52 protein-coding genes and 1 tRNA gene (1 of these 53 cut by a window edge) are annotated in these 55,113 nt (G+C 68.9%); 32 read left to right on the forward strand and 21 right to left on the reverse strand.

All coding sequences use genetic code 11. The features are described from left to right. Window positions 1–114, reverse strand: partial view of an ABC transporter permease gene (locus tag QN152_00260; GenBank protein MDR7537950.1) — the 5' end (the start) only. Its footprint begins 711 nt before the window's first position; 114 of the gene's 825 nt are visible here — the first part of the coding sequence; the start codon lies at window positions 112–114; the stop codon falls past the left edge of the window. Continuing rightward, a complete protein-coding gene (codA, locus tag QN152_00265) occupies window positions 115–1,413 on the reverse strand; it encodes a cytosine deaminase (protein MDR7537951.1) in 1,299 nt (432 codons plus the stop codon). Between the two features lie 119 nt (window positions 1,414–1,532). Here codA and QN152_00270 point away from each other — a divergent pair, with 119 nt between their 5' ends. After that, window positions 1,533–2,744 (forward strand): CaiB/BaiF CoA-transferase family protein, encoded by a 1,212-nt coding sequence (locus QN152_00270; protein ID MDR7537952.1) that lies wholly within the window; start codon window positions 1,533–1,535, stop codon window positions 2,742–2,744. Then, the gene (locus QN152_00275; protein MDR7537953.1) at window positions 2,737–4,542 is read left to right on the forward strand and encodes an acetyl-CoA carboxylase carboxyltransferase subunit alpha; all 1,806 of its coding nucleotides are present in this window, start codon (window positions 2,737–2,739) and stop codon (window positions 4,540–4,542) included. Before QN152_00270 ends, QN152_00275 begins: the two co-directional genes overlap by 8 nt. Window positions 4,543–4,615: 73 nt before the next feature. Here the strand turns inward: QN152_00275 and QN152_00280 are convergent, their stop codons facing one another. The 4 genes from QN152_00280 to cutA form a co-directional block, all read right to left on the reverse strand. Beyond that, window positions 4,616–5,335 (reverse strand): DUF2877 domain-containing protein, encoded by a 720-nt coding sequence (locus tag QN152_00280; protein ID MDR7537954.1) that lies wholly within the window; start codon window positions 5,333–5,335, stop codon window positions 4,616–4,618. A gap of 134 nt (window positions 5,336–5,469) precedes the next feature. Continuing rightward, window positions 5,470–5,934, reverse strand: a complete 465-nt coding sequence (locus tag QN152_00285) for a (2Fe-2S)-binding protein (protein ID MDR7537955.1) — start codon at window positions 5,932–5,934, stop codon at window positions 5,470–5,472. Between the two features lie 77 nt (window positions 5,935–6,011). After that, a complete protein-coding gene (locus QN152_00290) occupies window positions 6,012–6,887 on the reverse strand; it encodes a xanthine dehydrogenase family protein subunit M (protein ID MDR7537956.1) in 876 nt (291 codons plus the stop codon). Beyond that, the gene (gene cutA, locus QN152_00295; protein MDR7537957.1) at window positions 6,884–9,232 is read right to left on the reverse strand and encodes an aerobic carbon-monoxide dehydrogenase large subunit; all 2,349 of its coding nucleotides are present in this window, start codon (window positions 9,230–9,232) and stop codon (window positions 6,884–6,886) included. The genes QN152_00290 and cutA overlap by 4 nt, the downstream gene beginning before the upstream one ends. 178 nt (window positions 9,233–9,410) lie before the next feature. Here cutA and QN152_00300 point away from each other — a divergent pair, with 178 nt between their 5' ends. Further along, window positions 9,411–10,391, forward strand: a complete 981-nt coding sequence (locus tag QN152_00300) for an ABC transporter substrate-binding protein (GenBank protein ID MDR7537958.1) — start codon at window positions 9,411–9,413, stop codon at window positions 10,389–10,391. An 11-nt stretch (window positions 10,392–10,402) separates the two neighbouring features. On the opposite strand, the gene QN152_00305 is transcribed toward QN152_00300, so the two are convergent. Beyond that, window positions 10,403–10,978 (reverse strand): hypothetical protein, encoded by a 576-nt coding sequence (locus QN152_00305; GenBank protein ID MDR7537959.1) that lies wholly within the window; start codon window positions 10,976–10,978, stop codon window positions 10,403–10,405. Window positions 10,979–11,144: 166 nt separating this feature from the next. Here QN152_00305 and QN152_00310 point away from each other — a divergent pair, with 166 nt between their 5' ends. Beyond that, window positions 11,145–12,122 (forward strand): asparaginase, encoded by a 978-nt coding sequence (locus QN152_00310; GenBank protein ID MDR7537960.1) that lies wholly within the window; start codon window positions 11,145–11,147, stop codon window positions 12,120–12,122. Window positions 12,123–12,196: 74 nt separating this feature from the next. On the opposite strand, the gene QN152_00315 is transcribed toward QN152_00310, so the two are convergent. Then, entirely contained in the window at window positions 12,197–13,003 is an 807-nt protein-coding gene (locus QN152_00315) for an SDR family NAD(P)-dependent oxidoreductase (GenBank protein MDR7537961.1), read from the reverse strand. Window positions 13,004–13,383: 380 nt separating this feature from the next. Here QN152_00315 and QN152_00320 point away from each other — a divergent pair, with 380 nt between their 5' ends. The 7 genes from QN152_00320 (at window position 13,384) to QN152_00350 (ending at window position 19,375) form a co-directional block, all read left to right on the forward strand. Further along, complete coding sequence (locus tag QN152_00320) at window positions 13,384–14,175, forward strand: anion permease (GenBank protein ID MDR7537962.1); 792 nt, start codon at window positions 13,384–13,386, stop codon at window positions 14,173–14,175. Between the two features lie 185 nt (window positions 14,176–14,360). Beyond that, window positions 14,361–14,810 carry a carbon monoxide dehydrogenase subunit G gene (locus QN152_00325; protein ID MDR7537963.1) on the forward strand — a complete coding sequence of 150 codons (450 nt, stop codon included), beginning with the start codon at window positions 14,361–14,363 and terminating at the stop codon, window positions 14,808–14,810. Window positions 14,811–14,817: 7 nt separating this feature from the next. Further along, on the forward strand, window positions 14,818–15,339 hold the full coding sequence (locus QN152_00330) for a (2Fe-2S)-binding protein (protein ID MDR7537964.1): 522 nt from the start codon (window positions 14,818–14,820) through the stop codon (window positions 15,337–15,339). A gap of 172 nt (window positions 15,340–15,511) precedes the next feature. Next, window positions 15,512–16,432 (forward strand): MoxR family ATPase, encoded by a 921-nt coding sequence (locus tag QN152_00335; GenBank protein MDR7537965.1) that lies wholly within the window; start codon window positions 15,512–15,514, stop codon window positions 16,430–16,432. Next, window positions 16,432–17,574, forward strand: a complete 1,143-nt coding sequence (locus tag QN152_00340; GenBank protein ID MDR7537966.1) for a VWA domain-containing protein — start codon at window positions 16,432–16,434, stop codon at window positions 17,572–17,574. The genes QN152_00335 and QN152_00340 overlap by 1 nt, the downstream gene beginning before the upstream one ends. 4 nt (window positions 17,575–17,578) lie before the next feature. Further along, window positions 17,579–18,760: an XdhC family protein gene (locus QN152_00345; GenBank protein MDR7537967.1), complete on the forward strand. Its 1,182-nt coding sequence runs from the start codon at window positions 17,579–17,581 to the stop codon at window positions 18,758–18,760. Between the two features lie 9 nt (window positions 18,761–18,769). Beyond that, window positions 18,770–19,375 carry a nucleotidyltransferase family protein gene (locus QN152_00350; GenBank protein MDR7537968.1) on the forward strand — a complete coding sequence of 202 codons (606 nt, stop codon included), beginning with the start codon at window positions 18,770–18,772 and terminating at the stop codon, window positions 19,373–19,375. A gap of 12 nt (window positions 19,376–19,387) precedes the next feature. On the opposite strand, the gene QN152_00355 is transcribed toward QN152_00350, so the two are convergent. Together QN152_00355 and QN152_00360 are read right to left on the reverse strand one after the other, a co-directional pair. Further along, complete coding sequence (locus QN152_00355; GenBank protein MDR7537969.1) at window positions 19,388–21,286, reverse strand: phosphodiester glycosidase family protein; 1,899 nt, start codon at window positions 21,284–21,286, stop codon at window positions 19,388–19,390. Window positions 21,287–21,607: 321 nt separating this feature from the next. Then, window positions 21,608–22,762 carry an acyl-CoA dehydrogenase family protein gene (locus QN152_00360; GenBank protein ID MDR7537970.1) on the reverse strand — a complete coding sequence of 385 codons (1,155 nt, stop codon included), beginning with the start codon at window positions 22,760–22,762 and terminating at the stop codon, window positions 21,608–21,610. A gap of 152 nt (window positions 22,763–22,914) precedes the next feature. Here QN152_00360 and QN152_00365 point away from each other — a divergent pair, with 152 nt between their 5' ends. The 21 genes from QN152_00365 to QN152_00465 all read left to right on the forward strand — a co-directional run bounded on the left by QN152_00365 (window position 22,915) and on the right by QN152_00465 (window position 44,132). Then, a complete protein-coding gene (locus tag QN152_00365; GenBank protein ID MDR7537971.1) occupies window positions 22,915–24,039 on the forward strand; it encodes a LacI family DNA-binding transcriptional regulator in 1,125 nt (374 codons plus the stop codon). Further along, complete coding sequence (iolM, locus tag QN152_00370) at window positions 24,036–25,211, forward strand: scyllo-inosose 3-dehydrogenase (protein MDR7537972.1); 1,176 nt, start codon at window positions 24,036–24,038, stop codon at window positions 25,209–25,211. The genes QN152_00365 and iolM overlap by 4 nt, the downstream gene beginning before the upstream one ends. Window positions 25,212–25,316: 105 nt before the next feature. After that, a complete protein-coding gene (locus QN152_00375; GenBank protein ID MDR7537973.1) occupies window positions 25,317–26,288 on the forward strand; it encodes a substrate-binding domain-containing protein in 972 nt (323 codons plus the stop codon). Between the two features lie 59 nt (window positions 26,289–26,347). Then, window positions 26,348–27,379 (forward strand): ABC transporter permease, encoded by a 1,032-nt coding sequence (locus tag QN152_00380; protein MDR7537974.1) that lies wholly within the window; start codon window positions 26,348–26,350, stop codon window positions 27,377–27,379. Next, the gene (locus QN152_00385; GenBank protein ID MDR7537975.1) at window positions 27,367–28,167 is read left to right on the forward strand and encodes an ATP-binding cassette domain-containing protein; all 801 of its coding nucleotides are present in this window, start codon (window positions 27,367–27,369) and stop codon (window positions 28,165–28,167) included. The genes QN152_00380 and QN152_00385 overlap by 13 nt, the downstream gene beginning before the upstream one ends. Then, complete coding sequence (locus QN152_00390; protein ID MDR7537976.1) at window positions 28,154–28,948, forward strand: TIM barrel protein; 795 nt, start codon at window positions 28,154–28,156, stop codon at window positions 28,946–28,948. Before QN152_00385 ends, QN152_00390 begins: the two co-directional genes overlap by 14 nt. A 14-nt stretch (window positions 28,949–28,962) precedes the next feature. After that, window positions 28,963–29,814, forward strand: a complete 852-nt coding sequence (locus tag QN152_00395; GenBank protein MDR7537977.1) for a sugar phosphate isomerase/epimerase family protein — start codon at window positions 28,963–28,965, stop codon at window positions 29,812–29,814. Continuing rightward, the gene (locus tag QN152_00400) at window positions 29,811–30,803 is read left to right on the forward strand and encodes a Gfo/Idh/MocA family oxidoreductase (protein ID MDR7537978.1); all 993 of its coding nucleotides are present in this window, start codon (window positions 29,811–29,813) and stop codon (window positions 30,801–30,803) included. Before QN152_00395 ends, QN152_00400 begins: the two co-directional genes overlap by 4 nt. A gap of 7 nt (window positions 30,804–30,810) precedes the next feature. Further along, window positions 30,811–31,683, forward strand: a complete 873-nt coding sequence (locus tag QN152_00405; GenBank protein MDR7537979.1) for an HAD family hydrolase — start codon at window positions 30,811–30,813, stop codon at window positions 31,681–31,683. After that, on the forward strand, window positions 31,680–32,702 hold the full coding sequence (locus QN152_00410) for an ABC transporter substrate-binding protein (protein ID MDR7537980.1): 1,023 nt from the start codon (window positions 31,680–31,682) through the stop codon (window positions 32,700–32,702). The genes QN152_00405 and QN152_00410 overlap by 4 nt, the downstream gene beginning before the upstream one ends. An 84-nt stretch (window positions 32,703–32,786) precedes the next feature. Next, window positions 32,787–34,418 carry an iron ABC transporter permease gene (locus QN152_00415; GenBank protein ID MDR7537981.1) on the forward strand — a complete coding sequence of 544 codons (1,632 nt, stop codon included), beginning with the start codon at window positions 32,787–32,789 and terminating at the stop codon, window positions 34,416–34,418. After that, a complete protein-coding gene (locus QN152_00420) occupies window positions 34,415–35,491 on the forward strand; it encodes an ABC transporter ATP-binding protein (protein ID MDR7537982.1) in 1,077 nt (358 codons plus the stop codon). The genes QN152_00415 and QN152_00420 overlap by 4 nt, the downstream gene beginning before the upstream one ends. An 11-nt stretch (window positions 35,492–35,502) precedes the next feature. After that, on the forward strand, window positions 35,503–36,468 hold the full coding sequence (gene iolN, locus QN152_00425) for a 3-dehydro-scyllo-inosose hydrolase (protein ID MDR7537983.1): 966 nt from the start codon (window positions 35,503–35,505) through the stop codon (window positions 36,466–36,468). Continuing rightward, the gene (locus QN152_00430) at window positions 36,468–37,322 is read left to right on the forward strand and encodes a sugar phosphate isomerase/epimerase family protein (GenBank protein ID MDR7537984.1); all 855 of its coding nucleotides are present in this window, start codon (window positions 36,468–36,470) and stop codon (window positions 37,320–37,322) included. Before iolN ends, QN152_00430 begins: the two co-directional genes overlap by 1 nt. Beyond that, window positions 37,319–38,338: an ABC transporter substrate-binding protein gene (locus QN152_00435; GenBank protein MDR7537985.1), complete on the forward strand. Its 1,020-nt coding sequence runs from the start codon at window positions 37,319–37,321 to the stop codon at window positions 38,336–38,338. The genes QN152_00430 and QN152_00435 overlap by 4 nt, the downstream gene beginning before the upstream one ends. A 58-nt stretch (window positions 38,339–38,396) precedes the next feature. Continuing rightward, the gene (locus tag QN152_00440; protein MDR7537986.1) at window positions 38,397–40,622 is read left to right on the forward strand and encodes an iron ABC transporter permease; all 2,226 of its coding nucleotides are present in this window, start codon (window positions 38,397–38,399) and stop codon (window positions 40,620–40,622) included. 56 nt (window positions 40,623–40,678) lie between these two features. After that, window positions 40,679–41,725, forward strand: a complete 1,047-nt coding sequence (locus QN152_00445) for an ABC transporter ATP-binding protein (GenBank protein MDR7537987.1) — start codon at window positions 40,679–40,681, stop codon at window positions 41,723–41,725. A gap of 9 nt (window positions 41,726–41,734) precedes the next feature. Then, on the forward strand, window positions 41,735–42,544 hold the full coding sequence (locus QN152_00450; protein MDR7537988.1) for a TIM barrel protein: 810 nt from the start codon (window positions 41,735–41,737) through the stop codon (window positions 42,542–42,544). Then, the gene (locus tag QN152_00455) at window positions 42,537–43,058 is read left to right on the forward strand and encodes an NUDIX domain-containing protein (protein ID MDR7537989.1); all 522 of its coding nucleotides are present in this window, start codon (window positions 42,537–42,539) and stop codon (window positions 43,056–43,058) included. Before QN152_00450 ends, QN152_00455 begins: the two co-directional genes overlap by 8 nt. A 34-nt stretch (window positions 43,059–43,092) precedes the next feature. After that, the gene (locus tag QN152_00460) at window positions 43,093–43,992 is read left to right on the forward strand and encodes a 2-hydroxy-3-oxopropionate reductase (protein ID MDR7537990.1); all 900 of its coding nucleotides are present in this window, start codon (window positions 43,093–43,095) and stop codon (window positions 43,990–43,992) included. Between the two features lie 61 nt (window positions 43,993–44,053). Further along, window positions 44,054–44,132, forward strand: a tRNA-Asp gene (locus QN152_00465). Window positions 44,133–44,578: 446 nt separating this feature from the next. On the opposite strand, the gene QN152_00470 is transcribed toward QN152_00465, so the two are convergent. The 11 genes from QN152_00470 to QN152_00520 form a co-directional block, all read right to left on the reverse strand. After that, window positions 44,579–45,967, reverse strand: a complete 1,389-nt coding sequence (locus QN152_00470) for a pilus assembly protein N-terminal domain-containing protein (protein ID MDR7537991.1) — start codon at window positions 45,965–45,967, stop codon at window positions 44,579–44,581. Window positions 45,968–46,021: 54 nt separating this feature from the next. Next, entirely contained in the window at window positions 46,022–46,978 is a 957-nt protein-coding gene (locus tag QN152_00475; GenBank protein ID MDR7537992.1) for a type II secretion system F family protein, read from the reverse strand. 11 nt (window positions 46,979–46,989) lie between these two features. Further along, on the reverse strand, window positions 46,990–47,937 hold the full coding sequence (locus tag QN152_00480) for a type II secretion system F family protein (protein MDR7537993.1): 948 nt from the start codon (window positions 47,935–47,937) through the stop codon (window positions 46,990–46,992). A 9-nt stretch (window positions 47,938–47,946) separates the two neighbouring features. Beyond that, complete coding sequence (locus QN152_00485) at window positions 47,947–49,245, reverse strand: CpaF family protein (protein ID MDR7537994.1); 1,299 nt, start codon at window positions 49,243–49,245, stop codon at window positions 47,947–47,949. Then, the gene (locus QN152_00490) at window positions 49,232–50,368 is read right to left on the reverse strand and encodes a P-loop NTPase (protein MDR7537995.1); all 1,137 of its coding nucleotides are present in this window, start codon (window positions 50,366–50,368) and stop codon (window positions 49,232–49,234) included. The genes QN152_00485 and QN152_00490 overlap by 14 nt, the downstream gene beginning before the upstream one ends. Window positions 50,369–50,377: 9 nt before the next feature. Beyond that, window positions 50,378–51,475, reverse strand: coding sequence for a Tad domain-containing protein (locus QN152_00495; GenBank protein MDR7537996.1), 1,098 nt, complete (start codon window positions 51,473–51,475; stop codon window positions 50,378–50,380). Window positions 51,476–51,494: 19 nt separating this feature from the next. Then, entirely contained in the window at window positions 51,495–52,433 is a 939-nt protein-coding gene (gene cpaB, locus QN152_00500) for a Flp pilus assembly protein CpaB (GenBank protein ID MDR7537997.1), read from the reverse strand. A 13-nt stretch (window positions 52,434–52,446) separates the two neighbouring features. Beyond that, a complete protein-coding gene (locus QN152_00505; protein MDR7537998.1) occupies window positions 52,447–52,902 on the reverse strand; it encodes a pilus assembly protein in 456 nt (151 codons plus the stop codon). 79 nt (window positions 52,903–52,981) lie between these two features. Continuing rightward, on the reverse strand, window positions 52,982–53,194 hold the full coding sequence (locus tag QN152_00510) for a hypothetical protein (protein ID MDR7537999.1): 213 nt from the start codon (window positions 53,192–53,194) through the stop codon (window positions 52,982–52,984). 159 nt (window positions 53,195–53,353) lie between these two features. After that, entirely contained in the window at window positions 53,354–53,740 is a 387-nt protein-coding gene (locus QN152_00515) for a LuxR C-terminal-related transcriptional regulator (GenBank protein MDR7538000.1), read from the reverse strand. Between the two features lie 323 nt (window positions 53,741–54,063). Then, window positions 54,064–54,933, reverse strand: coding sequence for a branched-chain amino acid ABC transporter permease (locus tag QN152_00520; GenBank protein ID MDR7538001.1), 870 nt, complete (start codon window positions 54,931–54,933; stop codon window positions 54,064–54,066). Window positions 54,934–55,113: the final 180 nt, after the last annotated feature.

Consider the following 55,113-nt stretch of genomic DNA (forward strand, 5'->3'; position numbering starts at 1 on the left):
CGCCCCCGCGGACAGGGCGAAGGCGGCCCAGGATCCCAGGCCGGCGAAGGGAAGCCTGCCCCGCGGGGCGCCGCGCGGCCGGGAGTGGGATCGGGTGCCGCTGTCCAGGAGCATTCACGCGGGGGCGGCCGGAGCCGTGTCGGGGCCCAAGGCGAAGCGGATTTCCTCTTCTTGGCCGTTCCAGCGCACGGTGGCCCGGGCTGGCTGGGTCCTGGCCACGATGCGGCCGCGGGAGATGACCACGCGGCGGGCGGCCAGCGTGCGGATGGCCTCGGGGCCGGTGGGCGCGTCGAACAGGACCAGGTCGGCGCGGCAGCCGACCTCCAGGCCGTAGTCCTGCACCCCGCAGCACCTGGCGGCGCGGGTGGTCACCAGGTCCAGCAGCATCTCCAGCTCCTCGCGGCCCGACATGTGGCCGTAGTGCACCATGACGAAACAGGCCTGCAGCGGGTCGCCCACGCCCAGGGGGTACCAGGGATCCATGATGGAGTCGTGGCCGATGGCCACGTTGATCCCGTTGGCCAGCAGCTCCTTCACCCGGGTGTAGCCACGGCGGATGGGGTAGCTGTCGAAGCGGCCCTGCAGCACGGCGTTGTCCAGCGGGTTGGTGACGAAGTGCACGCCGGCGTGACGGATCCAGCGGATCAGGCGGTGGGCGTAGGCGTTGTTGTAGGAGTGCATGGCCGTGGTGTGGCTGGCGGTGACGCGGCCCTGCAGCCCCAGGCGGATGGTCTCGGCGCAGAGGACCTCGAGGAAACGGCTTTGCTCGTCGTCGGTCTCGTCGCAGTGCAGGTCGGCCTGCCGCTGGTAGTCCGCAGCCAGGCGCAGGGCGGTCTTCACGTCCCGCTCCCCGTACTCCCGCGTCCACTCGTAGTGGGGGATACCCCCCACCACGTCCGCGCCCAGCTCCAGCGCCCGCACCAGCAGCCGCTCGCCGTGGGGAAAGGAGTAGATCCCCTGCTGGGGGAAGGCCACGATCTGCAGGTCGATGGTGCCGGCGACCTCCTGCCGCACCTGCAGCAGCGCCTGCAGCGCGGTGAGCGCGGGGTCGCAGATGTCCACGTGGGTACGCACCACGGTCACGCCGTGGGCCAGCATCCACTTAAGGGCCGTGCTGGCCCGCTCCCTGACGTCTTCATGGGTAAGCGACCTGACCCGCTCTCCCCAGATTTCTATGCCCTCGAACAGCGACCCGCTGCGGTTGTGACGCGGCTGCCCTGCGGTGAGGACGGCGTCCAGGTGGATGTGAGGCTCCACCAGTGCCGGCGTGACCAGGTCCCCGCCGGCGTCGATCTCCTGCGCCGCCTGCCCGGCGATCTGCGGGGCGATGGCGGCGATGCGCTCCCCGGCGATGCCCAGGTCATAAAGGCCGTCGCGCCCCAGCAGGCGCGCGCGCCTCAGGATGAGGTCCATGGCGTTCCCAGGACGGTGCCGCAGCAGATTTGCCGGGGGCCCGGGTGGCGGGCCGCCGCAGGGCGGGCGGCATCGTCGTTAGTCCGGGGGATTCGCGGCCGGAGGGATGGCGCCCTGCTGTGGCCAACTTCCCTTGCGTGCCCAATTTCGCTCCCCTGCAGGAGCTGCTGGTGGTGGACCTGACCCGGGCCCTGGCCGGCCCCTACTGCACCCTCATGCTGGCGGACCTGGGCGCGCGCGTGATCAAGGTGGAGGCCCCCGGCGGCGGCGACGACACGAGGGGATGGGGCCCGCCCTTCCTCGGCGGAGAGTCCGCCTACTTCCTCAGCGTCAACCGCAACAAGGAGAGCCTTACCCTCAACCTGAAGGACTCCCGGGGGAAGGAGGTGCTGCACCGGCTGCTGGCCCGCGCCGACGTGCTGGTGGAGAACTTCCGCCCCGGGATCATGGACCGGTTCGGCCTTGGCTACCCAGTGGTGCACCAGCGGTATCCTCGCCTGGTCTATTGCTCCATCTCCGGGTTCGGGCAGGACGGGCCCTACCGGGAGCGCACCGCCTACGACCTGATCCTGCAGGGCATGGGCGGGCTGATGGGCATGACCGGGGAGGAAGGCGGGCCACCGGTGAAGGTGGGGGTGGCCATCGCCGACATCTGCGCCGGCATGTTCGCCGCCTTCGCCATCCTGGTCGCCCTGCGGGTGCGCGACCGCACCGGGCGGGGGCAGTGGATCGATGCGGCCATGCTGGACGGCCAGATCGCCTGGTTGACCTACCAGGCGGGGAACTACTTCGCCACGGGGGAGAACCCGCGGCGGTTGGGCAGCGCGCATCCCTCCATCGTCCCCTACCAGGCGTTTCGCACCGCGGACGGGCACATCAATGTGGCTGTGGGCAGCGAAGCCATCTGGGAGCGCTTCTGCGCGGCGCTGGGGCGGGAGGACCTGGCCGTAGATCCCCGATTCCGCACCAACCCCGACCGCGTGGCGCACCGGGATGTGCTGCTGCCCCTGCTGGAGGCCACCTTCGCCGCTCAGCCCACAGCCTACTGGCGCAGCGTCCTGGACGCCGCGGGGGTGCCCAACGGGCCCATTTATTTACTGAGCGAGCTCTTCGCCGACCCGCAGGTGCTCCACCGGGGGCTGGTGGTGGAGATGGACCACCCCACGGCCGGCCGCATCCGCCAGACGGGCCTGCCTGTGCGGCTCTCGGAGACGCCCGGGGCCATCCGCACCCCGCCCCCGCGGCTGGGAGAGCACACCGAGGCCATCCTGCAGGAACTGGGGTATGATTCGCGGGCGATCGAGACACTCAAGGGTGCCGGCGTTGTCTGAGGGCCCGGGGATCCCTCCCACCTGCTTCCACTGCCACGCCGTCGTCCCCGAGGCTGAGCTGCGCGCGCGCCTGTTCGTCTGCCCCCGCTGCGGAACGCACCTGACCGTTCCGGCGCGGGAACGGATCGACCTGCTGGCCGATCCGGGGTCGTTCCGCGAGCTGGCCCGGGGGCTGGTCTCAGTCGACCCCCTTTCCTTCACCGACCAGCGGGCCTACCGGGACCGGCTGCTGGAGGCGCGCCAGCGCACCGGGCTGCGTGAGGCGGTGGTGATCGGGGAGGCGCGCCTGGACGGGCAACCGGTTATGCTGGTGGTCTTCGACTTCGACTTCATGGGCGGCACCATGGGCTCGGTGGTGGGTGAGAAAGTGGCGGACGCCTTCGACCTGGCCGTGAGGCGGCGCCTGCCGGTGGTCAGCGTCACCGCCAGCGGCGGGGCGCGGATGCAGGAAGGGATGCTCTCCTTGATGCAGATGGCCAAGACGGCTGCGGCCCGGGCGCGGCACGACCGGGCCGGGCTCCCCTACATCTCGGTCCTGGGGCACCCCACCTTCGGAGGAGTGGCCGCGTCCTTCGCGGCGCTGGGCGACATCCTGATCGCTGAACCGGGCGCGCTGGTTGGCTTCGTCGGCCCGCGCGTGATCGAGCAGACCCTCGGGGAGCGCCTCCCCGAGGACTCCCACCGCGCCGAGACCCTGCTGGCCGCCGGCCTGGTGGACCTCCTGGTGGAGCGGCCGCAGCTACGCGAGACTCTGGCCTACCTCCTGGCCCATCTGGGCCGAGCACCGGGGCGGTTGGCCCCTGTGCCGCGGCCGCCGCGGCTGGGGCGGCGGCCATCCCGGCGGGTGACCACAGCCTGGGAGCAGGTGCAGCTGGCGCGCCACCCGCAGCGGCCAACGGCCCTGGACTACATCGAGCGGCTCTTCACCCACTTCGTGGAGCTGCATGGAGACCGCGAGGCCGGCGACGACCCGGCCATCGTGGGCGGCCTGGGAGAGCTGGCCGGGCAGGCGGTGGTCGTTGTCGGGCAGGAGCGGGGGCGAACGCCTGAGGAGCGCGCCCGCCGCCGGGGCGGGATGGCTTACCCGCAGGGCTACCGCAAGGCGCTGCGCCTGATGCACCTGGCAGCGAAGTTCGCACTGCCGCTGGTCACCTTCGTGGACACGCCCGGGGCCTATCCCGGGTACGAGGCGGAGCGTCAGGGCATCTGGCAGGCGCTGGCGCGCAACCTGCAGGCCCTGGCGATCCTGCCCACACCGCTCGTCGCCGTGGTGATCGGCGAGGGAGGCAGCGGTGGGGCGCTGGCGCTGGGGGTGGCCGACCGGGTGCTCATGCTGGAGAACGCCATCTACTCCGTGATTGCGCCCGAGGGCGCCGCCGCCATCCTCTACCGTGATGCGGCGCGCGCGCCAGAGGTGGCCGCGGCCCTCAAGCTCACCGCCGCGGACATGCGGCGCCTGGGCGTGATCGACCAGGTGATCCCCGAGCCACCGGGCGGTGCGCACACCGACCCGCAGGCCGCCGCGGCCACCGTCCGCTTCTACCTGGTGGGCGCACTGGCGTCCCTGCGCAAGGTGCCGCCGCGCCGCCTGGTGCGGCTGCGGCAGCGCCGCTACCGGCACATCGGCCGTGTGGGCGCCTACTGGCGGGAGGTGGTGCGTACGGAGATGCAGGAGTTGCTGGGCGCTCTGGAGGCCCGGCTGCTGCGCCGGGGCGAGGAGCCTTCCGCACCGCCGGGGGAGGAAGCGGTGCGCGCGCAGAGAGGTCCCTCCCCCACGCCCGGCAAGACGGAGCGGTAGGGAAGGAGAGGCGCGGGGGGCAAGAGCCGGGGAGCGGAGACGATGCTCGCCCGGGCCGGAGCACCGTGGCGCACTACCACCTCCACGCCAGGAGGAAGCCGGCGAGCATATCGGCACCCGACGTCTCCCCCGTCTGCCGGATGCGCGCCGCCGCAGCGGCTGCCGCCGCGGGGTCGACGGGAAGCGCCCGGACCAGGTCGTGCCACGCTCCTGCGGCGTGTCCCTGCCGCGCCGCCCCGAGGTACGCTCGACTGATCCGTCCCGTCCGCGGTGCTGCCGCGCCCACGATCAATGCGGCAACGGCCTCCAGGCCCAGCGGCCCGGCCGCTGCCGGCCATAGGCGCATCCCCAGCAGAAGGCCCGCCAGGACGTCGTCGCCCGAAGGCGTCAGGCCTGGGCCCAGCCCGGCCAGGCTGGCGGCGGCTGCGGTCACCGCGGCGGCGTCGCCGGCGGCGAGCCCCCTCCGCAGATGGGCCAGGGCCCGGCGGCCGTGTTGCAGCAGCGGGGAGTCCGGCACTGCGGCAGGATCGTCGAGCAGGCGCGCCAGCCCCTCCGCCGGCGCCTCCCTCCGTAGCTGCGTCTCCACCACGCGCATCCCTGCATCGGCGGAGCCCTGCAGCGGGGGGAGGACAGGATTCCAGGGGATGGCACTGTGCAGGTCCACCCGCAGCGGCCCCAGGCGGAGCTCCCGCTTCAGCACCGTGACCGGAACGCCCGGGTGGAGGGAAGCGAAGGGCGGGGTTCCCGCCACGGTGAGGGCGAAGGGGCCGCGGCCCAGCGGCTCGGCGAGCACGACGATGAGCCGCCCCTGCGCGCTCTCGATGTAGCAGCTGCGGGTGTAGGCCGCGAGGACGCGACCGGTCTTGCCCGGCGCCTCGCAGAACGGCCATACCGGGAGGGCGACGGCAAGGGCAGGGGTGGAAGACGTTACCGCTGCCAGCTTCGGGCCACCGCGCGCACGGCGTCGATGATTCCCTGGTAGCCCGTGCAGCGGCAGAGGTGTCCCCCCAGCATCTCCAGGATCTGCTGGTCGCTGGGCAGCGGCTGCGCGCGCAGCAGGGCCAGGGTGCTCATCAGAATTCCCGGCGTGCAGAAGCCGCACTGCAAGCCGTGGTGCTCCCGGAAGGCTGTCTGCAGGGGGTGCAGCGCCTCTCCCGGTGCCAGCCCCTCTACGGTCTCCACCGCGGCGCCGGAGGCCTGCACGGCGAAGAGCAGGCAGGAGCGCACGGGCTCGCCGTCCAGCAGCACAGTACAGGCCCCGCACACTCCGTGCTCGCAGCCCAGGTGCGTGCCCGTCAGGCCCAGGTCCTCCCGCAGGAAGTCGGCGAGAGTCCTGCGTACCTCCACTTCCTGCTCCACGGCCTGTCCGTTCACAGTGAGCCGCAGGGTCATGGTGCCCTGCGGGGCGCGCGGCCTCCGCTGCCGGCGGAGGGGGGCGCGGGACGGGGTGGCGGGTGCAACCTCGCCGCTCATCGCCTCCGCCCTCGGCTGCGCTGCCAGGCCGCCTCCAGCGCGCGATGCGCCAGCACAGCGGCCAGGTCGCGCCGGTACTGCGCCGTGGCGTGGATGTCATCGGGGGGTTCGAGCCGGGTGCTGGCCTCTCGGGCCGCCTGGGCGAAGAGCCGGGGCGTGGCCGTTTCGCCCTGCAGCAGGCGCTCGGCCTCCCGCGCCCGCACCGGCCCGGGGCCCACACCGGTGAAGGCCAGACGCGCCTGGCCGATGGCGCCGTCCCGGCGCTGCAGGACCGCCGCGACGCCCACCAGGGCGAAGTCACCCTGCCGCCGCGCCACCTCCACGAAGGCGCTGCCGGTGCCCTCGCCGGGCGGGGGGAAGCGGATCTCCACCAGCAGTTCGGTGGGCTGCAGCGCCGTGGTCAGGTACCCGGTGAAGAACTCCTCCGGCGAGAGCACCCGCTCGCCCTCCGGCCCCGCCACCACCAGCTCGGCGTCCAGCGCTGCGACCACCGCGGGAAGCTCGGCGGCCGGATCGGCGTGGGCCAGGCTGCCGCCCACCGTCCCGCGGTTTCTGATCTGCGGGTGGCCGACGGAGCGGATGGCCTCCCACAGCAGCGGCACATGACGGCGCACGGTTGCCGAAGCCTCCACGGCGCGCTGCCGCGTCAGCGCGCCTATGTGCAGTCGGTCGTCGCGGCGGCGGATGTAGGCCAGCGCCCTGATGCGGTTGATGTCCACGAGGACCTCCGGACGGGCCAGCCGCATGTGCAGCAGGGGGACCAGGCTCTGCCCGCCGGCCAGGACCTTGGCCTTGGGCCCGTACTCCTGCAGCAAGGCCAGGGCTTCCCCCACAGACCGGGGAGCGGCGTAGCGGAAGGGGGCCGGCTTCATGCCGGCTCCGGCGCGGCCTGAGCCGCCCTGATGATCTCCCGCAGACGCGACGGCGACAGCGGCATCTCCGTAATCCGCACCCCCTCTTCGCTCAGCGCGTCGTCGATGGCGCTGGCCACCAGGGCCGGGACCGGGATGGTTCCCGCCTCCCCCGCGCCCTTGACGCCCAGCGGGTTGAGAGGCGAGGGAGTCTCCACATGATCGATCTGGACTTCCGGCACCTCCGCCGCAGTGGGCAGGAGGTAGTCCATAAACGTCTGGGTGAGCAGTTGCCCCTGCTCGTCGTACACCAGCTTCTCGTAGAAGGCGTTGCCGATACCCTGGGCGACGCCACCCCGGATCTGCCCTTCCAGAATCAGCGGATTGATGATGGGGCCGCAGTCGTGGACCACCACGTAGCGGAGGAAGCGGATGAATCCGGTGGCCACGTCTACCTCCACTACGGCGGCGTGGCACCCGGCGGAAAACGCGCCACTTGGCGGAGCGAAGAAACGGGTAGCCTCCAGGCCCGGACCCTCCCACTCCGGGGGGATCACCCCACGCAGGGGGTTAGCCGCTGCGGCCACCTGCCCCAGCGTCACCGCGCGATCTGGCACGCCGCGGACGAAGAGCTTCCCCTCTGCCAGCTCCAGGTCCTCCGGGTTCGCCTCCAGCAGGGCGGATGCGACCTGCAATGCCTTTTCCCGCACTGCCCGCGCGGCCAGGGCCACGGCACTGCCCGCTACCACGGCCGCGCGGCTGGCAAAGGTCCCCGTCCCCCAGCCGAAGGCGCCGCTGTCCCCTGTGGTGACCAGCACATCTGCCACGTCTGTCCCCAGAGCATCGGCCACGATCTGGGCCAGGACGGTGTAGTGACCCTGCCCCTGGGTGCCGACGCTGGTGGCGACGTAGACCTTTCCGGAGGGCTCCACGGTGATACGGCAGCCCTCGTAGGGACCGATGCCGCTTCCCTCCACGTATAAGGCCAGCCCCAGACCGACGTGCCGTCCCTGGCGGTGGAGGCGCGCCTTCTCGGCCGGCCAGTCGGCGTAGCCGATGTGCTGCAGCGCTTTGCGCAGCACCTCGGGGTAGTTGCCGCTGTCGTAGACCAGCCGCACGCCGTCCTGGTAGATCAGCCCGCCCAGGTCGTAGGGGAACTCATGGGGCTGGATGAGGTTGCGCCGGCGTACCTCCGCCCGGTCGATCCCCAGCTCCCGCGCCACCCGGTCCATCAGCCGCTCCATGACGAATACCCCGTGGGGCCGCCCCGCGCCGCGGTAGGGGCTGGTCTGGGTCTTGTTGGTGAAGACGGCGCGGTACTCCGCGTGGTAGTTAGGGATCTTGTAGGGTCCCGGTAGAGTGGTGCTGGTGATGATGGGCAGCTGCAGCCCGTAGGCGCAGTACGCCCCGCAGTCGTGCAGGAAGACGGTGCGCACACCCAGGATGCGTCCCTGGTCGTCGACGGCAATCTCCGCGTCGTGAATCTGCTGGCGTTCCTGGTTGGTGGCGACGAAGTGCTCCCGCCGGTCCTCGATCCACTTCACCGGTCGGCCCAGGTGCATGGCCGCCCAGGGGACGCACACCTCCTCCGGGTAGCACATCATAATCTTCGGGCCAAACCCGCCCCCGATGTCCGGAGCGATGACGCGCACGCTGGCCTGGGGCAGCTCCAGCAGTTCACTCAGGTAGTTGCGGATACGGATGGGCGCCTGCGTGGAGTCCCACACGATGAGCTGGCGGGCCCTGGGGTCCCATTCAGCGACCACGCCGCGGGTCTCCAGGGGGCAGGAGCAGCCGCGGTCTATGACCAGGCGCTCGCGGAAGACGTGAGCCGCTCGGGCGAAGGCTGCCTCCACGTCGCCTACGCGCTGGATGTGATGCGCGGCGATGTTGTCCGGCATGTCCTCGTGCACCCGCGGGGCGTCGGGCTGCGCTGCCTTCTCCAGGTCCACCGCCGCGGGCAGTACCTCGAAGTCCACCACCACCAGGTCCAGGGCGTCCTCGGCGATGTAGCGGCTCTCTGCCACCACCAGGACGATGGGTTCGCCCACGTGGCGGACCACGCTGCCGGCCAGGGCCACCTGCGTCTTGTGATACCGGAGCGCCGGGTGGGGGATGAGCTTGGGCAGCGGGCCGCGGAGGCGCGCGGGTAGGTCCTGGGCGGTGCAGACGGCCACCACCCCCTGGAGCGCCCTGGCCGCGGCGGTGTCGATGTGCAGGATGCGGGCGTGGGCGTGGGGGCTGCGGTAGAAGGCGGCGTGCAGCATCCCCGGACGCCGGACATCGTCCACGTACATGCCGCGCCCCCGCAGCAGCCGAGGGTCTTCGTTCCGGGGGATGCGCTCGCCGAACCAGCGCGTGGGCATACCTGTATCTTGTTTCGCTTCCTCCTCACGCGCTCCTGCCCGTGCTGCGGGCCTTCTCGCCCCGCGGGCTGCGGATGCCGTCAGATGCCCCACCTGGCTTGTTGCACGGCTGCAGCCTCAGGGGGAGGGGACGCCTGGCCGTCAGCACGAATATTCTTGCGTTGTGAGAACAGCCATCGTGCTCGTTGTCATCCTCCTGGTGGCTGCAGGGTGCCGCGGGGAGCAGGCGGTCGGGATGGACCGGGTGCGCCTGCAGCTCAGAGGTGCCCCGCAGGCGCAGTTCGCCGGCTACTACGCGGCCAAGGAGAAGGGTTTCTACCGCGAGGAGCAGCTTGACGTCGTCCTGATGGCCGGCGGGCCGGATGCCGCGCCCGAGGGGGTGGTGGCGGCGGCGGGAGCGGAGTTTGGGCTGGGCTGGCTGCCCGACCTGCTCGTCGCCCGCGAGCGGGGGGCGCCGCTGGCGAACATCGCCCAGATCTTCCAGTACAGCGGGATGCGGGAGCTCGCCCGCAGGGACTCCGGCATTGCCACGGCTGCGGACCTGCGCGGCCGGCGCGTGGCCGTTTGGGTGGACGGCAGCGAGTACCCGCTGCTGGCGACGCTGGCCAAGCACGGCATCGACCCGCGCCGCGACCTCACCCTGGTACCGCAGCCCGCGGACATGCGCCTGTTCATCGAGCGGCGCGTGGACGCCGCCGCGGCCATGACCTACAGGGGGTACAAGGAGGTGCTGGATGCCGGCATCCGCCCCGAGGGCCTGCTGGTCATCGACTTTAACCGGGAGGGGACGGCGCTGCTGGAGGACGGGCTGTTCGTCCTCGAGCCCTGGCTGCGCCAGGGGGCCAACCGGGAGATCGCCGTACGCTTCCTGCGTGCCTCCCTGCGCGGCTGGCAGTACTGCCGCGACAACGCCCCCGAATGCGTAGACATCATCCTGCGGCATAGCCCCGCCCTGAACCGGGAGGAGCAGATCTGGATGATGGCCGAGGTGAACAAGCTGATCTGGGGGCCGCCTGCGCCCTCTGTGCCTCTGGGGCGGATGCAGCCTGAGGCGTTCCAGCGCACAGCCCGGATCCTGCAGAGGTTCGGCGCCCTGCAAAAGCCTGCCGACCTGGCCGCCTACACCTCGGCCATCTGGGAGAAGGCCACCAGCAGGTAGCCGACCGCAGCTCAGGGCTGGCGGGCCGGCGGCAGATCCCCCGGTGGGAAGACTCCGATCTGGAAGATTCGGCCGTGGATCAGGCGCTGCCCCGGATCGTTGACCACGCCAAACTGCAGGCCCGCCGGGTAGCGGATGAGGACGGTCTTCTCCTCCCGAAATTCCCAGCGGCGGTAGCTCTTGCCGTGCGCGGCCTCAGCTTTGTCCCAGGGGTCCAGCAGGGTGATTCCCCTGTCGGTGCGGAAGGCGAAGTTGGGGCCAAAGACGCTGATCACCCGGATGGCCCTGGTGCCAGCATCCAGGGAGACCCAGAAGCCCTGCGAGCGCCACTCGTAGAGGACGATCTTCTCGGCGGCGAACTCCTCGACCTTGTAGTTCCCCCCGAGGAGGGCGGTGATCTGGTTCAGGGGCATGGCCAGGCGTACGCCGCCCACACGTTCCCCGGCTACAATCCGTCCGTCGGCCACCACCGGGTTGGGCGTGGGCGCAGCCCCCGGCTCTTCCGGTGCGGCCAGGGTAGGCAGGGTGGTGATGGCCAGCAGGATCAGGGTCCCGGCGAGTCGGCGGCACGTGGCTTCACGGAGCATGAGCCTCACCTCAAGGAGAAGTATTCCTGCTCCGCAGAACCTTTTCCCCGGTCCGCCGCCGGGTGGAGACCGGCAGGCTCTGCAGCGACATGTGCAAACAGCCTCGGTCCGTCGTTGCGTACACATGTCGAGTCCGCAGGCAAGAGGGCGGGCCAGGGAGGGGTGGGTGGTGAAGCGCATCGTGCTGCTGGCCACGGGAGGGACGATCGCCACGCGGGACGTGGACGGAAGCGGGGCGCGGCCCTTCCTGCGGGCCGCGGACCTGCTGCGGGAGGTCCCCGGTCTCGAGGGGATGGCCCAGGTGGAGCCGCAGGAGTTCGACTTCATCCCCGGGGCCTTCATGACGGTGCCCAGGATGGTGGAGCTGAGCCGCCGCGTGGCGGAGGTGCTGGCCCGAGCCGACGTGGACGGGGTCGTGGTCACCCACGGGACGGACACGCTGGAGGAGACGGCGTACCTCCTGCACCTGACGGTGCCCTCGGAGAAACCTATAGTCTTCACCGGGGCCATGCGCAACACCTCGCAGGTGGGATTCGACGGCTACCGCAATCTCTTCGACGCCGTGCGCACAGCCGCCGCGCCGGCCGCGCGAGGGCTGGGCGTGCTGGTGGTGCTCAATGAAGAGGTGCACTCCGCCCGGTGGGTAACCAAGACCAACGGCCAGAAGGAAGATACCTTTCGCTCCCCGGCTGCGGGGCCGGTGGGCGTGGCCTACGGGGACCGGATTGCCTTCTTCATGCGCCCCGGGCCCCGCCGCGTCCTGGAGCCGCGGGTCGAGCCGGAGGTGGACCTCATCCGGCTGTGGGCAGGGTGCGACGACCGCTTCATCCGCTGCAGCCTGGAGCGTGGGGCACGGGGCATGGTGCTGGAGGCCTTCGGCGGGGGCCGCGTCCCTCCGCCTCTGCTCCCGGCCATCGATGCTGCCGTGGGCGCTGGCATCGCGGTGGCGGTGACTACGCGCTGCCTGAGCGGGAGCATGTGGGACATGTATGGCTACCCCGGGGCCTTCCGCGACCTGGAGCGACGGGGTGTGCTCTTTGCGCAGGATCTGCCCGGGCACAAGGCCCGCCTGGCGCTGGCGCTGGCCCTGGGGAACGCCCTCCCCAGGGAAGAGGTGAGAACGTTCCTGGCAGCGGAAGCTTAGCCCACCTCGGTAATTTCCTGACGCGAATTTCCAGGGCCAGGGGCGGTGCCGCGCAGGAGTGCCGGAAGATGAGCCTAGCGACCGGGGTTGTCGGCGGCGGACCGGCCGGCGTTCCGCTCGAGTCGCCGCATGACGCGTGGCGCCAGGAGGTCGACTACCTGAGGGAACCAGCGAGCCACCCAGATGGGGAAGCGGTACCAGCCCGGGATGACCAGCTCCCTGCGCGGGCGGCGCAGCAACCGTACGGCGGCGTCGGCCACGACACTGGCCGAGAGCATCACCGGGGGGCGGAAGGACTGCAGCAACTCTGTCTCCACCCATCCGGGAAGGAGGGCGCTGACGGTCACCCCCGACCCGCTGTAGGCCCGCCGCAGGGCGTCGCTGAAGGCCAGGACGCCCGCCTTGGTCGCCCCGTAGACGCTTCCCGGCGCGATGACCCTGCCGGCCACCGAGGCGGTGGTGATGATGTGGCCTTCACCCTGGCGCAGCATGACCGGCAGCACGGCGCGGGCGCAGCGGATCACTCCCAGGAGGTTGACCTCGACCAGCTCCCTCAGGACCGCATCGGGCATCTTCAGCAGCGGTCCGCCGCCGACGCCGGCGTTGGCCACCAGGACGTCGATCCGGCCCCAGGTGTCCTGCGTCACCGCTACCAGGTGCTCGACGGCGGCAGGATCGCGCACGTCCGTGGGGACGACCAGAGCCATCCCGCCCGCTTCAGTCACTCGCTTCGCCACGTCCTGGAGCCGCTCCAGCCGGCGGGCGGCCAGGCTGACCCGCATCCGTTCCCGGCCGAAGCGCACGGCCACCGCCGCGCCGATACCGCTGCTGGCCCCGGTCACGATGGCGACGCGGCCTGCAAGGTCCTTCCACCCGCCCATCGTTCCCAGCATCGGCCAGGCGGGCGCAGGGCGCAAGAGTGTCAGCGCCACCGGCCGGCGCAAGGGTGTCGCTTGCGCCGCGACGGGCACGCAGGGATTTGCGCGTCCGCCGGCCAACGTGTTGGACCGTGAACTCGCCCGCCGCCCCCAGCTCCCACTGATGCCGGCGGTAGACGACGTCGGTGCCCTGGGCGAGGACACCGTTGCCGTCCGTCCCCGCCTGCTCTGGCTCCCGTGGGCGGCGTGCGCCGGCTTTTTTGCGGCGGCAGCTGCGGTGCCGCTACCCACCGGACTCTCCCGCGCGGGGGCCTACACCCTGGCTGCACTGGGTGCTGCCCTGCTGTTCTGGGCCAGCGGCGTGCAGGACCCTGATCTTGCCGGTGGTGCTGGGCATCATCCAGGCCGCCCGGCTCACCCCGCCGTCCCCCTTCGCCAGGGCCATGCTGGTCGGCACCTCCCAGGCGGCGATCATGGCAGGGATCGGGTTGGTGACTGCGGCCGGCGGCGCCGCCTACGTGGAGGAGGAGCTGCGCCGCCTGGGGCCGCTCTCTTCCAGCGAGCGGAAGATGCTCGCGGTCTACGGGCTGATCTTCACCCTGTGGATCTTTGGACCGCGCTGGGGCATCACCACCTCCCAGGCCGGGACGCTGGGGATGCTGCTGCTCCTCCTGCCGGGCCCGCGCGTGCTGACCTGGGAACGGGCCCTGGCAGCCATCCGCTGGAACGTGATCATCCTCTTCGCAGTCTCCCTGGCGCTGGCTAACGCCCTGGATCGCTCCGGTGCAGGGCGGTGGCTGACGGACGCCACCCTGGGTCTGCTGCACCGCCCCTCGCCGATACTCCTGGTGCTGGTCCTGGCGCCGCTGGTCATCCTCATCCGCGTCGGCTTCGTGAACAACCTGGGGATGATCGCCGCCGCCCTCCCGCTGGCCTTCATGCTGGCCCGTGGTTGGGGCCTGAATCCGGTGTGGGTGGGGATGGTGATAGTGCTCACCGCAGGGCCCGGGTTCCTGCTGCCCACGCAGACACCTACGGGGATGATCACCCTGGGCACCGAGTACTACGCTATCGGCGATTACCTGCGCTCGGGCGTGCTGGCGTCCCTGGTCCTGCTGCTTCTCACCTGGCTGGCGGCGCTGCTGTACTGGCCGCTGCTGGGCTATCGCCCGTAGTGGGCTATCGCCCGTAGCTGGAGGGGCGGTCTGGAGCGCGTCTGTTATAATGGGCGCGCGAGAGTAGGCGCGGGCAGGGGACCGGCCAGGTGTGCGGCGAGCATGACCGCCAGCAGGTTATAATGGGCGCGCGAGAGTAGGCGCGGGCAGGGGCGCAGCGGACGAAAGACACCGGGAGGCGAGCCATGAAGGTCGAAGGGGAGTACAGCGTGGCCGCCCCGCGGGAGCGGGTGTGGGCACTGCTTAACGATCCCGGGGTGCTGCGGCGGGCCACTCCGGGGGCCAAGGAGCTGGCACCGATCGGCCAGGATACCTACCGCGCTGTGCTGGAGCTGGTTGTGGGCCCGGTGCGTGGTACCTTCGAGGGCACCATCACCATTACCGATAAGGTCCCCCCCGAACGGGTGACCATGCTGGTGGAGGGGAGCGGTCGCGCGGGGACGGTCAAAGCCCGTGGTGACGTGGAGCTGGTGGCCCGGGATGGCGGCACGCTGGTCCGCTACACCGGAGACGCTCAGGTGACCGGTGTGCTGATGAGCGTGGGACACCGCCTCTTTGGCGGCGTGGCCCGGGAGATGGCCGGGAAGTTCTTCGGTGCCCTGGCCCGCGAGATCGAGCGGACCGCCGCGGGCTGACCCCGGCATGGCCCAGGTTATGCACTCTGCGCTCTCCCCTGTGCCCATCACGGTGACGGTCAACGGCACCACCTACCATCACGCGGTGGAGCCGCGGATGCTGCTGGTCTACTACCTGCGGGAGGGCCTGGGGCTTGTGGGCACCCACATCGGCTGTGACACCACTTCCTGCGGCGCCTGTACCGTGCTCCTGAACGGCCTGGCCGTGAAGTCCTGTACGGTGCTGGCGGCGCAGGCCGACGGCGCAGAGATTCTCACCGTGGAGGGACTGGCGCGCAACGGCCAGCTCCACCCCATCCAGGAGGCCTTCTGGCTGGAGCACGGGTTGCAGTGCGGGTTCTGCACTCCGGGGATGATGCTGACGGCCCTGCAGGTCCTGCAGCGGAACCCCGACCCGAGCGACCCGGAGATCCGCCGCGGCCTGGAGGGCAACCTCTGCCGCTGCACCGGCTACCAGCACATCGTCAAGGCCGTGCGCCGCGCCGCCCGGGAGATGCGGTTTCCTTCCTCGCCCGCCAGGGCGGACTGACTCGCCAGCCGGACTGGCCGTTCCCAGGAAACGGATACGCCCTGGCCGCCCCCGCCTGCGCTGCGCCCCCTTTGCTACAATAGGCTTGCGGGATGGACAGCCCATCCCTCGCGCTTTTTCTGCCGAAAGGAGCGCCGAGGCGGTGCACCCGGAGATCGCACGCATCCAAAGCATGCTTGGCGGCGAGAGGTACGTCGCCGACCGGGAGATCGCCACCGCTATCTACCTCTCCATGTCCCTGCGCAAGCCGCTGCTCATCGAGGGGGCGGCGGGGGTGGGCAAGACCGAGGTGGCCAAGGTAATGGCCCGGGCGCTGGGCACCGACCTGATCCGGCTGCAGTGCTACGAGGGGCTGGACGCCACCACGGCGCTGTACGAGTGGAACTACCAGAAACAGCTGCTGCACATCCGCCTGACCGAGGCCAGCGACCGCTCCGTGGAGCAGCGGGAGCAGGAGATCTTCAGCGAAGCCTTCCTCCTGCGGCGGCCCCTGCTGGAGGCGATCACCCGGGAGAGCCCGCCCGTGCTTCTGGTGGACGAGGTGGACCGGGCGGACAGCGAGTTTGAGGCGTTCCTGCTGGAGGTCCTGTCGGACTTCCAGGTGACCATCCCGGAGATCGGCACCATCCGAGCTCGGACCACGCCCTACGTGGTGCTCACCAGCAACCGTACCCGGGAGCTGGGAGACGCGTTGCGGCGGCGCTGCCTCTACCTGTGGATCGACTACCCCTCCTTCGAGAAGGAGCTGCAGATCGTTCTGAACAAGGTGCCGGGGATCAACGCCGACCTGGCCGCGCAGGTGGCTGCCTTCCTGCAGCTGGTGCGGCAGGCGAAGCTGGATAAGACCCCCGGGATCGCCGAGACCATCGACTGGGGAGCGGCGCTGATGGCCCTGCACCGCGACCACCTGGACCGCGAGACCATTGAGGAGACGCTGGGGGTGCTGTTCAAGAGCCAGGAGGACGCGCGCCTGGTGCGCACGCAGTGGCTCGACCTGTGGGTGCGCGGGCTGGAGCGCCTGCGAGCGGAGGGGCGGCCATGGAGCCAGGCGCTGGTGGAGCGTGTGGCCGCCGAGGGGGCCCTGCGGCGGTGATGGTGACACGCTCGGGCAGCCTGGCCGCCAACGTGGTGGCGTTCACTCGCCTGTTGCGCCAGCGCGGGCTGCCCGCAGGCCCACGGGAGGCCAGCGACGCCCTGCGGGCGCTGGCAGCGGTGGACCTGCTGGACCGTCGCGAGGTCTACCTCACCCTGCGCTCGGTGCTGGTAGAGCGGCGGGAGCACTTCCAGGAGTTCGACCAAGCGTTTCGCGCCTTCTGGTGTGCCCCGGAGGAGGAACGCCCGGAGGTGGTGCCGCCGCCCGACGGCACCGTCCCCGAGGGCCCCGCCGAGGCGGAGCGGGTCCTGCGGGAGTGGCTGCAGGCGGAGGACGAGGAGCAGGCGGAAGGGGAGGAGACCCGGGAGACGCCCGGATACAGCCCCGCGGAGGTGCTGACGCGAAAGGACTTTTCCGCCCTCTCCAGCGACGAGCTGGAAGAGATGACCGCCCTGGTGGTCCACCTGGCGCGGCGGGTGGCCACGCGGATGAGCCGGCGCATGCGGGCGATGCGTCGCGGCCACCTGCTGGACGTGCGGCGCACGGTGCGCCGCAGCCTGCGTCGCGGAGGGGAGATCATGGAGCTGTTGCGGCGGCGGCGGCGCATCCAGAAGACCCAGGTGGTGTTGCTCTGTGACGTCAGCGGCTCCATGGATCTTTACAGCCGCTTTCTGGTCCAGTTCATCTACGCCCTGCAGCACGCCGTCAGCAGGGTGGAGACCTTCGTCTTCAGTACCTCCCTGACCCGGGTCACCCCCGCCCTCTCTGATGCGGAGCTTAGCCGCGCCCTGGACCGGGTGGCCCGCACGGTGCCCAACTGGTCGGGCGGGACCAAGATCGGGTACTCCCTGCGCCAGTTCCTGGACCAGTACGGGCCGCGTCTGCTGGGGGAGCGCACGGTGGTCGTCATCATCAGCGACGGCTGGGATACTGGTGAGGTAGAGGTCCTGGAAGCGGCCATGCGCCAGCTCAATCGTCAGAGCGCCCGGGTGATCTGGCTGAACCCGCTGCTGGGGGGAGCGGGCTACGAGCCGCTGTGCCAGGGCATGCGCGCCGCGCTACCGCATGTGGACGTCTTCGCGCCGGCGCACAACCTGGAGAGCCTGCGCCGCCTGGAGCGGCACCTGGCCCTGCCACGGTGAGGCCATGACCCGGGAGCTACAGGACATCCTGCAGGCGGTGGAGGCGGGGCAGGCCCGGGGCGAGCCTATGGCCCTGGCCACCGTGGTGGCAGTCTCCGGCTCCACCTACCGCCGCGAAGGGGCGAGACTGTTGATCTACGCCGGCGGGCGGACGGTGGGCAACATCAGCGGGGGGTGTCTGGAAGGCGACATCGCGGTGGTGGCTGAGGAGGTGCTGCGCGACGGCCGGCCGCGGCTGGCCACCTACGACCTGACGGCGGACGACGACCTGGTCTGGGGGCTGGGGCTGGGGTGCAATGGTAAGTTGGAGGTCTTCGTGGAGCCCGTGAACCCCGAGCAGGCGGAGCCGCTGCTGGCCCCGCTGCAGGCGGTTCTGAACGAGGAGCGCCCCGTGGTCCTGGCCGTCGTTCTGCGAGGGACGGAGGAGCTCCCCGCGGGCACGCGGCGCGTCTTGGATCCGCGGACCGCCGGCGCAGGACCCCCTGCGGCCCTGGAGGGTGAGGGCGCGCCGCCGACGGATGCAGAAGGCCGGCTGGCTCGGGTCATGGAGGCTGCCCTGCATGAAGGCCGCAGCCGGCGGGTGAGCCTGGCCACCGCGTCGGGAGAGCTGGACGTCTTCCTGGAGGTGCTGCGGCCACCGGTCCGCCTGGTGGTGGTCGGCGCGGGGCACGATGCCATCCCCCTAGTGGCCCAGGGAGTGGCCCTGGGGTGGCGCGTGCTGGTGGTGGACAGGCGGGAGGCCTACCTGACCTCGCAGCGGTTCCCCGGCGCCACCTTCCTGCACGCGCCGTTTGCGCAGGCGGGAGCGGAGGTGCCCCTGGACGAGCGCACCGCGGTGGTGGTCATGACCCACAATTACCTGCACGACCGGGACTTCCTGCGCACGCTGCTCGCCCGGCCGGGACCGTTCCCCTTCTACCTGGGCGTGCTCGGTCCGCGGGCACGCACGGAGCGGATGTTGCGCGAACTGGCCGCGGAGGGCATCGTCCCTTCCCCGGAGCTTGCGGCGCGGCTCTACGCGCCCATCGGCCTGGACGTGGGCAGCGAAAGTCCGGAAGAGATCGCCCTGGCTGTCGTCGCCGAGATCATGGCTGTGGAGCGCGCGCGGCGCGCGGGATTCCTCCGTGACCGCCCGGGGCCGATCCACGCACCCCTGGGAGCCGACCTGCCGCATGCGGCCAGGTAGGGACGCGGGGTGAGTCCCTCTGGGGACGAGGGTCCCTTCGTCTCTGCCCTGGTTCTGGCGGCCGGGCCGAGCAGCCGCATGGGGCGTCCCAAGCTCGTCCTGCCGGTGGATGGCGTGCCCATGCTGCGCCGGGTCGTGGACGCGGCGCTGCACTCGCGGTGCCGGGAGACGGTGGTGGTGCTGGGGGCGCACCAGGAGGTCTACCGCCCGCTGCTGGCGGGGGCGGCGGTGCGTCTGGTGGAGAACCCGGAGTTCGCCCACGGCCTGGCCACCTCCATCCGCGCCGGCGTCGCGGCACTTGCGCCGGAGAGCCGGGCGGTGGTCATTCTGCTGGCCGACCAGCCGCGTATCACCAGCGCCGTCATCGACCGCCTGATCGACGCGTATGTCACTGAGGGGAAGCGCATCGTGGCCTCCGCCTACGGTGGCGTGGTCGGCGTGCCGGTGTTGTTCGATAGCGCCCTCTACCTGGAATTGCTCATCCTGGAAGGGGACGCCGGCGCGCGCTCCGTGATCGAGAGGTACCCGCAGCACGGCGTGGCCATCACGCTGGAGGATGGCTGGCAGGACGTGGATACCCCGGAGGACCTGGCCAGGCTGGCCGGCGGGAAGTGAGGACGCCGCCGCTCAGGGTGCGGCGGAGCGGAGGACCAGCAGCGCGTCGCTCACCGGGCGCTCTCCCGCTTCGTCGGAGGGGAGGTTGACCACCGTCCCACGCACCACCAGCGTGGTTGACCCGCCGCCGTCGAGGTTTAGGGCGTCGGTGGCCCCCAGGGCTCGCAGGAAGGCGGCCAGCTCGGGCAGGGTCACCCCCAGGCTGTGGTAGGGCTGCCGTCCATCGATGACGGCCAGGATCAGGCGGCCGTCGGCCAGACGGGCGACGGCGGTGCGGGGGTGGCGTCGCTGCACGAACGCGGTGGGGAAGCCCTCGCCGCCCACATAGCGACCGCCGGCCAGCAGCCGAGGCCCGCCGCCAACCACGTGCACCACCTCCTGCCAGCGTGGGTCCCCGGAGGAGGGCACCAGGCGCAGGCGCAGCGCGATGCGCTGGCCGGGCTGCAGCTGCTCGCGGATCCAGGCCGCGGCCCGCCCGTGACCGGAGAGCACGTAGCCGTCGGGTGGGATGGGGGCGTTGCCCTGACCGGCGGCGACGCGCTGCACCACGTCGCCCACCACCACGGCCTCCGCGCCCAGGCCGTTGGTGCGGGTGGAGGAGCCGTAGGTGCGGCGGTAGACGATCAGCTCGTCCCGCCCGCGCTCCCTGTTCACCCCGTGTACCGTCGCTGACGCGGTGGAGGTGGAGACGGTGGCATCGAAGTCGAGCACATCCAGAAGGATCTGTCCATCACGTAGGATACCCAGGCAGGTCCGCCCGCGCACCGGCTCGCTGATCAGCTCCCCGTCGATCATCAGGCAGCCCAGCGGATCGCCGCCCGGGGCGAAGAAGCCGCCGTTGACCGCCGCCAGCGCTCCTTCGCGGCGAGCGATCTCCGAGGTGCGCTCCCGCCCCGGCACCTGGCCTGCGGCCAGGGCGGGGCGCAGGCGCAGGGATCCACCGCGTTGGCCCTCCAGCACCAGCACGGCGCTCCACACCGGCCCGAGCAGCGCCTCGGGGTCACGCACCGCCTGCACCAGGAAAGTGGGGAGCCCTTCCGCCGCCAGCCGCTCCGCCAGCGCCTCCGCCTCGGGGCGGGTGGCGAAGTTGCCCACGCGCACCTTAAAGAACGCGTCCTGGCTCTCCACTACCGCCGGCAGGTTGCGCCGCCGCATCTCCTCGGCCAGACGCGCCGCTCGCTCCGGGTCCAGGAAGGCGCCCACCTGCACTCGCCACAGCGGCAGGGCCCGCAGCGCCCCGCGTTTCTCCATGACCAGGGTGACGCCCTCGCCCAGCGGGAAAGTGGCGCGCAGCGCTGCGGGCTGCTCCAGTGCCTGCAGGTAGGCCCAGGCCAGGCTCGCCGCCTCCCCCCGGGTGATCGGGTCGTGCGGACGCAGGTGCGAGGAGGGCGGCTCGCGCAACAATGGTGGTGAGCCCAGTACGGCGACTGCCACCATGCCCCGCGCCAGCGGCGGCAGCCCCTGCACGTCCTCGAAGGGCAGCGCCGCGCTGGCCAGGTAGGCACTCTCGAAGGTGTGCCCCAGCGCCCGTACCGTCCACTCCACGGCCTCCAGCCGCGCCAGCGGATCCGCCGGGCGGAACTGCGCCATCGTCGGCAGGATGCCGTAGGCGTCGGCGGTGCGGATGTGCGCGGCCAGCGGCGAGGTGGGATGGACGTCGGAGAAGGTCATTGGCTCCGCGGGCAGCAGGGGCAGGCCTTTTGCCGCCACCAGCCAGGCGGCGAAGCGCGCCCGGGACACCGGCTGCTGCGGGCGGAAGGTCCCGTCGGGATAGAGTTCGACGATCCCCCGGGCCAACAGGTCCCGGACGCGCCCTTCCGCCCAGTGTCCCGCCACGTCGGGTGGCCCGGCCCGGGCGAACACCAGTCCGGGGAACAGCAGGAGGAGCAGGATGACAACGTGCCGCCACATGCCCCTCATGCTAACGCCGCGCCCCTTCTTTCCCTGCTCATTCGTCCTCCAAAGAATTCTACGTCTGGTGGCGAACAGGAAGGAGGATTTTTACATCTGGTAGCGAACCCTTGTACGACGGCAGCAGTCCGTCGATCATCCCAGCAAAGGAGGGTGGGGCGGTGGCCAAGAAGAAGGCAGCTAAGAAGAAGAAGGGAAAGTAACCCCCTTCTTCGCCAAGAGGAGAAGGCGACCGTCCGGTCGCCTTTTCTGCTTTCGCCCTTCGGGCGGGCGCACCGGGCCGGCGCGTTGTCCCAAACGGCTCCGTCGCCACCAACGCCGCTAGAAGGCGTCCAGGCCGGTGATGTCCCGCCCCACGATCAGGGTGTGGATGTCGTAGGTTCCCTCGTAGGTGTCCACCGACTCCAGATTGCTGGCGTGCCGCATGGCGTGGTACTCGAGGGTGATCCCATACGCACCTAGGATGGAACGCGCCTCCCGGGCCACGCGCAGCGCAGCGCGCACATTGTTGCGCTTGGCCAGGGAGACGTGCACATAGCTGGCCTTCCCCGCGTCCTTCAACTGTCCCAGCCGGTAGGCCAGGAGCTGGGCCTTCACCACTTCCTGGAGCATATCCACCAGCCGCTCCTGGATGAGCTGGGTCTGGGCGATGGGCCGGCCGAAGGCGACGCGTGCCCGGGCGTAAGTCAGTGCTTCCTCCAGACAGGCCCTGGCCGCGCCTACCGCGCCCCAGGCGATGCCGTAACGCGCCTGGGTCAGACACTGCAGCGCCGCCCGCAGGCCCACCGCCCCAGGCAGGGCGGCCTCCTCCGGCAGGCGCACCTCCTGCAGCACCAGCTCCGCGGTATCGGAGGCGCGCATGGAGGCCTTGGTGGTGATCTCTCGCGCGGAGAAGCCTGGTCGGTTGGTCTCCACGATGAAGCCGCGCACCACGCCTTCCTCGTCCTTGGCCCAGATAATGGCCAGGTGCGCCAGCGAGCCGTTGGTAATCCACATCTTGGTCCCCTGCAGCTCCCAGCCGTCGGAGACGCGGCGAGCCCGGGTCTGCATGGCTGCCGGATCGGACCCGGCGGTGGGCTCGGTGAGGCCGAAGCAGCCGACGACCTCGCCACGGGCCAGGGCCGGCAGCCAGCGGCGCCGCTGCTCCTCTGAGCCGAAGGCGTAGATGGGGTACATGACCAGCGATCCCTGCACTGAGGCGAAGGAGCGCAGGCCGGAATCCCCCCGCTCCAGCTCCTGGAGGATCAGGCCGTAGGCGATGTTGCTCACGCCGGCGGCCCCGTACTCCGCAGGCAGGTTGGCGCCCAGCAGCCCCAGCCCGGCCAGCTGGGGGATGAGGTGCGCAGGGAACTCCCCACGCAGCCACCACCCGCCGATGTGCGGCAGCACCTCCCGGTCGACGAAGCGGCGCACCGTATCCCGGATGAGGCGCTCGTCCTCGGATAGCAGCTCGTCCAGCAGGAAGTAGTCGTCGATGCGGCTGGTCAGGGTGCGGGTGGCCACGACTCTGTATTCTAGCACCGGCACCGCCCCTTGTAGCACCGGCACCGTCTGCCGCCAACCGGGCGACAGGGTCTGCGGGCGGCAGGGAATCGCCCCGGAGGGTGCGAAGCTGGTAATCGTTTCCCATGCATGGGTCTAACGGGCGGGTGCAGACGGGTCCCACCATCCGGGATGTGGCCCTGCACGCCGGAGTGTCTGTGGCCACCGTTTCCCGGGTGATCAACGACAGCCCGCACAAGGTGCACCCGGTGACCCGGCGGCGGGTGTTGCGGGCGGTGGCCCATCTGGGGTACTACCCCAATGCCGTGGCCCAGGGACTGCGCCGCGGGACCACGCGCACCATCGCCCTCATCGTCCCCGACATCAGCAACCCCTTCTTCCCCGCGGTTGCCCGGGGGGTGGAAGATGTGGCGCGACGGCACGGGTACGCCCTGGTCCTGGGCAACACCGATGGAGATGCGGCGCGGGAGCGTGCCTACCTGGAGATCCTGCGCAAGCGCTGGGTGGACGGCGTCCTCTTCGCCAGCGCCAGCGGAGACGCCCGGCCCCTGCGGATGCTTCGGGCCGGAGGGGTGCCCGCGGTGCTCATCGCCCGTGAGGCCACCGACGGCGAGATCGACACAGTGCTGGTGGACAGTTTCGCCGGGATGCGCCTGGCCACGGCCCACCTGCTGCGCCTGGGCCACCGGCGCATCGCCTACATCGGGGGACCGCGCGGCCTTCCGGTGGCCCGGGAGCGCCTCCGCGGCTACCGGCAGGCCCTGCGTGACCAAGGCATCTGCCCCGACCCGCGTCTGGTGGTCGCCGGCGATTTCCGGGTGGAGGGAGGCCGCACCGCCGTGCGCCGGCTGCTGGCCCGACGAAGCACCTTCACCGCGCTGGCGGCGGCCAACGACCTGATGGCCATCGGGGCCATGGAGGCGCTGCGCGCTGCCGGCCGGCGCATTCCCGACGATGTGGCCGTGGTCGGCTTCGACGACATCCCCTTCGCCGCGTTCGTCGACCCCCCGCTGACCACGGTGGCCCAGCCCACCTACCGGCTGGGGGCGCTGGCCATGGAGCGGCTCCTGGCGCTGATGCGCGGAGAGGCCGGGGCCCCCCGGCGCATGGTCTTGAAGCCGCAGCTGGTGGTGCGCCGCTCCTGCGGCGGCCCACCGTCGCCACGACGGGTGGGCGGCACCGCGGCGCGTCTGCGCCCCGTGCCCATGCGACCTGCAAAGCACTCTGTGCCAAGGGAGGAGATGGGATGAAGGCGCTGGTCCTGGAAGCGGAGTGGCGGCCGCGGGATGGCTACGTCCCCACGGCCTGGGAGGTGGAGACTCGAAAGGCGATCACCGGCAGCAGCGTCTGGCACCGCCCGCGTCTGGCGCTGGCGGATCTGCCCCAGCCCGCGCCCGGTCCCCGCGAGGTGCTCATCCGGCCGCGGGCCTGCGGCGTCTGCGGGTCGGACGTGCACTTCGTCGAGACCGACGAGCAGGGCTACATGCTCTACCCCGGCCTGACCCGGTTCCCCGTGGTCATCGGTCACGAGTTCTCCGGGGAGGTGGTGGAGGTCGGCCGTGAGGTGCGCGACCTGGCCCCTGGTGACATGGTGACCTGTGAGGAGATGATCTGGTGCGGCGAGTGCATCCCCTGCCGCAACGGCTACCCCAACCAGTGCCTGCGGCTGGAGGAGATCGGCTTCACCATCCACGGAGCGCAGGCGGAATACATCGCCGTGGGGGCCAAGTACTGCTGGAAGATCAACGCCCTGGCCGAGGCCTACGGGGACGTGGAACGGGCCTACGAGGCCGGGGCCCTCACCGAGCCCACCGCGGTGGCCTACAACGGGATGTTCACCCGGGCCGGGGGCTTCAGGCCCGGCGGCTACGTGGTAGTCTTCGGCACCGGGCCCATCGGCTTCGCCGCCATCGCCCTGGCGCGGGCCGCCGGCGCCGGCCGGATCATCGCCTTCGAGGTCTCCCCCTTACGCCGGGAACTGGCGCAGCGTGTGGGGGCGGATGCGGTCTTCGACCCTGCAGCCCTGCGGCAGCAGGACACCCGGCCGCGCGAGGTGATCCGCGAGCTCACCCAGGGGGAGGGAGCGGACATGCAGGTGGAGGCCGCCGGAGCCATGAGCCAGACCGTCCCGGAGATGGAAGAGTCTCTGGCCGTGGGCGGGAAGATCGTCATCATCGGCCGGGCCGCCGAGCGCGCCCCCCTCTACCTGGAGCACTTCCAGACCCACGCAGCACAGATCTTCGGCGCGCAGGGGCACTCCGGGTACGGCAACTTCCCCAACGTCATCCGCCTGGTGGCGGCGCGACGCGTGGACCTGACGCCCATCATCACCAGCCGCTTCACCCTGGGGCAGGGGGTGGAGGCCCTGCAGAAGGCCACGCGGCGTGAGGACGGAAAGATCATGATCCGCGCCGCATCCTGATCCGCCGCCCGTCTGCAGGAGGGGCCGGCCGCGGGAGAGGAGGTGAGCAGAGACAGACCGTGCAGGTGGCAGGATCAAAGACTGGGTGATTGGGGGGAGAGACGTATGCGCAAAGCAGTGCTGGCAGCAGTCCTGACGGTCGTGCTGGTCGCCGCCCTCACCTACACCGTGCGGCTGCCGGCAGCGACCCCGCAGCTGTCCTTTTTCGTCATCGCCCACACCGGTCCGGGCGATCCCTTCTGGGCGGTGGTTAACAAGGGCGTGACCGACGCGGGGAAGGTGCTGGGGGTGCGTGCCGTCTTCCAAGGACCGCCACAGCGGGACATTCCCGCACAGGTGAACATGGCCCGGGCGGCCATCAATGCCCGGGCGGCCGGCATCGCCATCTCGGTGAGCGACCCGCCGGCCATCGGTCAGGTCATCCGGGAGGCCCGGGGGAAGGGCATCCCCGTGGTGGCCATCAACGTCAAGGAGCCGGCCGACTACAAGGGCGAGCCTATCCCCTACATGGCCTATATCGGCATGGATGAGTACGAGGCGGGCAAGAACGTGGCCCGCTACCTCCTGCCCAAGATCCCCCAGGGGGCCAAGGTGCTGATCGCCATGCACGAGCCCGGCCACGTGGGCCTGGAGGCCCGCGCCCGCGGGATTCGCGAGGTGCTGACGGCGGAGCGGGGCGCCAAGGTGGAAACCCTGGACACCACCCAGGACCCCACGAAGTCGCTGGCCACCATGCGCGCCTTCCTCAAGGCCAACCCCGACACCAAGGCCCTCTTCACCCTGGGACCGCTGGGGGCCATCCCCGCCATCAAGATGATCCGGGAGGACAAGCTGGCGGGGAAGATCGCCATGGCCTCCTTCGACCTCGACGCCACCACCATCCAGGCCATCAAGGAAGGGCTGGTGGAGGCCACGGTGGACCAGCAGCAGTACCTGCAGGGGTTCATCTCCGTGATCCAGCTCTTCCTGTACGCCAAGTACAAGCTGGAGCCCACCGACTACAACACCGGCCGGGGCCTGGTCACCAAGGCCACCGCGGCCGCTGTCGAGTCGCTGGTCAAACAGGGGTATCGCTGATCGTCCCCGGGGGCGGGGACGGTCTGCGTCCCCGCCCCGATGGTGAGACGGTGGGGGGCGTGAGCGGAAAGGCGATCTCCGGCGGAGCCGAGGCCAGAGCAGCGGAGGCGCGGCCGCCCCGGGCGGCCAGGGGATGGCGCCAGCTCCTGGCTGTGCGGGAGCTGGGGGTGCTGATCGCCCTGGGTGTCCTGGTGGCGCTGTTCACCTTCCTCCAGCCTGCCTTCCTCACCCTGGACACCTTCGGGGACATCCTGACCCAGGCCGCCGAGCTGGGAGTGGCCGCCGTGGGGGTCACCTTCCTCATGATCGCCGGCGAGTTCGACCTCTCGGTGGGTTCCAACTTCGCCTTCGCCGGAGTCCTCCTCGCTCTGCTGGTCGCGGAGCTTGCCGTCTCCCCACTGCTGGCCGTGCCCGCCGCCCTGGCCGTTGCCGCCTGCATCGGGCTGCTCAATGGGGTCATCACGCTGGCCACGCGCATCCCCTCCTTCATCACCACGCTGGGGACCATGATGATGTGGCGCGGGCTGGCCCTGGCCATCACCGGCGGCTGGCCCATCAGCATCCTCACCGCTTCCACCCTCCTGGACGTGCTGGGGGGCAGAGCGGTCTACGGCACCCTGCGGGTCTCGGCCATCTGGCTGCTGCTGGTTACAGGGATCTTCTGGATACTGCTGGGCAAGACGCCCTACGGGAACTGGGTCTTCGCCACCGGCGGAAAGCGTGAGGCGGCCCGGGCCCTGGGCGTGCCGGTGGCCCGGGTCAAGCTCGTCAACTTTACCCTGGCCGGGGTCCTGGCCGGCGCGGCGGGCTTCATGCAATTCGGGCGGATGAGCTCCATGTCTCCCGTTTGGGGGGACGCTCTGGCCCTGGAGGCCATCGCCGCCGCGGTGATCGGCGGGACCTCCCTGATGGGGGGGTCGGGGACGATCCTGGGGACGATCCTGGGGGCCATCACCATGGCGGCCATCCGCGTGGGGCTGGTCATGGTGGGCGCGCCCGCCTACTGGTACACCGCCTTCCTCGGCGTGGTCATCGTGCTGGCCGTGATCCTCAACGTGAAGCTGGAGGCCACCTTCGCATGGCGGCGGTAGCCCGGCCGGTGCAGGCGGTGGCGCGGCCTGCATGGCTGCTGGAAGCGCGCGGCATCAGCAAAGCCTTCGGCAAGGTGCAGGCGCTGCTGGGCGTTGACTTCGCTGTGGGCTACCAGGAGGTGGTGGGCCTAGTGGGCGACAACGGTGCGGGCAAGTCCACGCTGATCAAGATCATCACCGGGGTCTACCCGCCCGACGCCGGGGAGCTGTTCTTCGAGGGGCGGCCGGTGCGACTGCACTCGCCCAAGGAGGCGCGGGGCCTGGGCATCGAGACCGTCTACCAGGACCTGGCGCTGGTGGAGCAGATGAGCATCGCCCGCAACTTCTTCCTGGGCAACGAGCCCGCTCGCCGCCTCGGTCCCCTCCGTCTGCTGGACAGCCGGGCGATGCACGAGGTCACCGAGCAGGTCTTGCGGGAGATCGGGATCACCACACTGCGCTCGGCGTCCCAGGACGTGGGCGTCCTCTCCGGTGGCGAGCGCCAGGCCATCGCCATCGGCAGGACCATGCACTTCGGGGCGAAGCTGATCATCCTGGACGAGCCCACCTCGGCGCTTTCCATCAAGGAGACGCGCAAGGTCCTGGATTACATCCAGGAGGCCAAGCGGCGCGGCCTCTCGGTAATCTTCATCACTCACAACCTCTACCACGTCTACCCCGTCTCTGACCGCATCGTGGTCCTGGACCACGGGCGCAAGGTGGGGGACTTCGCCCGGGAGGCGGTCTCCATCGACGACCTGGTGGAGCTGATCACGCTGCAGCGGGAGGCGGCCCGTGGCCGCCCCTGAGCTCTGCCCCTGCCTGGATGCCCTCTTTCCCGGGGAGTCACTGGAGGGGGCCCTGCAGCGGCTGGCTGCGCTGGGCTTCCGCCAGTTCGAGTTCTGGGACTGGCGTGCCCGCGACCTGGACGCTCTGGCGGCCGCGGCCGCCCGCAGCGGGGTCTCACCTGCCGCCTTCAGCGGCAACACCTTCGAGGAGCCGCTGCTGGACCGAGAGGCCCACGGACGGGCCCTGGCTCACCTGCGGCAGTCGCTGCAGGCGGCGCAGCGACTGGGCGTGCGTCTGCTGGTGGTGCACGTGGGCTACACCCTTCCCGCCACCAGCCACCGGGAGCAGTGGGAGGCGGCGGTGCGGGGGCTGCTGGCGGCGGGGGACCTGGCGGCAGCGGCAGGGGTGATGCTGGCGCTGGAGCCGCTCAACTCCCGCATCGACCATCCGGGGTACTTCCTGGACAGCCTGCCCCAGGCACTGCGGATGCTGGCCGAGGTCGACCACCCGGCGGTGCGCCTGCTGCTGGACATCTACCACATGTGGGTGATGCACGGCGACCTGCGGCAACACCTGCCGCAGGCGTTACCGCTCGTGGCGCACGTGCACGTGGCTGACGTCCCGGGACGCGGGGAGCCGGGGAGCGGAACGATCCCCTGGGGGGAGGTGATGGACGCTCTGCGCCGGGGCGGCTACGAGGGCGCCGTCGGTCTGGAATGCTGGCCCACCGGTTCGGTGGAAGCGGCGCTGCGGCGCAGCGTCCAGGCGCTGACGTTTGGCGCAGTACGGGAGAAGTTGTAGGAGGCAAGAGGACCGTGATATCCCCGGAGCGATACGGGCTGAACGGTGCTACCACGGGAAAGGCGGACCTGCTCACCGACCTGCGCGTGGCCCAGGGGGCTGGCTTCGCCACGCTGGAGCTGCGTGACCTCAAGATAGAAGACTACCTGCGGCAGGGAGGGACGCTGCCCCAGCTGCGAGAGGCCTTTGCCCGGGCGGGGGTAGCGCCGCTCAGCCTGAACGCCCTGGAGCGGGCCACGCTGGCATCCGGAGAGGAATGGGCTGAGGTGCAGCAGCGCTGCCGCACCCTCTGCCAGTGGGCGCAGGCGCTGGGCTGTCCCTATGTGGTGGCGGTGCCCAGCCCCTGGACGGATGCTTCCGACGCCCGGCGCATTCGGGAGCAGACGGTGGAGACGCTGGGGGCGCTGGCTGGGATTGCCCGCCCCTTTGGCGTGCGCCTGGGCTTCGAGTTCCTCGGTTTTGGGAGCTGCTCGGTGACCACACTGGAAGCCGCCCGGGAAATCGTGGCGCAAGTCGCCGATCCCACCGTCGGCCTGGTCATCGACGCCTTTCACTTCTACGTCGGGGGCTCCGCCTGGAGCAGCCTGGACGGCCTCGACCCCCGCTCCCTGTTCATCGTCCACCTGGACGACGCGGAAGACCGGCCGCGGGAGACCCTGGAGGACGCACACCGCCTTCTGCCGGGAGAGGGGGTCATCCCCCTGGAGCGGCTGGTGCGCCGGCTGGAGGCACTGGGTTACGAGGGGGTCTACTCGGTGGAGCTGTTCCGTCCGGAGTACTGGGCGTGGGAGCCACTGCGTCTGGCCAGGGAGGCGCGGGCCAGCCTGGAGGCCCTGTTCACCAGGGCGGAGGAGGGTGAGGGATGAGCGTGCGGGTGGGGATCCTGGGGGCGGGGTTCATCGGTCGGGTGCACGCCCTGAACCTGCGCCGCGATCCGCGGGTGGAACTGGTGGGCGTCGCCGACGTGGTGCCTGGGGCGGCGCAGCGGCTGGCCGCCGAAGTGGAGAGCACGCCCATGGGCTCGCTGGCCGAGCTGCTGGACCGCGGCATCGACGCCGTCTACGTCTGCACGCCCAACGTGCAGCACGTGGAGCCGGTGCTGCAGGCGCTGGGCGCCGGGGTACACGTCTTCTCGGAGAAGCCCATGGCCACCTCATTGCGCGGCGCCTGGGAGATCCGCCAGGCCGCCGGAGCGTCCCGCGGCGTCTACCAGCTGGGCTTCAACCGCCGCTTCGCCCGCGTCTACCGCTTCCTCAAAGGGCTGATCGCCCAGGGGCGGCTGGTGCCGCTGCTGGCCCAGATGAAGCACAACCGCGGCGAGCTGCAGCAGCCCCCTTGGACCGGCGATCCCACCGTCACCGGCGGCTACCTCTACGAGACGCCGGTGCACCTGTTCGACATGGGCCGCTTCCTCTTCGGCGAGGTGCTCGAGGTCAGCGGGGTGGCCCGGCAGAGCGTGTACAATGAACTTGATGGGTTCGTGATGCTGTTTCGTTTTGCCTCCGGGGTGGCGGCCAGCGTCACCTCCGTCGCCCACACCTCCTGGTTCTTCCCGTACGAGCGCGTCGAGGTGTATGGGCCGCACCAGACGGCCGTGACGGAGGAGCTGGAGCGCGCCTGGTTCAGCCCGGAGGTACGAGGGCAGGTGGAGGCCATCGACTGCTTCCAGATGCCCTTCGAGGACAAGTGGGGCTACGGGGAGGAGGACCGCCGCTTCATCGACGCGGTGCTGGGCGAGGCGCCGCCGCCGGTGACCGCCGAGGACGGCTACCGGGCCACGGAGCTGGTGGAGGCCGTCTACCAGGCCGCTCGCACGGGAGCAGCAGTGCCTCTGCCGCTGCCGCAGCCTCAGTGAGCAAGCCGTGAGCGCACGTGCCGGACGCTACCGCCTCGTCGTAGCCGACATCGACGGGACCCTGGTGACGTCGCAGCGCACCATCACCGCCCGCGTGCGGCGCGCCGTGCGCCAGGCCCAGCGGCGCGGCGTGCGGGTCTGCCTGGCTACCGGGCGTACCTGGCGTTCCGCCCGCCGCTACTTCCAGACGCTGGGCGCCGACCCACCAGCCATCCTCTATAACGGCGGCCTGATTTACGACTTCGCCCGCGAGCGGGTCATTTACCGCCGCCCCATGTCTCTGCGCCAGGCACAGCGGGTGATCCGCGCCCTGGACGCCTTCCCCGACCTGGCCGCGCACTACTACGTGGACGAAGGGATTTACGTGCGCTGGCACACCCCCCTGGTCCTGGCCACGGCACGGCAGGACCACATCTTGCCGCAGGCGGTAGGGGACTTCCGGCGTCTGCGCGGTCAGCCCATGAAGTTCCGCATCCTCGGGCCGCGGCCCCGCCTGGTGGCGCTGGCGCGGAGGGTGCGCCGCGCGGGGGCTCCGGGAACACTGGTCTTCTCCGGGCCCACCTCCCTGGAGGTCCTCCCCCCGGGGGTCTCCAAGGGCGCCGCTGTGCGCCGCGTGGCCAGCCTGCTGGGCGTACCGCTACGCCAGGTGATTGCGGTGGGGGATGAGCTCAACGACCTGAGCATGCTCCAGGTGGCCGGCTGCGGCGTGGCCATGGGCAGCGCGCCCCGGGAGCTGCGCCGGGTCGCCGACTACGTGGCGCCCAGCAGCGACCAGGACGGGCTGGCGGAGGTGATCCATCGATTTGTGCTCACGGAAGAGACAGACGATCTGCCCGGAGCAGTCCGACCGGGTCATAGACAGAAAAGGAGGGGAGCATGATGCGCAGGATGTGGATCGGCTGGCTGGTGCTGGCGCTCCTGGTGGGAGTGGTCCCCCCGGTGATTGCCCAGCAGCAGAAAATCGTAGTCTACTCGGCGCTGCCGGACCTGGAGACCTCCCTGATCCATCGGGAGTTCACCCGGCGCACGGGCATCCCGGTGGAAGCGCTCAGCGTGGCCGCGGCCGGGACGCTGCAGGCACGCATCCGCGCGGAGAAGGACCGGCCGCGGGCGGACATCTTCGTCGGCGGATCCCGCGACTTCCACATCCCCCTGGCGAAAGAGGGACTGCTGGTGAAGTACCGCTCGCCCGTGGCCGCGGAGGCCAAGATCAGCCCCGCCTACCTGGATCCTGACGGTTACTGGCACGGCTGGTACCTGGGGGCCCTTTCCATCATCATCAACAGCGAGCGGTGGGACCGGGAGCTGGCGCCTCGCGGTGTGCGCAAGCCGGCAACATGGGACGACCTGATCCGGCCGGAGTTCAAAGGGCACTTCGTCATGCCCAGCCCGGTGACCACCGGCGGCGGCTACATCTTCGTGGCCGTCCAGATCTTCCGGTTGGGGGAGGATCGCGCCTGGGCGTACCTAAAGGCTCTGAACGCCAACGCCTCTCAGTACACGCCCACCGCTCCCGGGACCATCACGCTCCTGGAGCGGGGGGAGGCCATCGTGGCCATGATGTGGGCCCATGAGGCCATCGGCGCCCGAATCCTGCGGGCCGCCCCCCTGGAGGTGATCGTCCCGCCGGACACCGGCTTCGAGATCGGCGCGGTGTCCATCATCAAGGGCGGGCCCAACCCGGCGGGTGCCAGAGCTTACGTGGACTTCCTGATGACGCGGACCCCCCAGGACATCAACGCACGCTACGGGTTCCGTTACCCGGTGCGCGCCGACGTGGGCGTCCCGGCCGGAGCTACGCCCTTCGAGCAGTTGAAGTTCGTGAAGTACGACCTGGAATGGGCGATTCAGAACCAGACGCGCATCCGCGAGCGCTGGACCAGGGAGATCGGGCGCTGAACCGTCTGCCTGCGCTTGACATGATGCCCGGGGGCCCGGTCCGCCACCGCTGCGGCCGGGCCCCGGGAAGGTGGTGACTCTGCGGTGGCCGTCCTGCGCTGGGGGGAGGTACGCCGTCAGGCGGCGGATCCCGGTCTGGCCCTGACCTTCTTTGGGGCGGTGGGGATCCTCGTCCTCTTCGTCCTCTACCCGGCCTTCCGCGTGCTCCTCTACCCTTCGCTGCGAGACTACCTGGCCATCCCTCAGAGCCTGCGCTGGATGCAGGCCGCGCGCAACAGCCTGGTGATGATGCTCATCTCCACCTGCTCTGCCACCTTCGTCGGCCTGCTCTTCGCCTTTGCCACCACCCGTCCGGACATCCCCGGGCGGCGCTTCTTCCGCAACATCGCCATGCTGCCGCTGTTCGCCCCCCCATTCATGGTGGCCTTCGCCTACATCCTCATGTTCGGCCGGCTGGGGCTGATCACGCACACCCTGCTGGGCATGACCGCCAACATCTTCGGCTGGCACGGCCTGTGGATGGTGCAGACGGTGGCCTTCTTCCCGCTGGCCATGCTCATCATCAGCGGGGTCCTGGAAGCAGCAAACCCCAGCCTGGAGCACGCCGCGCGCAACCTGGGAGCCGACGAGTGGTCCGTGCTGCGTACCATCACCCTGGCCCTGGCCCGGCCGGGGATCGCCGGAGCCGCCCTGGTGGTGGCCATCTCCGTCCTGGCCGACTTTGGCAATGCCGTGGTCATCGCCGGGGGGTTTCCCCTGCTGGCCACGGAGGCGTGGTTCCGCATGGAGGGCATGGGGGACCTGAAGGGGGCCGCCCTGGTGGTGGCCATGCTGCTAATCCCCACCGTGGCCCTCTTCCTCCTGGAGCGGTACTGGGTGAGCCGGCGGGTCTACACCACGGTCACCGGCCGCGGATCGCGCATCGAGCGGCCACCGACGCCGCCTCTGCTCAAGGGGGCAGTGGTCACCCTCTGCTCCCTGGTCAGCGTGCTCATCCTGCTGGTCTACTTCGGGGTGGTGGCGGGGGCGTTCACCTCGGTCTGGGGACGCGACTGGTCCCTCACCCTGAGTCACTGGCACCTGGCCCGGGACCGCATCTGGTCCCTGTGGTCGAGCGTGAAGATCGGGGCCATCGCCGGGGCGATGACGGGAGTGGTGGGCGTGGTCGTGGCCTTTCTCACCTCGCGCAGCCTCCCCCTGCGCAACTTCCTGGACTTCCTGGCGGTCCTTCCTGGCGCGCTGCCCGGGGTCTTCGTGGGTGTAGGGTTCGTCCTGGCCTTCAACGCCACCCCGCTGGGGGGGACCCTGTGGATCCTGGCCACCGCCCTGGCCTTCTGGCATCTCCCCATGGGGTACCAGGCCGCGGCGGCACGGCTCAAGCAGATCGAGCGGTCCATCGAGGAGGCCGCAGTGAACCTGGGAGCCAGCGGGTTGCGCGTGCTGTGGGATGTCTACCTCCCTCTGCTCTTCCGCGCCCTGGTGGAGGCCTTCGCCGTCTCCTTCATCCGCGCCGTCACCAACGTCAGCATCGTGGTCTTCCTCATCTCCCCGGGGCAGGTGGTGGCCACCTTCGTCATCCTGAACATGATCCAGAACAACATCTGGGGTGCAGCCGGCGCTCTGACCACCATGCTGCTGCTGCTGACCTTCGCCTCCATCGGTCTGACCTGGCTGGTGCTGGGACGGGTGGTGCGCACCTCGGCGGTGGCGGGATGAGTGCGGGAAGCGGGGCAGCCGTGGCCGAGAGGCTGGCGCACATCAGGCTGCGCCACGTGAGCAAGCGGTTTGGCGAGACCCTGGCGGTGGATGACGTCTCCCTGGACGTGGCCGAGGGGAGCTTCACCACCTTGCTCGGTCCGTCCGGTTGCGGCAAGACCACCACGCTGCGCATGGTGGCGGGGTTCCACCGCCCTGATGCCGGCGACATCTTCCTGCGGGACGTGCGGGTGACCGACATCCCGCCGCACCGGCGCAACACGGCCATGGTCTTCCAGGAGTACGCCCTCTTCCCGCACATGACCGTGGCGGAGAACGTGGCCTACGGGCTGCGCATGCGGCGCGTGCCCGGCCCCGAGGCGCGGCGGCGGGTGGCCCAGGTGCTGGAGCTGGTGGGCCTTGGCGGACAGGAGCGAAAATTCCCGCACCAGCTCTCCGGAGGGCAGCAGCAGCGGGTGGCGCTGGCCCGGGCGCTGATCGTGGAGCCGGAGGTGCTGCTGCTGGACGAGCCCCTCTCCAACCTGGACGCCAAGCTGCGCGTCCGCGTGCGCACCGAGATCCGCCAGCTGCAGCAGCGGCTGGGGAAGACCACCCTTTACGTGACCCATGACCAGGAGGAGGCGCTGGCCATCTCCGACCAGATCGCGGTGATGCACAACGGGCGCATCCTCCAGGTGGGCAGCCCCACCGAGATCTACTTCCACCCGGCCAACCGCTTCGTGGCCGACTTTGTGGGCCTGGCCAACTTCGTCGAGGGGGAGGTGGTGGACGCGCACCACGTCCGCGTGGACAGCCTGGTGGTCACCGTGGCCCGGCCCATCTCCCGGGAGGGAAGGGTGACGCTGGTAGTAAGGCCGGAGATGGTCCGCCTGCTTCCTGTGGCGGCGGTGCAGCAGCCGGCGCTGCGCGGCCGCATTGCCGCCACCGCCTTCCTGGGCAGCCTCACCCGCTACTGGGTGAGCTCCGATGGGAACGAGTGGGTGGTGGACGTGCCGGCACCGGGGCACGAGACGCTGCGCGGGGAGGTGGCGCTGCTGCTGCCCAGCGAGCGCATTCACGTCCTGACGGAATGAGGGGAGGAGATATGGGCAAATGGGAGCTCCCGCCGAAAGGCGGCCACATGGACAAGCGCACGGGCGTCTACCTGCAGACCATGACCATGCGCGACGTGGAGGAGCGGCTGAAGCACAACGATGTGCTCATTGTCCCCCTGGGGTCTACCGAGGCCCACGGGCCCAACGCCCCTCTGGGCGAGGACATCTTCCTGGTGACGCGCATGGCTGAGATGGTGGCGGAGCGGACGGGCTGCACGGTTTCCGAGCCGCTGTGGTTCGGCTCGCACCCTTACCACCATATGGGTATGCCGGGCACGGTGATCATCCCCGAAGATGTCTTCACCGCCTTCGTCCGCGCCATGATCGCCGGCTTCTGGAACATGGGGTTCCGCAAGCAGATCCTGCTCAACGGCCACGGGCACGAGTACGTGATCCCCACGGCCATCCACCAGTTCGCCAAGCGCTACCGCGTGCCGGCGTTGATCATCAACCTGAACTGGTACCATGCGGTGCCGGACCAGTTCAAGCTGAAGGCAGACGGCGGGCCCTATGAAACCCCCTTCATCCACGCCGACGAGGTGGAGACCTCCTGGTGCCTGTCGCTGTTCCCGGAGCTGATGAAGCAGGAGTGGGCGGTGGACAACACCCCCTTCGGCTTCCTCCCCGAGGGGCACGTGGACAAGGCGGGAAACCTGCTGCGCCGTCCGATCCACTGGTACGGGCACGCCGGGGCCGGGCCCATCGAGGTGAAGGCCTACCCGGAGGGGGTGGTGGGCCGGCCCTCCCTGGCGGCGGCGGAGAAGGCGCTCCCCGGCGTGGAGGCTTTGCTGGACTACCTGGAGAAGCTGGTCACCGACATTCTGCAGGCGTTCCCTCCAGGGCAGCTGCCACCGGTGGACCTGGTCACGGAGCGGGATCGGGAGGAGCTGGAGGCCGTGCTCAAGGGGCCGGCGAAGGGCGGGAAGAGCATCTACACCCTGGCCTACCCGCCGTGATGCCCCTGGCCCTGGTGGTCTCCCTGGAGGCCACCGCCTTCGACGCCGTGGCCATGCAGGACGGCTGGGCGGCGCTCGAACGCGTGGCCGCTCTGGGCTACGATGGAGTTGAGCTGGCCGTCCGCGACCCGGAGGAGGTGGAGGGGGCGCGACTGGCGGAACGGTGCGCGCACCTGGGGTTGCCGGTGGTGGCGCTGGGCACAGGGCAGGCCTACCTGCATGAGGGGCTGGCCCTGGCCGCGGCGGACGGGGCTGTGCGCCGTATGGCCCGGGAGCGGCTGCTGCAGCACGTGCGCCTGGCGTCTGTGCTCAACGCCGTCCCGGGTGCACCGTCTGCGGGCGTACAGGTGATCGTCGGGCTGATCCGGGGGCGGGCCGGGGAGGCCAGGGGGCAGGCGGAGCGGTGGCTGCGGGAGGGACTGCGCCCGGTGCTGGAGGCGGCGGGCGAGGCGGGAACAGGGGTGGTGCTGGAGCCGGTGAACCGCTACGAGAGTGACTGGCTGAACACGCTGGAGGAGACGGCGGCATTCATCGAGCAGATCGGACACCCCCGCCTGGGGCTGCTGGCGGACACCTTCCACATGAACATCGAGGAGAGATCCATTGAGGAGAGCCTGCGCAGCGTTGCCGGTTACCTGCGCCACGTGCACGTGGCCGACAGCAACCGCCGCCCCCCGGGGCTGGGCCATCTGGACTTCCGGCGGATTCTGCAGGTGTTGCGGGAGGCGGGCTACCATGGCTACCTCTCGGCAGAGACTCTCCCGTATCCCGATACTCTGGGGGCGGCGAGGCAGACGATAACCTACCTGCGATCGCTGCAGGCAGACATGCAGGAGAGGAGGGGGATCTCATGAGGAAAGTCTTTGGGCTGGCGCTGGCGCTGATGCTGGCCTCTCTGGGCGGGGCCAGCGCTGCACCGGCGGGCAAGGTCACAGTGCTGTGCAGCCCAAACCCGGCGTGGTGCGATGCGGTTCGGGTGGAGTTCGCCAAGGCTACCGGCATCAGCGTGGACTTCGTCCGGCTGAGCTCGGGGGAGGCTCTGGCCCGGCTGCGCGCCGAAGGACAGAACCCGTCCTTTGATGTGTGGTTCGGCGGCACCGGCGACCCGCACATCGTGGCCAACGAGACGGGTCTCACCGAGTTCTACAAGCCCAAGGCCTGGGACGACCTGCGCCCCGAGTTCCGCGAGGCGGTGGCCGGGAAGTACATCCCGCTGTACGCCGGCATCCTGGGGTGGGCGCTCAATGAGCGGCTGCTGAAGGAGAAGGGCCTGCCCGTGCCGCGGACGTGGCGCGACCTGGCCGACCCCCGGTACCGGGGGCTCATCGCCTATCCCAACCCCAACACCTCGGGGACCGGATACACCATGCTGGCCACCATCGTCCAGATCTACGGCGAGCGGGAGGCCTTCGAGCTACTGAAGCGGATTCACCGCAACGTGGCCGAGTACACGCGCAGCGGAGCGGCGCCTGGACAGCTGGCCGGCCGCGGCGAGGTGGCCATCGGCATCACCTTCATCCACGACGCCGTGGACCAGGTGCTGAAGGGGTTCCCCATCACCTACAATGCACCCTCAGACGGCACGGGCTACGAGATCGGCGGGCTCAGCCTGGTGAAGGCAACCCGCAACCGGGCCAACGCCATCATCTTCATCGACTGGGCGCTGACCCCGGAGGCGCAGAAGCTGGCAGCGGAGCAGGGGCAATCCTACCAGATCCCGTCCAACATGAAGACCCCGATCCCGCGGGTGGCCCCGCGCTTCCAGGACTTCAAGGTGATCAAGTACGACTTCCTGAAGTACGGCAGTGCGGCCGTGCGGGACACTCTGGTGAAGAAGTGGACCACCGAGATCTTCCCGCTGCCGAAGTAGGGTGAGATAGGTGGCCGGCGCGCCTGCTGCGCGCCGGCCACCCACCCGCGGAGAGGCCATGGCCCGCGTCCTTGCTCTGCCGGCACTGCGCCGGCCGGCCAATACCACCCTGGTGGCCTGGGGGGTGCTGACCTTCCTGGGCGCGCTGCTCCTCCCGTGGGCGCGGGAGGGCCGTGAGCTCTTCGTCTACCTGTCCCAGACCACGGGAGCGGCCCTGCTCTCACGTAATCCCCTGCTGGCGGTGACTATGGGCCTGGCGGTGGCCGCCGCAGTCCTCGGCCTCCTCCCCTGGCCCGACGCTGTGCGCGGACGGGCGGCCGTGGCCGTCGGTGCGGCGGGCGCGGTCCTCTCCACCGGGTACCTCCTGACGATGGGGCAGCCCTTCGGCGCGGGGGCCATGGTCAGCATCCTGGGCTTCCTGGCTGTGCTGGGGACCGGACTGGCGCTCTCAGGACTTCTGCGCGCCGATACCTTCATCGCCGCCAGCGTCCTCTGGGTGGCCCTCTTTGTCCTGGTCTTCATCCTCTTCCCCCTGTGGTCGGTGCTCAAGGCCGCCGTCTACGTCAAGGGACACCTCACCCTGGCGGTAGTCAGAGAGACCGTCCGGTCGCCTAACTTCCTCCTGGTGAATAACCCGGCCACGCCGGGCAACGAGCTAGTATCGGCGCTGGCTGCCGGCCTGGGGGCCACCGCGCTGGTGGCAGTGGTCCTGAGGGGTATGAGGGTGTGGCCGCGGCTCCTCTGGGCTGCGGGCAGCGGGCTGGGGGTCTTCGCCCTGGCCGCGCTCTACCTGGGCTTTGGCGCCGTGCGCAACAGTGTCCTGCTGGCGGTGGTGGTGGGAGTTATCGCCACCGCCCTGGGCTTCCTCTTCGCCCTCCTCGGCGAGCGCTCCCAGCTGTGGACGCGCCGCCTCCTGGGACCGTTCTCCATTCTGCCGATCATCACGCCCCCCTTCGTCCTCGGCCTGGCCATGATCTACCTGTTCGGACGCAGGGGCTTCATCACACACCAGGTCCTGGGCATCTCCACCAACATCTTCTTCGGTCCCCTGGGGGTGGCCGTGGCCCAGGTCCTGGCGTTTGCGCCCATCGCCTACCTGGTGCTGCAGGGAGTGGTGCAGGCGATGGACGTGGCCCTGGAGGAGGCGGCGGAGACGCTGGGGGCGTCCCGCTGGCACGTCCTGCGCACGGTCATCTGGCCGCTGGCCAGGCCCGGGGTGGCCAACGCCTTCCTCCTGGTGGCCATCGAGAGCCTGGCCGACTTCGGCAACCCCATCATCATCGGCGGCGGGGTGCCCTACCTGGCCACGGAGGTCTTCTTCGCCATCATCGGGCGGTACAACCCCAACGAAGCCGCTGTCTACGGGGTGGTGCTGCTGATGATGACCCTGAGCATCTTCCTCCTGCAGCGCTACTGGATCGGCCGCCGCTCCTACGTCACCATCACCGGGCGGCCTTCCGCCAGCCGCCCGCGGCCTCTACCCCGGACGCTGGACTACGCGGTGACGGGCGCCTTTGTCCTGTGGGTGGCGCTGATCGTGGCGCTCTACGGCTCCGTCTTCGTGGGCAGCGTGACCAAGCTGTGGGGATTCGACTACACCTTCACCCTGGAGCACTTCAAGATCCTCCTGCCCGGGGGGACGGGGTGGCGGGTGTTCTGGACCTCCACGTGGCTGTCGGCAGCGGCGGCCCTGCCCGCCACCGTGCTGGGATTCCTCATCGGCTACCTGGTGACGCGGGCGGAGTTCCCCGGACGCAGCACCCTGGAGTTCGCCTCCATGCTTTCCTTCGCCACTCCCGGCACGGTCATGGGTATCGGGTACATCCTCGCCTTCAACCAGGGGGCCCTGCTGCTGACCGGGACGGGGATGATCATCGTCCTGGCCTTCATCTTCCGCAACATGCCGGTGGCCATCCGCTCCGGGGTCGCGGCCATCCACCAGATCGACCGCTCTCTGGAGGAAGCCTCCACCATGCTGCGGGCCACCTCCCCCACCACCCTGCGGCGCATCGTGATCCCCCTGACCTGGTCGGCGCTGCTGTCAGGGCTTGTCTTCGCCTTCGTCCGCGGCATGACCGCCATCAGCCAGATCATCTTCCTGATCACCCCCCGGTACAGCCTGGCCACGGCGCAGATCCTCTCCTATGTGGAGTACGGCAGCCAGGGACGGGGGGCGGTGCTGGCCTCGGTGCTTACCCTGTTCATGATTGTGGTGATCATGGCGCTGTACGCTGTCAACCGCCGGCTGGGCGCGCGCATGGCCCGCGAGGTGGCAGCCACGTGAGCAGCGCGCAGCCCGGATCGGCCTCCCTGCTGGGCCGTGCGGCCGCAGCGGTAGCGGTGCGCCTGGAAAGGCTGCGCAAGACCTTCGGCCCGGTGGTGGCGGTGGACGACGTCACCCTGGAGATCCCCGCGGGGAAGCTGGTTACCCTGCTGGGGCCCTCAGGCTGCGGCAAGACCACCACCCTGCGCATCATCGCCGGCCTGGAGCACCCCAGCGCCGGCCGGGTCTACATCGGCGACGAGGACGTCACCCCTCTGCCCGCGGCCAGCCGGGGCGTGACCATGGTCTTCCAGTCCTACGCCCTCTTCCCGCACCTGACCGTGTTTGAGAACATCGCCTATGGGCTGCGCATCATGCGCCTGCCCGCGGAGCAGATCGCCGCCCGGGTGCGGGCGGCCCTGGAGCTGGTAGGGCTCCCGGGCGTGGAGCAGCGCTTCCCGGCGCAGCTCTCCGGAGGCCAGCAGCAGCGCATCGCCGTGGCCCGGGCGCTGGTCATGGAGCCCCGGGTGCTCCTCTTCGACGAACCGCTGTCCAACCTGGACGCCAAGCTGCGCAAGCGGGTGCGCGCGGAGATCCGCGAGCTGCAGCAGCGGCTGGGGATTACCAGCATCTACGTGACCCACGACCAGGCCGAGGCCCTGGCCCTCTCCGACGTGGTGGTAGTGATGAACCTGGGGCGGGTGGAGCAGGTGGGCACGCCCCGCGACCTGTACACCCGGCCGGCCACGCGCTTCGTCGCCGACTTCATCGGCGAAGCCAACCTCCTCCCCGGGCGCTACAGCGACGGCCGGGTGACCGTCGGTCCCCTCACCTTCCCCTTCCGCCAGGAGGGGGTGGCTCCCGGGCCGGTGACGGTGGTGGTGCGGCCGGAGGCCGTGGCCCTGCGCACCGACGGCGAGGGACTTCCAGGCCGGGTGCGCACCGCTTTCTTCATGGGGATGACTCTGGAGTACCTGATCGAGACCCCGGTGGGTGAGGTCAGCGTGGTGGAGCCCCTGGCCGGGCGGGGCCTTTTGCCCGTGGGCGCGGAGGTCCGCCTGCAGTTCCAGGACGCCGGCGTCTACCTGCTGCCGGGGGAACAGGACGGAGGCACCAGCCAGTGAGGTGAACGCATGCCCCGGTTCTCAGCCAACCTGAACATGCTGTTCCTTGAGGTACCGTTCATGGAGCGGTTCGCCCAGGCGCGGGCCGCCGGCTTCAGTGCGGTGGAGGCGGGGTTCGTGCCCGCCGATCCCCTCTTCCCCTACGAGTACGACCTGGACGCCGCCGCAGCGGAGCTGCGACGCACCGGGCTGCGGCTGGTGCTGTTCAATGTCCCCCTGGGCGACCGCACGAAGGGCGACCGGGGGATTGCCGTCCATCCGGCGCGCCGCGAGGAGTTCCGGGAGGGGATCGTCCGCGCCGTAGACGCGGCGCGCCGACTGGACTGCCGGCAGCTGAACTGCCTGGTGGGCCTGCGCGACGAGGCGGTGCCCTACGAGGAGCAGTGGGCCTGTCTGGTGGACAACCTGCGCGCGGCGGCGCAGACGCTGCAGGCGGCGGACCTGACCCTGACCGTGGAGCCCCTGAACCCCATAGACCTCCCGGGGTTCTTCCTCACCCGCAGCGCAGACGCCGTCCGCCTGCTGCAGGAGGTGGGTGCGCCCAACGTCCGCCTGCAGTACGACGTCTACCACATGCAGCGCTCCGAGGGGAACATCATCGCCACGCTGCGGACGCTGCTGCCGTGGATCGGCCACGTGCAGATCGCCGACCCGCCGGGACGGCACCAGCCGGGCACGGGGGAGCTGAACTTTACCACCATCCTCCGTGCGCTGGACGACGCCGGGTACCAGGGGTACGTGGGCCTGGAGTATAAGCCGCTGGGCTCCACCCGGGAGTCGCTGCTGTGGGTGACGGCCATGGGTTACAGCTTTGGCTGAACGGCCGGGCCGGGCCCGCGCCGCTGCGGCCCGCTACGTCGCCCCCGCGGTCCTCTGCATCATCCGGCACGGAGACGCCGTGCTACTGCTGGAGGGGGCGCGGCGGAAGCGCTGGGCGGGCCGGCTGCAGGGGATCGGTGGCGAGCTGCAGCCCGGGGAGGACCCGCTGGGCGCGGCGCTGAGGGAGATCCGGGAGGAGACCGGGCTGCGGCTCAGCGCGGCCGACGTGCAGGTGAAGGGTGCGCTGCACTCGCAGGGATTCTACGGGACCAGCAAGCTGGTGATCGTGGTGCTGGCCCGCTCCCCGCACCGGCGCGTGCGCAGTGGGGACGAAGGGCGGCTGCGCTGGGTGCCGCTGCGGGCGCTGGGGGCAAAGCGGCACCTGATCCCGGACCTGTACACGCTCATCCCCCGGGTCCTGGCCCTGCGCCCGGGAGAGCTGCTCTCCGGGGCGGCGGTCTTCACCGGTCGGGGTGAGCTGAAATCGCTGCACCTGACCACCGTACGGAGCTGAACCGCCCCAGAGGGCGGATGGGGGGAGGAGGCCTATGAAGCAGACCATCGGATTCATCGGATTGGGGATCATGGGCAAGCCCATGTCCCAGAACCTGCTGCGCGCGGGGTACCCCCTGGTGGTGCATGACGTCGTCCGCGCTCCGGTCGAGGAGCTGGTGCGCGCCGGCGCTGCGGACGGCGGGTCCTGCCGCGGGGTGGCCGAGCGCAGCGACGTGGTCATCACCATGCTGCCGGACTCGCCGGACGTGCGCACAGCGGCCCTGGGGCCGGACGGGATCCTGGAGGGGATCCGTCCCGGCACCGTCTACGTGGACATGAGCACCATCTCTCCCATTACCACCAGGGAGGTGGCCGCGGCCATGCAGGCCAAGGGCGTCCCCATGCTGGACGCGCCGGTAAGCGGCGGGCAGAAGGGCGCCATCGAGGCCACCCTGTCCATCATGGTGGGCGGGCCGGAGGAGGTCTTCCAGCAGGTCCGTCCCATCTTCGAGGTGATGGGCAAGAACATCGTGCACATGGGGGAGATCGGGGCGGGGCAGGTGACCAAGGCCTGCAACCAGATCGTGGTAGGGATCACCATCATGGCCGTCAGCGAGGCCCTGACCCTGGCCCGCAAGTCCGGGGTGGATCCCGCCCGGGTGCGCGCCGCCCTCCTGGGGGGCTTCGCCCAGAGCCGCATCCTGGAGCTGCACGGGCAGCGCATCCTGGAGCGCAACTTCGACCCCGGATTCCGAATCCGCCTGCATCACAAGGACCTGAAGATCGCCCTGGAAACGGGGCGGGCCACGGGGACGCCGCTGCTGGCCACGGCGCTGGTGCACGAGGTCCTGGGGGCGCTGCAGAGCCTGGGCGAGGGAGAGCGCGACCACTCGGCCATCGTCCGCTTCGTGGAGCGGCTGGCCGGGCTGGACGGCGCGGGAGGCGGCCGGTAGAATAAACCGTTGGCGGGAGTGTCAGCCCGCAGGCTTGGGTGCTGCGGGTTCCCCGGAACGCGGGGGCGTGGTGTAGCCTGGTTGAACACACCTCCCTGTCACGGAGGAGACCGCGGGTTCAAATCCCGTCGCTCCCGCCAGTCACAGCATCCGGATACTTGCCGTCACTCGTAGCCACACGGGCAGGTTCTCGTCGGGGTTGTTCTAGATTCGAAACAAACTCAGTCTGGTCCCCGACCTGAGTTTCGCTGCTGCGGACGACCCCCGCGGGCAGTTCCAAAGTGGAGTAAGCGCCCCTGACAGGCCAGATGACGCGGCCCGGCCGCACGTTTTCGAAGATGCGCACGACACGGTTTCCTCTGTCCAGGAAGACCACATCGATGGGATAACGCAGGCCGATAGTCTGGATCGAATTACACGGGACAAGCCACAGTCCATCGCCGAGGCGGAACCTACCGTAGCCGTAGAGGCCAAGGAGCCTCTTGCGAAATGAGTCGGCTGCGCGGACATTTATCCCCAGATAGGTACCGCGTGTTCGGTTTATGACATACATAGGTACGGCCCCTCGGAGCCAGCGTCCCCGGCACTACGGCGCCGCAGGCTGGGTCCCCGGCAATTCAGGCCGCTCCTTCACGGGCTCGACGACGCTTGGTGACACAAAGATCACCAGTTCTGTCTCCCCTCGCTGGAATCGGACGCTGCGAAACAGAGCGCCCAGAATAGGGATGTCGCCGAGGATGGGGACCTTCTGAACGGTCTGGCTTTCATCACGCTGAATGAGCCCGCCCAGAACCAGGAATTCCTCCGGGCGCATGCTCACCACGGTCTCGACACGCCGGCTCCTGATTGTGGGTATGGTGATCCCAGCGGCGACGATGGCGTTGGTGAAGTCGAGGCTGCTCACCTCGGTCTTCAGGTCCAGCGTCATGGGCTCGCCCGCTTCTACAATTGCCTTGAACTCCAAGCGCACCCCAAACTCTTTGAAGGCGACGCTCAGGCCAGTCGGGGTGAGCACGGGGATCGGCACCTCGCCGCCGATGAGCAGCTTTGCTGGTCTCCCCTCCAGCACCACGACCCGGGGGTTGGCCAGGGTCCTTGCGGCGCCACGTCCTTCCAGCAACTGCAGCCGCGCTATCAAGAGCTGCAAGGGCGTCAGAGGCCAGTCCTGTCCCAGATTGCCGAAGTGGAAGGCAAACGGATCGGTAAGGAGCTCCGAGATATTACCGCCGCCCCACTCAACCCCCATCTGGCGGAGAGCCTGACGGTCGACTTCGGCAACGAAAGCATCAACCCGCACCTGGATGGGCGAGCGGATGCGGACGAGCAGGACCACGTTCTTGGCAAAGGCTTTGACGATGGCTTCTATGCGCTTCAGTTCCGACTCGGTGGCCACCGTTCCCTCGACCAGGACGGTGTCCTCCCGGATCACCTTGGCGATCACGGGCAGGTCCTTCAGCGCTTCGCGCAGCTGCTCTTCTAGCACCTTGGTCGCCGGGGGTGGCGGTGGGGTCGGTTGTTCCACAGTTAAGAGGCTGACGACGCGTTTCCCGAAGGCTGAGGCGATCCCTTCAGCGCGCGCCTTGTCCGCCTCGGTCTTCACTGACCCTTCCAGGATCACCGTGTCGTTAACGATCCTCGCCCGCACGCCGGGCTCCCGCAGGATCTCCAGGAGCGTCTTGGTGGGGTCGGCTACGGGTGCTGTCACCACCACCACCCGGTACGTGGTCAGACCTCTGGCATCCCACACGCTGATGGTCGTTTCGCCGGCCCGCTTGGCGATGATCATCAGCTCGTTGCGGGTAATGACGTTGACGTCTGCGATGTCCGGGGCAGCAACGACCACCCTCTGGATGTTATTGAGCTTCAAGAGCCTGCCGTGGTTGATCTGTACGATGACCGTCTCGCCCGCGTCGATGGGCGGGGCGGCGATAGCCATCAGGGCGAGCACGAGAACCAGAACTACGCTGGAGCGCATGGCTGCCCTCCCTTCCTCTGCACCGAGCGGTTCTGCGCCTGGCCGTTCAACCACTCATCGACCAGGCACTGCGGGCGGCCCGAACCTGGCTGGGCCGACCGGCTTGATGAACTCCGAGTAGATCCGAATCAGTCCCGGTCCCCCGACAACCACAAAGACTGCGGGCAGGATCAGGAAGATGATCGGGAAGAGCATCTTGATTGGCGTCTTCATCGCCCGCTCCTCGATGCGCTGCCGTCTGAGGGTACGGACTTCGCTGGCCTGAATCCGCAGCACTTTGGCAATGCTGACCCCGAACTCCATCGCCTGGATAAGAGCGCCAGTAAAGGAGACGAGTTCCTCAAGCCCCGTGCGGGAGCCGATGGCCCTCAATGCATTGTGCCGGTCGCCGCCCAGTCTCACCTCTTCCAGATAAGCTCGGATCTCTTCAGCAAGCGGGCCCGGTCGGCGTGTTGCCACTACCTCCAGAGCCTGATCTAACCCGAGTCCCGCCTCCACCGAGATGGTGAGCAGGTCCAGCGTCTCCGGGAGTTCTCTCATGATTCTGGCCTGCCGCTGGCGGATCTTGCGGCGGATGGCAAGCTCGGGCCACAGGTATCCTAGACCTGCAAAGGCGAAAGCGCTAACCGCCTGCAGGGGGAGTGGCCGGTGCAACAGCGCCCCAGCACCGTATGCGGCGCCGCCCAGGAGCCCTGCGCGTGCCCACTTGAGGAGGACCCAGGCAACAGGATCGGCATATCGCTGGCCGGCCCTGGCCAGGTTACTGCGGACGGCGTCGATGGATCGGGGAGGGATGACCTTGCCCATGAGACGGGCCGTGGATGCAACCAGGGGAATGAAGGCGCGCCGGTGAAATGGGAGCGCGAGCACCTCGGCTCTTGAGGTGTGCTCCTGCCGGATGTGTGTCAAACGCGCCGCAACCACCTGATACTCGGGATTTCGCCTGGCGATGGCCATTACCCCCGTGAGGATCGTGGTGAAGACCAACAGGCCGATGAGCAAAGGCTCCATTCAGCTCCCTCCTACACGTCGATGGCCACGATCCGCCGCAGGAAGTACGCTCCCAGCAGCTGCATAAAGAGCGACACAGCCAGCATGGATCGCCCGGCGTCGGTGAAGAGGAGGTAGGACATGTATTCTGGCACGCCGATGAGAAAGATGGCCAACAGCACCGCGGGCGTGATAGCGATGATGATGGCGGAGAGGCGCTGCTGGGCAGTTCGCACCCTGATGAAGTTCTTCAGGAAGACGCGCTCTCGGATGGTCGCGGTGATGTGATCCAGCAGCTCAGCCAGGTTCCCTCCGATCTGTCGGTTGATCAGGATGCCGGAGACCGCGAGATCAAAATCCAGGCTCTGCATGCGGTACGCCATGCGCATCAGGACATCCTCCACGGTCGAGCCCAGATTCATCTCCCGCAAGGCCCTGGCGAACTCCGCGGAGATGGGCGCCGGAAGGTCGTTGGCCACCGCCGCCATCCCCTGGGTGAACCCGTGTCCGGCCCGCAATGAGTTGGCGATGGTCTGCAGCGCGTCGGGAAGCTGGCGATTGAACGCAGCGCGCCTGCGGAGTTTTCTCAGCCTGGCCCAGAGCAGAGGTGTCAGCACGCCAATGATGCCCAGTAGCAGGGCGGCGAGCAACGCCGTCCCTCTCCCCCGGACCGCCAGCTTGCCCAGCAGGCTCAGACCAAGCGCGCACAGGCCTGCGATCAGCACGAACTCCCCCGACTTCAAAGGGAGGTCGGCCTGGTCGAGCAGGTCGTCCAGGGAGCGGGAGATTTTCAGGCGGTCGTTGAGGCGGCCGGCTGCAGACTCCCCTGCCCCATACCCAGCGGTTGGATTCTGTCCGGCCCGGGAGGCATAGCGGGCCAGCCGCTCCGCCATGGCCAGACGAGGCTCAGCCAACCAGCGCAGCACCAGGTAGATAACGGAGAAACACCCCACAAACACCAGCAGTGCAATGGGCCACATCCCCGTCCCTCAGCCCAGGAAGATCTCCAGGGGAAGGTCAATCCCCATGGTCTTGAAACGGTCGTAGAAGCGCGGCCGGATCCCGGTAAAGGCGTGCGCGCCCACCACCTGGCCGTCCGGGGTGACTCCTGTCTGGCGGTAGAGCACGATGTCCTGCATGGTGATCACATCGCCTTCCATGCCAGTGATCTCTGCGATCTTGACGATCTTGCGTGTGCCGTCGCTGAGCCTGGCCATGTGAATGAGCAGGTGGAAGGCCGAGGCCATTTGCTCCCTGATCGCCCGGGAGGGAAGTTCCATGCCCGCCATCAAGACCATCGTCTCCACCCGGGCGAGTCCGTCGCGCGGAGAGTTGGCGTGAGCGGTAGTGAGGCTCCCCTCGTGCCCTGTGTTCATGGCCTGCAGCATGTCCAGGGCCTCTGCGCCTCGCACCTCACCCACGATGATGCGGTCGGGTCGCATGCGCAGAGCGTTTCGCACCAGGTCCCGCTGGGTGACCTGCCCCCTTCCTTCAATATTCGGCGGTCGGGTCTCCAGCCGGACCCAGTGCGCCTGCTTGAGCTGGAGTTCGGCCGCGTCCTCGATGGTGATGATGCGTTCGCTCTCCGGGATGAACATGCTCAGGACGTTGAGCAGCGTGGTCTTTCCTGCCCCTGTGCCTCCGGTGATAAGGGTATTCAGCTTGGCCTGCACGGAAGCGCGGAGGAAGTCACGCATTTCGGGCGTCATGGTGCCAAAACGGATCAGGTCTGCATCGGTGTATGGATCCCGGGAGAACTTGCGGATGGTGAGGCAGGGTCCGTTGAGCGCCAGCGGAGGGATGATGGCGTTCACCCGCGACCCGTCCGGGAGCCGAGCATCCACGTAGGGCTGGCTCTCGTCGACGCGCCTTCCCACTTCAGCGACGATCTTCTCGATGATGCGCATGACGTGCTGGTCGTCCCGGAACCTCACGCCGGTGGGGTAGATCCTGCCCTCCTGCTCGACGTAGACCTGATTCGGGCCGTTCACCATGACTTCGGTAATCGCCGGGTCGCGGATCAGAGGGTCGATCGGCCCATAACCGAGGGTTTCGTTGACGATATCGGTAATGAGGCGGGAGCGGTCATCGCGCGAGAGAAGCGCGTTTTCGCGGTCGAGAATGCGCGCGACTTCCTTCTCGATCTCCTCGCGGGCTGTGGCAGGAGCCCCTCTCCGTCCGAGCTCCTCGATCAGGAGGCGGTGGACGGTGTTCTTCAGCGTCTGGTGGGGTTCGACCCACGATCGGGCGGTATCCAGGACCTCCTCGAGTCGTCTACGCAGTGACACCCTGCAACCTCCCCATGTGTCCCACGACCGTCCGTGCCAGGCCAAGGACCCTTCGTGTGAAGGGGGCGCCAGGCGCTTCCAGGATCATCGGTACACCCCGGTTGGCCGAAGCGATGACGCGGTCGTCGCGGGGAACCAGTCCGGCGAATCGCAGCCCCAGCGTCCGCTCGGCGTCTCTGGGGTTGACGGAGAACCGCTCGTCGAAGCGATTTCCTACAAGGGCGATGTTGTGTGCGGGAAACCGGAGCTTAGCCAGCATCTCGATAACCTGACTCACGTCCTTGAGGCAGATGACGTCCAGGGTTGTGAGCACGATGGCTAGGTCGGCAACATCCAGAGTGGCCAGCATCGTGTCGAAGGCGGACACCGTGGCGTCGACCACAACATAGTCGTACAATGTTTGCAGCACGCCGAGAACCGTGCGGAACCGTTCGGGAGGGATCTCCTCTGCCTGTTCGGTCCGCAGCGGAGCGGCCAGCACCTCGATGCCGCTGGCATGCCGGTGCAGGAATCGATCGGCGATCTCCACGTCCAGGGCCTTGTTGAGGTCGTGAATCGTGTGCTCGGGCTTGATGTTCAACAGCGTCGCCAGGTCTCCGAAGTAGAGGTCCCCGTCCACGACGGCCACGCGACCGACACGAAGTTGCTTTAAGGCAATAGCCAGGTTCACGGTGATGGTGCTCTTGCCGACTCCCCCTTTGCTGGACATCACGGCGACGATGGTGCCCCTGCGGTCGGCGGCTGACTGTGCGGCGGACCTTGCTTCATCAATGAGCCGAAGCACAGCCTCCTCGGTAATGGGTTCAAAGAGACACTCCCGGGCCCCGGCCTTCATCGCTCGGCGGATCTCTTCCACGGTCTTGCGCGGCGTGATCAGAACCAGAAACACTCCGGGATACTGTCGGGAAAGCCTGTCTGCTACATCGAACCCGCGCATGTCGGCGAGATCGGTGGAGAGAAAAATGAGCTGAGGTCGGCGGTAGGCCACGGCTTCGAGGAGTGCCGCATCGTCGTCCGCCTCGGCCACGATGCGCGCGCCCTGCTGTTGGGCCACCACCCGCGAGATGAGGTTTCTGCTGGCATCGTCGGAGGTGGCAACGATAATCCGCAGGAACTGAGGCACGTGGGGGTCCTACTCGATCAGTTTCACAGTGTAGACGCCTGTGTCGAACTCGGTCTCCCGGCCGTACGCCTGCATCGACACAATGGATACAAACCCGCCCTCGATCGTCGGGTTGGCTCCGGTGAACTTTCCGGTGGAACAGTCGAGTTGGAATGCAGCGAATCCCCAGATCTCGGTGGTGTAGGTGCCCTGCCCGCTAACTTGGTACGCGGGATTCAGCAAGGGCACCATGATGATACGGTCCAGCAAGTTGGGACTCTCGCAGCGAGTATCGACGCCCCGAGTAATCGGCCCGATCTTTACCCCGGTCTCGGTCTTCACGTTGGCGCACAGCGCAGGGGCACTGTCTGGATATGTTCCCCGTGTGACATCGTCGGTCCGTCCCATGTCGTAGCAGTACTCGGTGGGGGAGCCGTTGATGAAGTAGTCAAGCCACTGCGCCCCGCCTCCGCTGGGACAGTCAAAGCAGCCCATGCTGAGGAGACCCGTATTCCCGGAGCCCCATGGGCTGTCGTCGCTGGGATCGTTGGGGTTATCGCTGATATCAAAGGTAAGCGGAAACCTCCGGCACTGCTCCGGCCGGCGGGGATCGTCCAGCTCCATCCACAGATACTCATTGCATTCGAGTTGGGTTGCGTACGCCTCCCAGTTCAGACCTATGGGGACGAGCCCCTTCGTCAGAATGATAGGGGTCAGCCGGGCGGTGCAGCGGACGGCGACCTCGATGCTGGGGCGGAGGAGGCGGAAGAAGTACGTGGGGACGGCTTCGCGAATCTCCACTCTGACCCGTCGCGGATCAATCAGCGTGGGCTGGTTGTTGTCGTCCAGGGTTGTAGCCTGGAGCACGTCCCAGCTGATGTGGTTCCTGATCATGTCGCTGGCCGCGTACCGCTCCGCAGTGGGCGCCGCCGTAGCTGGATCCCGCCGGAGATTCAATGCCCCTGCCAGGGCGCCGGAGTCGCAGGCGTTTTGCATGGCGCGCCTGTAGCGGAAGACAATTCCCAGGTCTACGGCCATGCTCAGGAAGAGCAGCAGGACCAGAAAGAGACCTACCGTCAGAACGGCAATGGCCCCTCGCTCAGGTTCTGGACGCACTGCGAGCTTCATGAACGTGCCTCCGTGAAACTCACAAACGTGCCTCCGTGAAACTCACAACGGACTTGGTGGTCGCTCTCCAGACCTCGACGTTGAAAATCGTAGGTGCAGGGACTTTCGGAGCGGCAGCCTGGGCGGGTGCAGTGGTTGTCGGCGCAGACGGCCCGGAGGAGCGACGGAGCGCGGTTGTCCCGAAGGCGAGACGGGGCCGGGGAGCGGTGCGAGCTACGGCAGCCTGAGGAGCTGGTCCGGGGGCAGGCTTCACTACGCGGCCGAGAGCGCTCTCGATGGTTTTTCCGCTTGTCCGTACCTGCTCCGTTACCCCATAAGGCCTCAAGGCCAGCCGGACCTTCCCGCTGTTGTCGATCTGTGCCAGGGTCTCCACCTGTTCGGGGGAGAGGGCCAGGGTGGCGGAAGTGCTGACGCGTGGTTCCTCCCCGGGCTTCTGCTCGACCTTTTGAGCGATCGCCACGACTTCGATGTCCTGCAGGATGATCTTAGTGAACTTCAGGTCTCCCTCATTGACGGTGCCGACCACGTCGACACGGTCGCCTGGGAAGACGAATCCAGCCACGCCGACTACCTCGTTCACAGCGATGGTCATGGCCCGTTTGTTCTTGGGGAGCACGTAGGCCAGCCCTACGTTCACCCCGGCAGGCGCCAGCTTGTTGAGCAGCACCTGCTCATCCGCAAAGATCGGCGCCACCGCCACTCGGTTCACGACGTCCTCGATCCTGCGTGCAGCCTGCGGGTGGATAGCTGCTGCAGGAAGCTCCCGCAGTTCCAGGGCGTCTGCGGTGACAGTTTTCCGCTCGGCGATGCTGGCCTTGGCAAAGACGACCGCCTCAGTCTTGGCCGGGGCTACGACGGCAGCCTCACGTTGCAGGCTTCGCAGGTAGTTGATCACTGCCAGCGTTGTAAGCGACGCCATGGCAATGGCCACAACCGGTAGGATCCACCTGCGTCTCATGGCATATTCCCTCCTACTCCCACCTCATCGTCGACTGGCCGGTGACCTCCAGGTATCCCGGGTAGCTCATCCGGCCAATGAACGGAATGTCCCCGGTGATAGGCATGAGGGTGTAGACCTTGTACCGCACCGTGACGGTGACCAGACGCTCCAGCCCGTCGGTACTTCGAGTAATCTGGATGCATGAGTTGTACGGTGCCGCGCACGGCACGGCATCCACGCTGAGAAACTGGGCGGTTTGCTGCACGCGCTGCCGGATGGCGGGATCAGCGGAAACATCAAAGTCCTGCACGATGCCAAATCTGGCTCCCTCCCGTGCGGCGTTTGTCACGATCAGCCACGAGCCAAAAACACGTCCAAACTCGAAAATCAAGAAGAGCAATAGGAGCAGTAGCGGTGTAAGCAGGACCAGCTCGACCGCGACCTGACCTCGGTGGTCATCGCACTTCTTCATTGGCCCGTACAGCATGCGCGCGGGCCACCTGACAACCGTCCGGTGGCCCGCGCAGAGTGTCCATCACCTGTCACGCAACGGACATTCCATCCCGCTACGGAATCGCTGGTGGGTTGATGGCTTGGCCCATCCAGTTGACGATCGCCGTGACAGCACCGGTGAGGGCGGGTTGCAGGGCGAACGCGGCGACGACAAGGAACAGAGCGACAGCTCCGAGCATCGCGACATACTCGACTGCGTCCTGGCCAGCTTCATCCCGGTGAAGCTTCCAGGCCAACCAAGCTCGTGCGTACGGCAGGGCTGACATGACCGACCTCCTTTCTAACAGGGTTTCGGACAGCATCGACCGCCGTCGTCCCGATGCGGCGGTCAACACTCACGCTAGCCCCGGCTCAGACGGGATGCCACTACTCGGGCAGGTAGACTTCGGGTAGCCTACCCGAAGTGCAGGTTGGGGGAAGGATCCCTACGGGTGGTCGCTAGGGTGATTTCGGGAGGGGTCTAGCCTCGAACGCATCGCCCGCCCGATCATCATGGCCTGCCCGCGATCTCTGACCCCCAGCTTGCGGAAGAGGTTCTTCAGATGAAACTTCACGGTGTTCTCGGAAATCCAGCACAGCTTGGCAATCTCGGCGTTAGAGCGCCCTTCGGCGAGATGTGTGAGCATTTCTAGCTCTCTGGAGGTCAGATGGAGGTCGGTGGTGGGGAACTGGGGATTTCCCAGCTCCACCAGCTGGCGGAGGATCTCAGCGGCCCGTTCGATCCGCTCCGCAAGTTCAGCCAGAGCCCGGCCAAACTCCACCTCCTGCTCGTGGGTGAGCGGCCCGCTGCGGTTGGCGAGCTGAAAAGCCACCCTGGCGATAATGTCCTCAGCCGTCCCCGCCATAGCGACACCAGGCAAGCAGTCTTACCCAGAATCGACAAGAAGGTGCCGCAATCTTGACGCGAAACCGCCGTGTTCCTTATGTAAAGCCTAGGTAGCTATTTTTTGTTCTTGGGCGGGCTGGCTCTTCCTGCTACCCGTCGGGTAGGATCTGTCGGAGAGAAGGTTCCGGCCGGTAGGAGTTGGTCGCGGCCGGCTCCGACCTGTGGCTGGCGCCTCCCAGCTTGCCCGGCGGTTCCAGCGGCCAGACCGGGTCGGATCCTTTCGCAAACCCAGTGATGCTCGCTCAAGAGTCAGCGCTTCAGCAGCTTGCTGCCGTACAATCCGGTGGGCCTGACCAGGAGAATGCCCAGCATGATGGCGAAGGGGGCCATCTGGGCCAGGGGCGCGTAAACCAGCGAGCCCAGAGAAGTCACCTGTCCCACCAGAAAGGCGGAGACCAGCGTCCCCTTGATGCTGCCCAGCCCGCCGATGATCACCACCATGAAGACGAAGGCCAGCACGTTGAGGCCCATCTGGGGGTCCACCATGATGAGCGGGGCGTGCAGCCCTCCCGCCAGGCCCGAGAGCATCCCGGCCAGGACGAAGGTGATGGTAAAGAGGCGGTAGACGTTGATCCCCAGGCCTTCCACGTGGTCCACGTCCTCAATGCCCGCGCGGATGGCCTTGCCGGTGATGGTGCGGTTCAGGAAGAGGGTAATCCCCAGGTAGACCAGCACGGCCAGGCCCACCACAATCAACCGATAGACGGGAACAGGCGTCCCCAGGATGCTGACCTGCGCCTGGACGGGGATTTCCGCCGGCCGGGGGATCAGCCCCCAGATGTACTTGATGGTCCCCACCCCGCCGACGAGTACGCCGAAGGAGGTAATCATGGTGAAGGTGATATCCCGGGCGTAGATGCGGAAGAAGACGAACCGCTCCACCGCCAGGCTTACCGCCCCCGCAACCAGCGCTCCCACCAGAACCGCCATCCAGATGTTGCCTGTGGCCACCTGCACTGTATAGGTGAGGTAGGCCCCCACGGAGTAGTAGAGGAGCTGGTCCAGGCTGATAATGCGCATCAGGCCGAAGCACAGGGAGAGGCCGATGGCCAGCAGGAAGTAGATGCTGCCCATGCTTAGCCCGAAGATGATCCCTGAGATCAGCAGCTGCCGGTCCATGCCACGACCTACCCGCGGTCCCCCGCGGCCGGGAGCGGCCGCCTGAGGGGCAGGGGGCGGCGCAACAGCGGCTCCAGCGTGCCCCAGATGCCCTTCTCCCCCGCCAGCATGATCAGCACCAGGAGGAAGCCCACGAAGAACTCCCAGTTCACGATGACCCGGCTGAGCACGTCCTTCATC

It is taken from the genome of Armatimonadota bacterium (assembly GCA_031459715.1).
In the GTDB taxonomy this organism is placed as follows: Bacteria; Sysuimicrobiota; Sysuimicrobiia; order Sysuimicrobiales; family Humicultoraceae; genus Humicultor; species Humicultor tengchongensis.

Excerpts from the sequence above, each read along its gene's own strand:
- QN152_00410 (MDR7537980.1), top strand. The coding sequence starts at position 31,680 with ATGATGCGCAGGATGTGGATCGGCTGGCTGGTGCTGGCGCTCCTGGTG.
- QN152_00495 (MDR7537996.1), bottom strand. The coding sequence starts at position 51,475 with ATGAAGCTCGCAGTGCGTCCAGAACCTGAGCGAGGGGCCATTGCCGTT.
- QN152_00290 (MDR7537956.1), bottom strand. The coding sequence starts at position 6,887 with ATGAAGCCGGCCCCCTTCCGCTACGCCGCTCCCCGGTCTGTGGGGGAA.
- cutA (MDR7537957.1), bottom strand. The coding sequence starts at position 9,232 with ATGCCCACGCGCTGGTTCGGCGAGCGCATCCCCCGGAACGAAGACCCT.
- QN152_00385 (MDR7537975.1), top strand. The coding sequence starts at position 27,367 with ATGGCGGCGGTAGCCCGGCCGGTGCAGGCGGTGGCGCGGCCTGCATGG.
- QN152_00430 (MDR7537984.1), top strand. The coding sequence starts at position 36,468 with ATGCCCCTGGCCCTGGTGGTCTCCCTGGAGGCCACCGCCTTCGACGCC.
- QN152_00475 (MDR7537992.1), bottom strand. The coding sequence starts at position 46,978 with ATGGAGCCTTTGCTCATCGGCCTGTTGGTCTTCACCACGATCCTCACG.
- QN152_00435 (MDR7537985.1), top strand. The coding sequence starts at position 37,319 with ATGAGGAAAGTCTTTGGGCTGGCGCTGGCGCTGATGCTGGCCTCTCTG.
- QN152_00510 (MDR7537999.1), bottom strand. The coding sequence starts at position 53,194 with ATGTCAGCCCTGCCGTACGCACGAGCTTGGTTGGCCTGGAAGCTTCAC.
- QN152_00340 (MDR7537966.1), top strand. The coding sequence starts at position 16,432 with ATGGTGACACGCTCGGGCAGCCTGGCCGCCAACGTGGTGGCGTTCACT.
- QN152_00330 (MDR7537964.1), top strand. The coding sequence starts at position 14,818 with ATGGCCCAGGTTATGCACTCTGCGCTCTCCCCTGTGCCCATCACGGTG.
- QN152_00355 (MDR7537969.1), bottom strand. The coding sequence starts at position 21,286 with ATGTGGCGGCACGTTGTCATCCTGCTCCTCCTGCTGTTCCCCGGACTG.
- QN152_00305 (MDR7537959.1), bottom strand. The coding sequence starts at position 10,978 with ATGCTCCGTGAAGCCACGTGCCGCCGACTCGCCGGGACCCTGATCCTG.
- QN152_00315 (MDR7537961.1), bottom strand. The coding sequence starts at position 13,003 with ATGGGCGGGTGGAAGGACCTTGCAGGCCGCGTCGCCATCGTGACCGGG.
- QN152_00325 (MDR7537963.1), top strand. The coding sequence starts at position 14,361 with ATGAAGGTCGAAGGGGAGTACAGCGTGGCCGCCCCGCGGGAGCGGGTG.
- QN152_00285 (MDR7537955.1), bottom strand. The coding sequence starts at position 5,934 with ATGACCCTGCGGCTCACTGTGAACGGACAGGCCGTGGAGCAGGAAGTG.
- QN152_00375 (MDR7537973.1), top strand. The coding sequence starts at position 25,317 with ATGCGCAAAGCAGTGCTGGCAGCAGTCCTGACGGTCGTGCTGGTCGCC.
- QN152_00420 (MDR7537982.1), top strand. The coding sequence starts at position 34,415 with ATGAGTGCGGGAAGCGGGGCAGCCGTGGCCGAGAGGCTGGCGCACATC.
- QN152_00520 (MDR7538001.1), bottom strand. The coding sequence starts at position 54,933 with ATGGACCGGCAGCTGCTGATCTCAGGGATCATCTTCGGGCTAAGCATG.
- QN152_00480 (MDR7537993.1), bottom strand. The coding sequence starts at position 47,937 with ATGTGGCCCATTGCACTGCTGGTGTTTGTGGGGTGTTTCTCCGTTATC.
- iolN (MDR7537983.1), top strand. The coding sequence starts at position 35,503 with ATGGGCAAATGGGAGCTCCCGCCGAAAGGCGGCCACATGGACAAGCGC.
- QN152_00335 (MDR7537965.1), top strand. The coding sequence starts at position 15,512 with ATGCTTGGCGGCGAGAGGTACGTCGCCGACCGGGAGATCGCCACCGCT.
- QN152_00450 (MDR7537988.1), top strand. The coding sequence starts at position 41,735 with ATGCCCCGGTTCTCAGCCAACCTGAACATGCTGTTCCTTGAGGTACCG.
- QN152_00365 (MDR7537971.1), top strand. The coding sequence starts at position 22,915 with ATGCATGGGTCTAACGGGCGGGTGCAGACGGGTCCCACCATCCGGGAT.
- codA (MDR7537951.1), bottom strand. The coding sequence starts at position 1,413 with ATGGACCTCATCCTGAGGCGCGCGCGCCTGCTGGGGCGCGACGGCCTT.
- cpaB (MDR7537997.1), bottom strand. The coding sequence starts at position 52,433 with ATGAGACGCAGGTGGATCCTACCGGTTGTGGCCATTGCCATGGCGTCG.
- iolM (MDR7537972.1), top strand. The coding sequence starts at position 24,036 with ATGAAGGCGCTGGTCCTGGAAGCGGAGTGGCGGCCGCGGGATGGCTAC.
- QN152_00505 (MDR7537998.1), bottom strand. The coding sequence starts at position 52,902 with ATGCTGTACGGGCCAATGAAGAAGTGCGATGACCACCGAGGTCAGGTC.
- QN152_00345 (MDR7537967.1), top strand. The coding sequence starts at position 17,579 with ATGACCCGGGAGCTACAGGACATCCTGCAGGCGGTGGAGGCGGGGCAG.
- QN152_00470 (MDR7537991.1), bottom strand. The coding sequence starts at position 45,967 with ATGCGCTCCAGCGTAGTTCTGGTTCTCGTGCTCGCCCTGATGGCTATC.
- QN152_00460 (MDR7537990.1), top strand. The coding sequence starts at position 43,093 with ATGAAGCAGACCATCGGATTCATCGGATTGGGGATCATGGGCAAGCCC.
- QN152_00440 (MDR7537986.1), top strand. The coding sequence starts at position 38,397 with ATGGCCCGCGTCCTTGCTCTGCCGGCACTGCGCCGGCCGGCCAATACC.
- QN152_00400 (MDR7537978.1), top strand. The coding sequence starts at position 29,811 with ATGAGCGTGCGGGTGGGGATCCTGGGGGCGGGGTTCATCGGTCGGGTG.